This is a genomic window from Kitasatospora sp. NPDC015120 (genome assembly GCF_043080305.1).
GTDB lineage: Bacteria > Actinomycetota > Actinomycetes > Streptomycetales > Streptomycetaceae > Kitasatospora.
Map to the genome: position 1 here is coordinate 1 of NZ_JBIBVJ010000034.1, position 54,005 is coordinate 54,005.

The following is a 54,005-nucleotide window of genomic DNA, read 5'->3' on the forward strand; positions in this document are numbered from 1 at the left end:
GACTATCCGTTGGAGCGGATGATGCGGGACGCGAAGATCACGCAGATCTACGAGGGCACCAACCAGATCCAGCGCATCGTCATGGCCCGCAACCTCCCGTAGCCCCGGACGGAACGCACCGGAGCCCCCGGCCGAGCGATTCGGCCGGGGGCTCCTCCGTTCGTCCGCGATGGCGTCAGGAGGCGGTCACCGCGATCTCGTTGAGCATGGGGGTGGCGACGGTGGCGCTGACGTTGCCCCAGCCGGACCAGGTGCCGCGGTCGTAGTCGCCGGTGGCGCTGTAGAGCAGGCCGCCGTCGGAGAGGGCGTAGATGTGGAGGCGGTTGCCGGTGGTGACGGCGGAGACGCGCTTGGCGGCGCCGACGTCGGGGCCGGTGACGGCGGTGATGTCGCCCCAGCCGTTCCAGCGGCCGGCGGTGAAGTCGGCGCTGGCCTGGTGGAGGCGCTCGCCGGCGGCGGCGATGATGTGCAGGGTGTTGCCGATGGCGGCGGCGGACACGTCGGTGATCGGGGCGCCGGGCTGGCTGAGGATCGAGGTGGGGTCCCCGACGTTCCAGGTGCCGCGGTCGTAGTTGCCGTCGGCGTCGTACACCCGCCCGTTGCTGCCCAGGGCCACGACGTGCAGCGAGTTGCCGACGGCCGTGGCCGCGATCCGCGAGGCCGGGCTCAGGCCGGAGGCGCCGGTGACGTCGCCCCACTGGGACCAGGTGCCGGTGTTCCAGTCGCCGGTGGCCTGGAGGACCCGGCCGTTGACGAGGGCCAGGACGTGGAGCTTGCGGCCCATGACGGCGGTGGCGATCTGGGCGGGGCTGCCGGGCAGCGGTCCGGCGGCACCGTTGGCGGTGATCTCGCCCCAGCCGCTCCAGGTGCCGTCCGCCATGCGGCGGTCGGCGATGAAGACCCGGCCGTCGGCGGCGACCACGTTGTGGGCCACACCGTCGGTGGTGGTGCCGATCGCCGTCGAGGTGACGGCGTACTCGGAGAACGGACGGCCGGCGGCGGGCACGGAGGTGAACGGCGCCCAGACGCCGTAGCCGTAGTGGGCTCCGCTGTTCATCAGCCCGGCCGAGGTGGCGGCGAGGGCCTGGACCCGCTCACCGGGCTTGAGCACGGCGAGCGAGGGGGTGACGGTGACCTGGAGGTTCTCGGTGACGGTCTTCTCGCGGGCCTCGTCCCGGGCGGTGTAGCGCACGGTGTAGGTGCCGGGCGCGGCGTAGCTGTGGGTCAGGGAGTCCTTGTCCGGGGCCACGGTCTCCACGGTGCCGTCGCCGAAGTCGAACGTGCCCGCGGTCCGTACGTAGGGCGACATGGTGCTGAGCTTGAACTGGTAGGTGTACGGCCAGCCCACGTTGGTGGCGGTGAAGGACGCCGAGAGCGGGAAGTCCGGGTTCACCATGGCCGACGCGGTCGTCGGCTCGGCGCGCCCGCCCGTGGCGTCGACGGCGGCGGCGGTGATGCGGAAGTACTGGCTGGAGTAGCCGGCCAGGGTGTAGGTGTGCTGCACCGTGGAGTCGGTCGTGCGCACCGGCTCGCTGCCGTCGCCGAAGTCGATCAGGTAGGCGCCCGGGGCGGCGCCCCAGGTGTTCTGGAAGCCGATCCGGGCCTCCACGGTGAGCGGCGTCGGACCGCTCGGGGAGGGGCCGGCCGTGCCCTTGACCTGCAGATTGGTCCGCCCGGACATACCGCTGAGCTCGTGGGCGCCGCGGTCGCGGGTGCTGCCGCCGGTGTTGGCCACCTGCGGGTGGTCGATGGCGGGCTGGCCGGTCAGGTCGGTGCCGACGCCGGGGGCGGCCGGGTCGGCGGAGTCGATCGCGCCGGCGGCGGCGAGGGTCAGCCGGTCGAACGGGTTCGCCGGGGTCGACGAGGAGTAGTCGATCGCCAGGTCGAGGTCGTGCGCGCCCTGCCCGGTGGCGGTGGTGAACGCGGCCGGGGACGCGTAGCCGGCGCCGGCCCAGGCGTAGGGCCGCGCTCCGGTCGGGGCGTGCACGACGTTGTAGTCGGCGTTCGCGGTCGGGGCGGCCTGGGCCGAGACGCTGATCCCGTCCTGGGGAGTGGTGCAGGACGTGCTCCGCGGGGTCCCGTCGACCGCGATGTTGTTCTTCACCAGGGCCCGGGGCGAGTCGCCGTCCACCCGGACACCGCCGTAGCAGCTGAGCGCGAAGGTGTTGTTGGTGACGGCGAGGTCGGCGACTCCGGTCGCGGTGATGCCGGTGCTCTGGGGGCGGCTGAAGTCGTTGCCGGTCACCAGGACATCGTGGGCGCCGCCGTCGACGACCAGGCCGTTCACGAGGTTGAACGAGTTCCGGCTGACCGTGATGTGGTCGCTTCCGCCGCTGATGAGCAGGGACTCGCGGTACCCGGAGTAGTCGTACCGGTTCTGGTCGAGGACCACCCGGGAGGACCGCTGGACCTGCACGCCGTGGGTGGCGAAGCTGCGGAAGCCCCGGATCGTGACGTCGTGCGCATCGGCGACGATGATGGCGCCGAGGCCCTCGGGGCCGCGGACGACCGGCATGTTGTCGCTGAACGGCGCGGTGTCGACGGGGCCGCCGAGGAAGGTGATCGGCTTCTCCGGGGTGCCGGAGCGCCTGATCAGGACCTGCTCGGGGTAGTCGCCGGGCCACACCAGGACGGTCTGCCCGGGCTCGACCACGTTGGCCGCGCCGGAGATGGTGCAGAACGGCTGGGCGACGGTGCCGGGGCCCTGGTCCGAGCAGTTGAAGAGGTTCTTGTTGACGTGGAGCGTGGTCGCGGTGGCAGCCGGAGCGGCCGTTGCGGGTGCGGGCAGTCCGAGCGCGGCGGTGGCTGCCGCCACGGTCAGCCCGAGGGCGTGACGCAGGCGCACAGGAAGTCCCCCCTTTGGAATGTGATGGTACGTAAAGTTCGGGCAGAGTATGGCAGGTGGGTGGTGCGTGAGCGATAGGGATTTACGGCCGATGCCCTGGTGTGACGTGCCGTTTCCTCTTTGTCTGCACAGAGAGTTCGTGCACATTCGGGCGAAAGGGGCATTCTCCCGCCGCTGAATTCACGCGGCGGGGGAGCGCGGGGACGGGCGTGCGGCGGGGTGTCCGACCGGCTCGGCCGCGGCGAGTGCCGCCCCGAAGGTGCGACGCGGGCGCACGTGAGCCCCCTCCCTGGGTGAAGATCGCGCCGAGTATGACAGGGCGGTCCGACGCCGGTCCGGCCGGGGGTGGGCCGCGCGGCGTTCCGGAGCGGGTTTCGTTTGGAGGTTTCCTCCAAGGGCTGGCCGGTCGAATCGGTTGGCTGACGCCTCTGATCGAGCCTCATGTCCGTGGCAGGGTGGGTTTCGAGGCGAAGGCCCTCCGCATCCATGGGTGCGGCGGGTTGTATTCACCTCACAACTTTCTCCCGAGCCATGGAGCCGTTTTCGATGGGTACTGACAACAACCGCCCCCGAGCCCTCGCCGCCGAACCGGTGCTGGTCACCGGCCTCGGGGCGACCACGCCGCTCGGCGGCGACGTCGCCTCCACCTGGGCCGGGATGCTGGCCGGGGACAGCGGCATCCGGCCGATCGAGGCGGACTGGGCCGCCGGGCTCCCGATCCGGATCGCAGGCCGGCTCGCGGTCGAGCCGTCCGAGGTCCTCGACCGGGTCCGGGCCCGGCGGCTCGACCGCTGCGAGCAGGTCGCGCTGATCGCCGCCCGGGAGGCCTGGGCCGACGCCGGTGCCCCCGAGGTCGACGGCGAGCGGCTGGCCGTGGTGATCGGCACCGGCACCGGCGGCGCGCTCACCATGCTCGGCCAGGACGACGTCCTGGAGGCCTCCGGCGTCCGGAAGGTCTCCCCGCACACCGTGCCGATGCTGATGGCCAACGGCCCGGCGGCCTGGGTCTCCATCGAACTCGGCGCCCGGGCCGGCGCGCACACCCCGGTGAGCGCCTGTGCGTCCGGCGCCGAGGCGATCGCGCTCGGCCTGGACCTCATCCGCCTCGGCCGGGCCGACGTGGTGGTGGCCGGCGGCGCCGAGGCGTGCATCTGCCCGCTGACGCTGGCCGGCTTCGCCCAGGCCAGGGCCCACTCGCTGCGCAACGACGAGCCCGGCCGCGCCTCCCGGCCCTTCGACACCGACCGGGACGGCTTCGTGATCGGCGAGGGCGCGGCCGTCGTCGTCCTGGAACGGGCCGGCTTCGCCGCCGCCCGCCGGGCCCGTGCCCACGCCGCCCTGGCCGGCGCCGCGGTCACCTCCGACGCCCACCACATCACCGCGGCCGCCGCCGAGGGACAGGTCCGCGCGATGCGCCGGGCGGTCGCCGAGGCCGGGCTGTCGCCGCTGGACATCGCGCTCGTCCAGGCCCACGCCACCTCCACCCCGCTCGGCGACCTGGTCGAGGCCGAGTCGGTCACCACGGCGATCGGGGCCCACCCGGCGGTCACCGCCACCAAGTCGATGACCGGTCACCTCTTCGGCGCGGCGGGCGCGGTGGGCGCGCTCGCCGCCGTCCTGGCGCTGCGCGACGGCGCCGTCCCGCCGACCCGCAACCTGGAGCGCCAGGACCCGGCGGTCAAGCTGGACGTGGTCGCGGGCGCGGCGCGACGGGGCCCGCTCGGGGCGGCGCTCACCAACGCCTTCGGCTTCGGCGGCCACAACGCCTCGCTGGTGTTCACCCCGGCCCCGTGAAAAACCGGGGGACCGGCGGGCGGGCGCTCATTAGTCTGACCGGCATGTCCACCCCGACGGAATCGTCCGACGGCCCCGCCCTGCGGCTGGAGCCGGTCACCCCGGAGAACATCGACGCCGCCCTGGAGCTGAAGGTCCGTCCGGACCAGGAGCACCTGGTCGCCCCGGTGGCCACCTCGCTGGCCGAGGCGTACGCGTACGGCGGGGCCGCCTGGCCGCGGCTGGTCTACGACGGCGAGCGGCTGGTCGGCTTCGTGATGGCGTTCTTCGACGTCGTCTTCGCGCCCGGCGAGCCGCCGCGTTCCGGCCTCTGGCGCCTCAACATCGCCGCGGACCTCCAGGGCCGGGGCTACGGCCGCTTCGCCGTCGAGCAGGTCGCGGCCGAGGTCCGCCGCCGGGGCGGCACCCGGGTCTGCGTCACCTACGTGCCGGGGGAGGGCGGTCCGGCGGGCTTCTACGCCCGCCTCGGCTTCCGTCCGACGGGCGAGGTCAGCGGGGACCAGGACGTCGCGGAGCTGGCGCTGCAGCGGGGGTGAACGGGGGACGGGCGGCCCGGCCGTTGCCGGGGCCGCCCGTCCGTCCCGCCGGCCGTGCGCGCTCCCGGTGGACCAGGAGGAACGTGGTGGTGGCACCGGGTGCCGGCGGCGGTGACGGCGGGCGGGCCGGGTCAGTGGGTCAGGAGGAACCTGGTGCCCGGCACGCCCTGGACGGCGGCGCAGTCCAGGCCCGAGCCGGTGGCGCTGTAGGTCCAGCCGGCCGGGACGCTGCACGCCCACATGCCGTTGACCGGGATCCGCAGGTGGAAGGTGCTGGCGAGGGTGCCCGACGACTGGCTGCACGTGGTGCTGTGGCCGATGGAGTCGTAGGTGAAGCCCGGCGCGCCGGTACAGGCGGTCAGCCCGTCGACGGGGGTGCGCAGGTGGAACTGCGGCGAGTTCCAGCTGCCGCCGCCGCTGCACGCGCGGTTCATGGACACCCCGTCGTAGACGTAGCCGGCCGGCACGGAGCAGGCGTAGGTGCCGTCCAGGCCGGTGGTCGTCGTGGTGGTGGCGGAGGCGGTGGTCGCGGTGGCCGCGCCGGAGAGCAGCAGGGTCGCGAGCAGGGCGGTGCGGACGGTGCGGGCGACGGACATGGTTCTCCTTCGGTCGAGGAGTGGCCGGTGGATGCACGGTGCCGACGGCGGCGATCGCGGGTGAGCGTTCACTGCCGCCGACGGTTCTAGCACGCACGGCGGGCCGACGGCCCGGTGATCCGCCCCGGATTGATCGTTCCGCCGCCCGCCGTCTACGCGGCCCCGCGCGATCCCTCCGGTCCGCGTCAGCCGATCAGCGCCGCCGCGTCCTGCCGCGCCTGGCGCAGCCACTGTGCGCGCTCGGCGCCGGAGGAGTCCGTCACGGTGCGGAACACCCGTCGGCGGACGTCCGCCACCCCGACGTAGGGCAGCACGCACGCCGCCCAGATCCGCTCCAGCGGATCCCCGAACTCCTCGCGCTCCCGGGCCGCGGGGGTGTCCGAGGTGTTCAGCACCAGCGCCCGCCCGGCCCGCAGCAGCCCGACGGGCTCCCCGTCCGCCGTCCCCAGCTTGTACGCGACGCCGGGCACCACGACCCGCTGCACCCACCCGGTGAGCACGGCCGGCGGCATGCCCCACCAGTTCGGGTGCACCAGGACGAGCGCGTCCAGCGTCGCCACCTCGGCCCGGTGCAGTGCGAGCCGCCCGTCGCCCGCGGTGCCGCTCGCCGCCACCGTCCCCGTCTCCTCGGCGGTGAGCAGCGGGGAGAACCCCTCGGCGTACAGGTCGTGCGGGAGCACCTCGGCGCCCTGCGCGCGGAGCTCGTCCACCACGGCCTCGAACAGCGCGTGGTTGAAGCTCCCCGGCCTCGGATGCGCCAGATAGACCCCGACCCGCATCTTCACGACTTCCCCTTCCGCCCCTCAGGATCGGCCGATCCTAACCCCGGTAGGGTCGATCGCCGTGACCACCACCGAGCCCGGATTCCTCACCGCCGCCCGCACGTTCTACGACGCCGTCGCCGTCGACTACGCCGAGCGCTACGGCGGCGCGCTGGCCACCGCGACCTGGGACCGGGCGGTGCTCGCCGCCTTCGCCGAGCTCGTCACCGCGGCCGGCGGCGGCCCCGTCGCCGAACTCGGCTGCGGCCCGGGCCGGATCACCGGCCACCTGGCGGCCCTCGGCCTGGACGTCTCGGGCCTGGACCTCTCCCCGCGCATGGTCGAACTGGCCCGCGCCGCTCACCCGGAGATCCCCTTCCGGGTCGGCTCGCTGCTGGACCTTCCCTACGAGGACGGCGCGTTGGCCGGCGTCGTGGCCTGGTACTCGATCATCCACACCCCCGCCGAGCAGCTCCCGAGGGCGTTCGCCGAGTTCCACCGCGTCCTGGCCCCGGGGGCCCCGGTCGTCCTGGCCTTCCAGGCCGGCGAGGGCGCCCTGCGCATCGAGGACCCGTTCGGCTACCCGGCCACCCTGGACTTCCGCCGCCAACGGCCCGCCGAGGTGGAGCGGTTGGCCACCGAGGCCGGCCTGAAGGTCACCACCCGCCTCGTCCGCGAACCGGAGCCCGACGAGAGGACTCCGCAGGCCTACCTCCTCGCCCACCGGGCGCAGTAGCCGCCCGGGACCGGTTCGCCGCGCCCCGCCGCTTCCCACCGGGTCCGACCGGCGGCGCGCCACGTCCACGGCCCCGGCCCGGAGCGCGCTGCGCACGTCGCCGCCGTTGATCGTGCGGCGGGCCCCGTCCTCCCCGTCCCGCACGCCGCCGTCCCGGCCCGCGCACCGCCTCGCGCGGGACCGGATCCGTTGATCACCCATCGGCGGAGCGTGACCGGACGCCGGGGGGTGCCGCGCGCCGGGGCACCCGGCATGCCATGATCCCTGCATGGGTTCCAACGTTTTCTTCGACATCACCATCAACGACGAGCCGGCCGGCCGGATCGTCTTCACGCTCTTCGACGACATCGTCCCGAAGACCGCTCGCAACTTCCGCGAGCTGGCCACCGGCGAGCACGGCTTCGGCTACGAGGGCTCGTCCTTCCACCGCATCATCCCGGCGTTCATGCTGCAGGGCGGCGACTTCACCCGCGGCAACGGCACCGGCGGCAAGAGCATCTACGGCGAGAAGTTCGCGGACGAGAACTTCACGGTCAAGCACACCAAGCCGGGCCAGCTCTCCATGGCCAACGCGGGCAAGAACACCAACGGCTCGCAGTTCTTCATCACCACCATCGTGACCGACTGGCTGGACGGCAAGCACGTCGTCTTCGGCGAGGTCGTCGAGGGCATGGACCTCGTGAAGAAGATCGAGGACCTGGGCTCGCAGAGCGGCGCGCCCAAGGCCAAGGTCACCATCGCCAAGTCCGGCGTCGTGGAGTAAGGGCCAGCCCCTTCGATCCGCATTCGGACGCGGCCCGCACACCTGCGCGGGCCGCGTCCGCGCGTTTCCGGTGGCCCCGCCCGCCGGGGCGCGGTCAGACCGCCGCGGCCACCGCCGCCGCGACGAACAGCACCTGCATGGCGGTGCGCGTGGGCAGGGGGGTGACCGGCTTGCCGGCGAGGGTGAGGCCGCTCCTGGCGGCGTGCACGTTGGCGGGGAACATCGCGAGCATCAGCAGCGCGAGCCCGGTGGCGGCGTAGGGGGCGAGCGAGGGGAGGAGCAGGCCGGCGGCTCCGGCCAGTTCGAGGACGCCGGTGAGCGTGACGAGCAGCTCGGGGCGGGGCAGCGCGGGCGGGACCATCGCGACGAAGCCGCGGCGGAAGGCGGGCAGGAAGTGCGGCACGCCGGTGGTGATGAACATCAGCGCGAGCGCACCGCGGACGGCCGGCTGCCAGCCGTCGAGGTCGGCGGTGCTGAGCCCGAGCAGGCGGAGGACGACGAAGCCGCCGAACAGGGCGATGAGCTGGGCCATGGGACCACTCCAATCTTGTCACTGGCAAGATTGACTCGGCCGGGGTAATCTTGTCAATGCCTAGATGAGGAGAGGGAGCGGGATGGGAAGAGCCGAGAGCTACCACCACGGGAACCTGCGGCGGGCGGTGCTGGACGCCGCGCTGGCGGCGATCGAGGAGTCGGGGCCGTCGGGCTGGAGCCTGCGGGAGCTGGCGCGGCGGGCGGTGGTGTCGCACGCCGCGCCGGCGCACCACTTCGGGGACAAGGCGGGGGTGCTGACGGCGGTCGCGGCGGAGGGCTTCGAGCGGTTCGCGGACGCGCTGGAGCGGGCGGCGGGGGATCCGTACGGGGCGGGGGTGGCGTACGTGCGGTTCGCGGTGGACCACCGGGCGTACTTCGAGGTGATGTTCCGGCCGGAGCTGTACCGGGCGGACGACCCGGAGCTGAACGCCGCCCGCGACCGGGCGGGAGCGGTGCTGGCGGCCAGCGGGCGCAAGCTCGCGCGGGGGGAGGCGGCCGACCGGGCGACCACGCTCGCCGCGTGGTCGGTGGCGCATGGATTCGCGAGCCTGTGGCTCAACGGGGCGCTGCCGGAGAGCCGGGGCGGGGCGGGGGTGGAGGAACTGGCGCGAGAGGTGCTCGGCGTGGTGTTCGGGGGAGCGGAGTAGGAAGCCGGCGGGACCGGCCTCCCACTCCGCGGGGAGTCAGCGGACCTCGATGGTCACGGATTCGATGACGACCGGCTCCAGGGGGCGGTCGCCCGGGCCGGTCGGGGTGGCGGAGACGGCGTCCACGACCTGCTGGCTGTCGGGGTCGGTGACCTCGCCGAAGATGGTGTGCTTGCGGTTGAGGTGCGGGGTGGCGCGGGTGGTGATGAAGAACTGGGAGCCGTTGGTGTTCGGGCCCGCGTTGGCCATGGCCAGGAGGTAGGGCTTGGTGAAGAACAGCTCGGGGTGGAACTCGTCGGCGAACTCGTAGCCGGGGCCGCCGGTGCCGTCACCGAGGGGGTCGCCGCCCTGGATCATGAAGTCGGGGATGACGCGGTGGAAGGTCGTCCCGTTGTAGAGCGGAGCGGTGGTCGGGGCCCCGGTCGTGGGGTCCGTCCACTCCCGCGAGCCCTCGGCGAGTTCGACGAAGTTGCGCACCGTGCGGGGGGTGTGGAACTGGAAGAGCTTGGCGGTGATGGAGCCGCGGTTGGTCGTGATGACGGCGTAGTGCTGCGAGCCCATGGCCTGGAGGCACCTTTCGGGGGGACGGTCGGACCGGTCCGATCCTGTCACGAGGCCCGCTGTCCGCCCGCTCGTGAGCGCACCGGAGCGGGCCCGCGGCCCGGCGCCCAGGGGGGCGCCGGGCGCCGGGAAAAACCTTTCGAACAGCCGGGTTCCGGTTGCTACGCTGCATGAATGTCATCGGTCAAGAAGTTCCAGGTCACCTTCGATTGCGCGGAGCCCACGCGCCTCGCCCGCTTCTGGTGCGAGGTGCTCGGATACACCGCCTCACCGCCGGAGGGCTTCGCCACTTGGGACGAGTTCGACCGCTCGGACGCGCCCGGCAAGGAGCCCCAGTACTTCGCCTGCACCGATCCCGAGGGTGAGGGTTCGCGCGTCCTCTTCCAGCTCGTTCCCGAGGGCAAGGTCGTCAAGAACCGGGTGCACCTCTGCGTGCGGGCCGGCCTCGGACTCGTGGGGGAGGAGCGCCTGGCCACGCTGAAGGCCGAGCGCGACCGCCTGACGGCCCTCGGCGCGGTCTGCGTGCGCGTCATGGAGGCCGACGGCGAGAACGAGTCGTGCATCGTGATGCAGGACATCGAGGGCAACGAGTTCTGTCTCGACTGAGGCGGCATCGCCCGGGCGGGTGGGCGTCGCCGCCTTCTCCGGCGTGCCCGCCCGCCCGCCCAACCCCCGTGCGGTACCCCTTCGATGCACACAACCCCCCGCATCGAAACGGATGCCCATGACCCTCCGCCGCCTGGCGCAGGCCGCTTTGGTCCTCGCCCTCGCCTGCCCCGCCTGGTCCGCCCCGACGACGCCGTCCACCCCGGCGGCCCGGTCGGTCGTCCAACCCCCGCTCCCGGTCGAGGACTTCCCTCCCCAGGTCGAGCGCGCCTGCCGCATCTGGCTCGACCTCGGCTGGCCCACCAACCCCCGCCCGGTCGACTTCCGCCTCCCCGGCCCGGAGTTCATCCGTGGCGGCAACCCCTACGGCAACCGCAGCGGCGACCTCCCGGCCGGCGCCCCGTACCACGAGTACGACGTCAACCCGCGCCCGACGCCCACCACCCACCGCGACGCCGAGCGCCTGGTGCGCGACGAGGCCACCGACCGCACCTGGTACACCGCCGACCACTACGCCGACTTCCGCGAAATCGCCGATGGCTGCTGAGGTGCCCGGCCCGCCCCTCGGGCCGGCCCGGTGGGACCTGCTGCCGGGCCGCCCCTGGGCCGGGTCCGCCGCCGGCACCCACCGGCTGCGCCTCGTCCACGGCGACCGCTGCCGCACCAGAGCCGCCCTGTTCACCGAGTGGGCCGGATCCCTCGCCTTCCCGGACTACTTCGGCCACAACTGGGACGCCTTCGAGGAGTGCCTCCACGACGCCCTCCACCCGCCCGGCACCGAGGCCGCCACCCGCCTCCTCGTCCTCGTCGCCTCCGCCGACGCCCTGCTCGCGGACGATCCCCCCGACCAACTCGCCATCCTCCTGGCCGTCCTGGACGCGGCCGCCGCCACCGCCCCGCTCCGGGTCCTGTTCACCGCGACCCCGGCCCGGGCGGACCGCACCCGGCACCGCCTGCGCACCGCCGCCCGCGTCCTGTGACGGCTGGCCGGCCGGCGGTGCGCCGCCCCGGCACGGGAAGGGCCCCGCATCGCACCACGCGGGGCCCTTTCCGCCTGCCGCCGCGCCGTCAGCCGACGGCCTTCTGCTGGCGCAGGGAGATCCGGTTGCCGTCCGGGTCGGTGGCCTCGATGCGGATGCCGAACGCGTACTCCACGGGCTCGGGCGCGTCGAAGACGACCCCGCGCTCGCGCCAGGTCTCGAAGTCCTTGCGCAGGTCGTCCGACTCCAGAACGACCGGGCCGGGCACGGCCGCGCCCTCCCGCCCGGCGGGCTGGCCGGCCGCCGCGGCGTGCGACCAGAGGATGATCTCGAACGGATGGCCCGGGGCGCCGACGGTCAGGAAGCGCCCGTCGGGGCCCGGGTGGTCGATGCGCTTCTCCAGCCCCAGCTGCTCGGTGTAGAACCGCAGCGCGCGGTCCTGGTCGGTGACGAAGACCGTGACGTACATGACCCTGGTGAGCACGGTGTTGCCCTTTCCTCGATGGTGTCGTCCCGCTGCCTCCCTGACGGATCCCGGCCGCCCCGTGTGACAGCGGGCGGCACGGGAAGTCGGCCCGTCCGACTTCCTGCTCCGCGCCCGGGCCGCCGCGCCCGCCGTTGCGCTGCTCGGCCGCCTGTCCTCACTACCTTGGGCCGCACCGGCGGGGCCGCAACGGGGCGGCCCTGCCGCGACCGGAGGGAGATGGGCGCATGAGGCGACGCACCGCAACCGTGGTCGGGGCCTGGCTGGCGGTGGCCGCGCAGGCCGTCGCGGTGCCGGGCACCGCGTACGCGGCCCACGGGGTGCTGATCATCGACGGGGCCGCGTTCCCGGAGCCGAGCGGCTGCCTCGCGCTCGGCGACTTCGCGCCCCCGGTGGTGACCAACCTGACCGACTCGGGCGTCCAGGTCCGGACCGGGTCGGGCTGTACGGGCGGGACCGAGCACGTCATCGCCCCCGGCGAGGTCTACGCGCCGATCGCCGGGCGGAGCGTGTACGTTCCCTGACGCCCCGCCCGCCGCCGTGCAGGAAGTCACTCCGTCCGACTTCCTGCACCGGGGCCGGGTCGACAACTCCAGTTGTCAAACCCGCATTCGTCAACCATGGTTGTCATCATGACGAAGCATCGGATCACTCCCGACGAGCAGGCCGGGCTGGTGCGAGCCCTCCTCGACGCCCTGAACCCGCTGGCCTCCGCCATCCGCGCCCGGGCGACCGGACAGCCCGAGAACCGCATGTGGGACGGCGACCCGGCCGACGCGGCGCTCACCGTGCTCGCCACCTGGAAGGTGGTCGACGCCGAGGTCAAGCGGCTGACCGAGGGCGCGGCCCGCACCGCCGGCTCGTACGGCGCGAGCTACGAACAGCTCGGCACCGCCTGGGGCATCACCCGCCAGGGCGCCCGCAAGAAGTGGCCGGACGCCGTCCCGCGCCCGTCGGCGGCCACCCCGGCCCCCGTCACCTTCGAGCTGTTCGGCGGCGAGGCCGAACTGACCCAGGACCCGGCCACCGGCCACTGGACCTGGGCCGCCCTGGCCGCCGACGGCTCCCGCGGCACCCCCGCTCCCGGCGCCGCCCCGTGCACGAGCCGCGAGGAGGCGGCCGCCTACGCGGGCGCCCACCTCCGCGAGTTCGGAACCCCCCGGGCCTGAGGCCGGCGGCCCTGCTGCCCAGCGCTCCGGCAGCAGGTCCGCTCGGCGCAAACCCGGCTACAGCCGGAGCGGAGCCGGAGCCGCCAGGTGCCCCGCGGTGCTCGTCCTGACCCTCGCCCGGGGCGCCCGCGCGAGGAGCTGAGTCCCGGTACCGGGGGGCCGCCGGGGCCGGGGTCCGCTTGGATGGCGGTGTGGACGAACTCGTGAAGAACCCCGAAGCCCTCACCGCCGCCCAGGTGGCGGCGTACCTCGACCGGATCGGGGCCGAGCGGCCCGGACGGGCGGGCGCCGCCGAGCTGGCCCGGCTGCAGGAGGCCCACCTGGACGCCGTGCCGTTCGAGAACCTGAGCATCCACCTCGGCGAACCCGTGGTGCTCGAACCGGCCGCGCTGCTGGAGAAGATCGTCGACCGGCGGCGCGGCGGTTTCTGCTACGAACTCAACGGCGCCTTCGCCGCGTTGCTGAGCACCCTCGGCTACCGGGTCGACCTGCTGGCCGCCCGGGTCTTCGACGGCGCGAAGCCCGGGCCGCCGTTCGACCACCTGGCCCTGCGGGTGGCGGCGGACGGCCTCACCTGGCTGGTCGACGTGGGCTTCGGGCGGTTCGCCCGCCGACCGCTGCTGCTCGACGAACGCGGTGAACAGCGGGACCCGGCGGGCGTGTTCACCATCCTCCCGAGCGGCACGGCCGACGACCTCGACGTCGCCCTCGACGGCGAGCCGCAGTACCGGCTGGAGCGGCGCCCGCACCCGCTGGCCGACTTCGTGCCGACCTGCTGGTGGCAGGCCACGTCCCCCGACTCGCCCTTCGCCCGCGGGACCACCTGCTCGCGCCCCGCCCCGGACGGCGGCCGGATCACCCTCACCGCCGCCCGCGCCAGTGCCACCACCCGCCTCCTGCGCACCGCCCCCGACGGCTCCCGCAACGAGGAACTGCTCGCCCCGGACGCCGCCCTCGCCGCCTACCGCACCCACTTCGGCATCACCCTGGACCGCCTCCCCACCGCCCCCTGACCCCGGCGCCCGGGCGGGCCGGCCGGGGGCCGTCCCGCCCTAGGCCCTCTCTTTCGGATCACGTCGGACGAGCGGGCGTCGTTGATGGGCCCCTCCTGCCCGTGGGCGGGCAAGGAGGGAGCGTGCATCGGCGGTGCGGAGGAGGGAGTCCATGCGGTGGGGGCACCTCCCGGCCGGAGGCTGGGGGCCATCGGCGACCGACGACAAGCCGGCGTGGGGGTACCTCCCGGCCGAAGGCTGGGGGAGTGCGTGCTCCGGCGGCGACCGCCTGGCGTGATCCGAAAGAGAGGGCCTAGAGCAGCCCGAGGTGGTCCAGGCCCAGGTAGGCGGGGCCGACGTCGGACAGGAGGCCGCGGCGCAGCACGGTGGACCGGAACTCCGCGAGCTCCATGAGCACCACCTCGATGAACTCGTTGCGGTCGTGCGCGATCCGGGCGGTGGGGGTGCAGCCGGTGGCGACGCAGGCGTGGCGCACCCCGTTGGAGTAGGCGTCGTGCCAGGTGGCGGTGACGAGTTCGACGTCGCCCCGGTAGCCGGTCTCCTCGGCGAGTTCGCGGGCGGCGGCGGCCTCGGGGGACTCGCCGGCGTCGACCACGCCGCCCGGCAGTTCGTACAGCACGGCCTGCGGGCCGGGCCGGAACTGCCTGGTCAGCACGATGCGGTGGTCCGGCGTCAGGGCCACCACGGCCGCGGCCGCGTACTCGTCGGCCAGGTGGTAGACCTCCTCCCGGCCGTCCGGCATCGCGAAGGTCACCCGGTCGGTGCCGCGGCCGTACGCGCTGTGGACCGGCTCCCGGCGGAGCTCCCGCCAGTGTGCGTCGACCATCGGACCGGGTTCCTTCCACGGGGCGCGTTCCCGGCGTGCGGGTGTCGCCCGGGGCGCGCGGGGCGTCTTGTGCAGGCGCAGGATAGCCGCGCGCCGCCCCCCTCCGGGGGGTTTCGCCGGATCCACGGGCCGTGACCGAGGGTCCGCCGTATGCTGCGCGAGGCGCGGCCGGCCCGCCTCCGGGGTGGCCGCGGACCGTTCAACTCCGCTTTCCGGCAAGGTGGTTCACCCATGAGGCAGAAGAGTCGGCGCAAGGACGACGGCGAGGTGACCTTCGAGCGGATCGCCGTCCTCTCCTTCGAGCCGCAGGGCGAGCTCCGGGTCGACAGGGACGGCCGCGTCTTGCTGCTGAGCGAGCCCGTCAGCCCCACCCGCATCCCGGTGCGGATCGCCCGCGAGGGCATGACGATCAAGCACGTGGCGGGCTACTGGATCACCTGGGCCGAGTGGTTCGGCCCGGACGACATCCGCAACCACGCCCGCTGGGTCCCCGACGAGGAGTACGTCCGGCCGGACGAGGGCGGCCTCGACGGGCGGCTGGAGGTCACGGTGTCCGCGTACTGGGCGGTGGAGACCGAGCCCCGCCGGGCGCGGCTGCGGACCAGCGAGGCCGTGGTCACCCTCCCGCCGGGGGAGCGGCTGTGCGAACTCGTCCTGGAGCGCCCGCTGCCGCAGCACCCGGCCACCCTCGTCGTCCACCTCACGCGCGCCCGCTGGGCGGACGGGCGCGTCGGGCCGGTGATCCACCACGGCTTCGCGGGCGAGCGCGAGGGCGTCGCGGGGGAGGGCGGCGGCCGGCGGGGCGAGCCGGTCCACCGGTACGCGGAGTGCGCCACCGGCCACCTCCCGGGCGTGGCCGTCCGCTGAGCGCGGGGCGCTACCGCTCCCCGGGCGCGAGGCGGTGGACGGCGTCGGCCCCCGCCGCCGGCCACCCCGCCCGCAGGCCCACCCTGCGGGCGGGGGCCCCGGCCCAGATCTCGCCCGGCCCGGTCGAGCGGGTCAGGACGGCGTTGGCGCCCACGACCGTCCCCGCACCGACGGTCAGCACCCCCTCCTTGCAGATCACCTTGGCCCCCGCGCAGAGCACCGCGCCGTCCTCCACCACCACCCGCCGCATCGCGCTCCGTTCCTGCGGCACCCACGGGTCGGCCCGCCCGACGGTCACGCCGTTGTACAGCGTCACCCCGGCGCCGAGCGTGGTGTACGGGTGCAGCACGGTGCCGAAGCCCCGGTGGAAGACGACGAGCCCCGGTCCGATCTCGGCGGCGGCCGGAACCTCCATCCCGTACAACGCGAGCGCCTCCTGGACCAGGCGGCCCAGGAGGCGGTGACGGCGGCGGTAGATCAGCGCGGTGACGAGCGGCATCCACCCATTGTGGCGGGTGCGTCACGGCGAGTCACGCGCAGCGGCGGCTACTTCACGTCCGGCACGGCGGTGTCGTTCCGGAAGGCGTCGAAGACCTGCTTGGCCTTCGCCGTGTCCCACTTCACCGCCGACTCTCCGGTGTTGGTCTTGAAGTCCGGGTTGGCGATCGGCACGGTGATGCTCCTGCCGCTGCCGCCGTTGACGTCCTTCATGGCGAGGAACAGCGAGCCCAGGTCGGTCAGCCCGGCGTCGTCGTCGACGATCAGCGTGCCGAGGCCGGAGGAGACCAGCGGGTAGAAGGTGAAGGGGTTGAGCACGGTGGCGGGCGAGGCCGCCTGCTTGGCCAGCGCGCCGAGGAACTTCTGCTGGTTGCGCATCCGGCCGAGGTCCTGGTCGGCCATCTGGTGGCGCTGGCGGACGAAGGCCAGCGCCTGGGTGCCGTCGAGGTTCTGGCAGCCGGCCTTGAGGTCGAGCCCGGAGTCCTTGTCCTTGACGTCCTGCTCGATGCACATGTCGACGCCGCCGACCGAGTCGACGATGCCCACGAAGCCGGCGAAGCCGATCTCCGCGTAGTGGTCGATGCGGATGCCGGTGTTCGTCTCGACGGTCTGCGCGAGCAGCTTGCCGCCGCCCGCGGCGAAGGCCGAATTGATCTTCGCGGTGGTTGACTTGACGGTCTTTCCGTTCTCGCCGACGTGCTCGGGGATCGGCACCCAGGAGTCGCGCGGGATGCTCATCAGGGTGTTCCCGTTGTCCCCGACGTGCAGGACCATCATCGAGTCGCTGCGCTTGCCGCCCGCGTGGCCGGTGTGCAGGTCCTCCTCCTGGGAGTCGGAGAGGCCGTTGCGGCTGTCGGAGCCGACGATCAGCCAGTTGGTGCCCTTGCCCGCGGCCGGCCGGCCGGGGTAGTCGGTGAGCACGTTCTCGTGGTTGAGCTTGGAGTCCGCCCAGAACCAGGTGGAGACGGCGGTGACCATCAGGGCGATCAGCACGCCGAAGACGGACCACTTGACGATCCGGCGCCGGGGCCAGCGCGAGGAGCGGGCGGGCGTCTGCGGCCCGCCGGGGGATATCGGTCCGCCCGGCCCCCCGGGTCCACCGGGTCCGCCGGGCCCGCCCGGAGCGCCCTGGGCCGGCACCCCGGGCCGCGCCGGCTGCCCGGCGCCGTAGCCCTGCGCGGGCCCGTGCCCGTACCCGGGCGCCTGCGGCTGCCGTGCCTGCTGGGGCGGCTGCGCCTGCGGCTGGGGCTGCCGGGGCGCCGGGGCGCCCGGCCCGCGCGGGTTCAGCGAGTCGGGCAGCGGCGGCTCGGCGCCGCCGCCGCCACGCCCGTACGCCTGGCCACCGCCACCGTTGCCGCCGCCGTACGGGTTCCCGCCGCCGCCCGGGCGGCCCTCCTGCCACGTGTTCATGGGGGAGAGAATGCCCGACGCCGTGGCCGGTGACTCCCTCCGGGGCCCCCACCAGGGCCCTTGTAGCAGTTTTGATGCACGCGCCGGATCGTTCCGCGGCAAGGTCCCGGCGGGCGTGCGCCCCGCGCCCGCCGCGTTCCCGGCGGATCCGCCCGCCGCCGGCGTCCCGTCATCCGTCTCACCCGGTGTTCGCCTGCCGGGACGATCCCTTGACCTCCCGGAACGCTGCGTGTTTGCATGACTGCCATGGATCAGCGATGGACCCTCACGCGTCGGCGGCACGTCGACCTTCTGCGTGTGTCCTGTGCGCTCTGTTGTGGCTGACGCGAGCTCGTCGAACCCCACCACCGTCCTGTTCCCCCCCTTCTCGACGCTGCCCGCGCAGCGCACTCACCGCTGCCCGCCGGTAGGCCGGTCCCCGTCCGCCCGGCCGGCGCCCTTCCTGCCGGGTGAGTGCCGTGCGCTGCCCGAGCGCCGCCCCGCTTCCTCCCCGAGGTGAACCCATGGCCACCGTCCTGTCCGTCTCCGGCTCCCCGTCCCCGACCTCCCGCACCACCCGCCTGCTGCGTCTGGTCGACGCGCGGCTGGCGGAGCGCGGCCACCGCGTCGTCCCCTTCGAGGTGCGCAGCCTGCCCGCGGACGCGCTGCTCTCCGCCGACCTGTCGCACCCCGCGCTGGCGGCCGCCCTGGAGCTCTTCGCCGAGGCCGACGGCGTGGTGATCGGCACCCCGGTCTACAAGGCCGCCTACTCGGGCCTGCTGAAGGCGCTGCTGGACGTGCTGCCGCAGTACGCGCTGCGCGACAAGGCCGTCCTTCCGCTCGCCACCGGCGGCTCCACCGCGCACGTGCTGGCGGTGGACTACGCGCTGCGGCCGGTGCTCAGCTCGATGGGGGCCGACCACATCACCCAGGGCTGGTTCGTGCTGGACCGTCACATCACCGTCCGGGAGGACGGCACCACCGTGATAGAGCGCGAGACCGACGTGCTGCTGCGGCCCGTCGTGGACGCCTTCGCGGACGCCCTGGACCGCCGGGGCGCCCCCGCCCTGGCGTCCTGACCCGCGGCCGGCGCCCCGCGCGCCGGCCCGTCGCGACCCCTCCAGGCCCCGCCCGGCCCGCGCCGCGCGGGGCCTCGTCGTGCGCGGACCCTGACGGGGGGTCCCCGGACCCCTAGGGGGAGGGCTCTGGGACCCCGTACAACTCCGGTTGGGCCGCTTCCTCCCGTCGGATGACGAGCGGCCGCGGCCCGGCTCCTAACGTGGTTCACATCCCCGCCCGTCCGAGGCGGACCCGGTGCGATCGGGTCCGGGTCCCCGGTTCACCGGGAGGGTGGGGCTAACTCCCGGTCGAAGACTCTCTCCTGCGCGATGTCGCCGGACGGGTGGCACGGACGAGGCTGGGGGGCGACGGGTGGACCCATTTCTTAGGAGACGACAGTGACGACGGCAGCAGCAGCCGTGTACGACCCCCAGCTTCCCGGCGGTGCCTCCGCCGTCGCCGCCTCGGCTCGTCAGGTGACCAAGTCCTACGGGTCCGGCGAGACCAGGGTCACCGCCCTGGACGCGGTCGACGTCGACATCCAGCGCGGCCGGTTCACCGCGATCATGGGCCCCTCGGGCTCCGGGAAGTCGACCCTGATGCACTGCCTGGCCGGTCTGGACACGGTGACCGAGGGGCGGATCTGGATCGGCGACACGGAGATCACCGGCCTGAAGGACAAGCAGCTCACCCGGCTGCGCCGGGACAAGATCGGCTTCATCTTCCAGGCGTTCAACCTCCTGCCGACGCTGAACGCGCTGGAGAACATCACGCTCCCGATGGACATCGCCGGCCGCAAGCCGGACCGGGCCTGGCTGGACCGGGTGGTGGAGACGGTCGGCCTCTCGGGCCGGCTCAAGCACCGCCCGACGCAGCTCTCCGGCGGCCAGCAGCAGCGCGTCGCGGTGGCCCGGGCGCTGGCCGCCCGTCCCGAGATCATCTTCGGTGACGAGCCCACCGGGAACCTCGACTCCCGCTCCGGCGCCGAGGTGCTCTCCTTCCTGCGCCGCAGCGTCGACGAGCTGGGCCAGACCATCGTGATGGTCACCCACGACCCGGTCGCCGCCGGCTACGCGGACCGCGTGCTGTTCCTCGCCGACGGCGTGATCGTCGACGAGATGCACGCCCCGACGGCCGACTCCGTCCTCGAACGCATGCGCCGTTTCGACGGCAAGCGCACCAGCTGAGCGGGCAGGGGCGGACAGGACCATGTTGCTCAAGACGTCATTGCGGAGCTTCTTCGCCCACAAGGGCCGGATGCTGCTCTCCCTGATCGCGGTCGTGCTGTCGGTCGCGTTCGTGTCCGGGACGCTGGTGTTCTCCGACACCGCGACCAGCACCTTCGACAAGCTCTTCGCCTCGACCGCCTCCGACCTCTCGGTGCGGCCCGCCGAGCCGGAGTTCGGCGTCGATCCCCGCGGGAAGGCGCTGACCGTCCCCGCCGACAGCGTCGACAAGGTCGCCGCCGTCCCCGGGGTGACGACGGCGGTCGGCGAGGTGCAGGTGCAGAGCGCCACCCTCGCCGACCCGGCGACCAACAAGCGGGTGGGCCCGACCACCGGCGCCCCGACCATCGTCGGCAACTGGGTGGACACCCCGCGCAACGCGGTCGAGATCACCTCCGGCCACGTTCCGCAGGGCCCCGGCCAGGTCGTCGTCGACGCGGACACCGCCAAGAAGGCCAAGCTCGGCCTCGGCGGCAGGCTGCGCGTGATCACCGGCGACAAGCACGACTTCACCGTCGTCGGCATCGCCACCTTCAAGACCACCAACCCGGGCGCGGCGCTGGCCTTCCTGGACACCGCCACCGCCCAGAACGTGCTGCTCGGGCAGGCCGCCTACACCTCGGTCGAGGTGTTCGGCGACGGCAGCCGCTCCGACGAGCAGCTCAAGTCGGACGCGCTGGCCGGGCTGGGCACCGGCTTCCAGGCGAAGACGGCCGCCGAGCAGAAGGAGGAGAGCAGCGAGAGCGTCGGCTCCTTCCTCGACTTCATGAAGTACGCGATGCTCGGCTTCGCCGGCATCTCGCTGCTGGTCGGCGGCTTCCTGATCATCAACACCTTCTCGATGCTGGTCGCCCAGCGCACCCGGGAGATCGGTCTGCTGCGCGCCGTCGGCGGCAGCCGCCGGCAGGTCAACCGCTCGGTGCTGGTGGAGGCGCTGATCCTCGGCACGGCCGGTTCCACGTTCGGCATCGGCGCCGGCCTCGGCCTGGCGGTCGGGCTGATCCAGCTGATGAACGCGGCCGGCATGCACCTCTCCGCCGGGGACCTGAAGATCGGCGCGGACGTGTTCGTCGCCGGGTACGCGGTGGGCGTCGTGATCACCGTGCTCGCGGCCTGGATACCGGCCCGCCGGGCCGGCCGGATCGCGCCGATCGCCGCGCTGCGCGACCACGGCACCCCGGCCGAGGCCCGTTCCAACGTCGTCCGGGCGGTGATCGGCCTGGTGCTGACGGCCGGCGGCGGCGGTCTGCTGGTGCTGGCCGCCAGGGCGCAGACGGCGGCCACCGGCGGCCGGTACATCGGGCTGGGCGTGCTGTTCACCCTGGTCGGCTTCGTCGTCCTCGGCCCGCTGCTGGCGACCACGGTGGTGCGGGTGCTCGGCGCCCTGCTGCCCGCCCTGTTCGGGCCCTCCGGCAAGCTCGCCCAGCGCAACGCGATGCGCAACCCGCGTCGCACCGGTGCCACGGCGGCCGCACTGATGATCGGACTGGCGCTGGTGATCGGCGCCTCGGTCTTCACCTCCTCGGTGATCAAGTCCACCAACCAGCAGATCGACCGCTCGGTGGGCGCCGACTACATCGTCTCGGCCGGCCAGAACGGCGTCTCCGCGGAGATCGCCGAGGCCGTGCGGAAGACCCCGGGCGTGGACCACGTCACCGAGCAGAGGTACCTGCCCGCGCACTTCACCACCCCGGACGGCAAGACCTCGGAGGAGGGCGTCTCCGCCGTCTCCGCGCGGTTCACCGACGACTTCCGGCTGCCGGTCAAGGCCGGCAGCGCCGACTCCCTCACACAGGGTTCGCTCGCGGTCGGCGAGGAGTTCGCCGAGGACCACGGCCTCAAGGTCGGCGACACCGTCACGATCGACTACGGCCAGGGGCGGGTCCAGTCGCTGCCGGTCGGCGTCGTGATGACGAAGGGCAACTCGCTCTTCGACGGCAACACCTTCGCCGCGATCGACACCGTCGCCAAGGCGGTGCCGGCCGCCGACCAGCCGGTGGCCGCCGTGGTCTTCGGCAAGGCGGCGGACGGGGCGGACGTCTCCAGGACGCTCACCGCCCTGGAGGACGCGCTCAAGGAGTACCCGCAGGCCTCGGTCCGCGACCAGGCCGGCTACAAGGACCTCGTCCAGGAGCAGGTCAACACCCTGCTCTACATGATCTACGGCCTGCTCTTCCTGGCGATCGTGGTCGCGGTGCTCGGCGTGGTCAACACCCTGGCGCTCTCGGTGGTCGAACGGACCCGCGAGGTCGGCCTGCTGCGGGCGATCGGGCTCTCCCGCCGCCAGCTGCGCCGGATGATCCGCCTGGAGTCGATGGTGATCGCCCTGTTCGGCGCCGTCCTCGGCACCGCGCTCGGCCTGGCCTGGGGCGTCACCGGCCAGCGGGTGCTGCGCACGCAGGGGCTGGAGGCGCTCGCCGTCCCGGTCACCACGATCGTCGTCACCCTGGCCGCCTCGGTGGTCATCGGCCTGCTGGCCGCCCTCGTCCCGGCCTTCCGGGCCGGGCGGATGAACGTCCTCGCGGCGATCGCGACGGACTGACCCGGGTGCGACCCCCGGATCGGGGGATCGGGGGTCGCACCGGGGCAGGGGGACGGAGAGGGGGCAGGGTGCCGTGCGCACCCTGCCCCCTCTCCGTTCGTCGTCCGTCCGTCCGCCGGTCCGCGCCCCGGCCGCTCACGGGCAGACGATGTCGCCGGCCGTCTCCGCCCCCGCCTCGTTGCCTCCCGCGTCCGGGTGGGCCTCTCCGGCCGGGCCGGAGGGCGCCGCACCCGGCGCCGGGGGCAGCGGGGCGGGGAGCGCCGTCGGCGCGGCCGCCGGGTGGTCCGCGCCCGCGTACAGCTGCAGGACCGTCCCCAGGCCCGGCACCGGCGTCCGCTCGGCCTGCGGCACCGCGCGCGCCAGGGTCCGCGCCGCGTCGGCCCGGCGCGGGTCGTAGCGGATCACCGTCCGGCCGGGCGAGGTGCCGATCGGGGCGTTGGCGGGGGCCCCGGTGGTGGCGAACCCGGCCCGCCGCAGTTCGGCGTCGACCCGGGCGCCCAGCCCGGCCACGCCCGCCGCGTTGAACACCTGGACGTGCACCTGCTCCGGGGCGACGGCGGTGGGAGCCGCGGACGCCGAGGGCCCCGGAGGGGGAGCCGCCGGTGCCGCCGGTACCGCCGGCTCGGAAGCCTCCTCCCCGCCTCCGCCCCCGCCCGCCCCCTCCGTCAGCGGACGCCCCTCCCGGACGGCATCGAACAGCTCCTCCGCCCGCTCCTTGTCCCACAGCACCGTCGACCCCCATCCGGCGACCGGATGGTCCACCGAGGCCAGCGGCACGGTCACGAAGTCGGCCCGCCCGGCCGTCAGGTCCTTCATCCGGGCGGCCAGGGTGACCAGGTCGTCGGCCGAGAGCCCCTGGTCGGCCTTGACCGAGCCGAGCAGGCTGTCCGTCACCCGGGCCAGCCGGACCGGGTTGAGCAGGGTGCCGCTGCTGGTCACCTCGTGCAGCAGCTCGGCGACGAACTTCTGCTGCCGGTGCATCCGCCCCAGGTCGGAGCTGCCGTCCAGGTGCCGGGCGCGCACGTACTTGAGCGCCCCCGCGCCGTCCAGGGTGCTGGTCCCGGCCGGCAGGTCCAGACCCGAGTACTCGTCCTTGAGCGGCTTGGCCGTGCAGACCCGGACCCCGCCGACGGCGTCCACGGCGGCGACGAACCCGGCGAAGTTCACCTGGAGGTAGTGGTCGATCCGCAGCCCGGTGTTCTGCTCGACGGTGGCCACGGTCAGTGGCGGCCCGCCCAGGCCGAACGCGGCGTTGATCTTCCCCTTGCCGGCCGGGACCTCCTTGCGGGCCACCGGGTCCCAGTGCGCGGGGATGTCGACATAGGAGTCACGCGGAATGCTGATCACACTGGCCCGGGAGCCGTCCCCGGAGAGCTGGACGATCATCATCGTGTCGGTGCAGTGGCAGGACTCGCCGCCGGCGTGCAGCACGGTCTTCAGGGTCTTCTCCGGGATGCCCTCGCGCTCGTCGGTGCCGACCACCAGGAAGGTGGTGGAGGCGTCGTCGGCCGGGCGGGCCCGGGCGCCGCCGAAGGCGTCGACCCGGTCGATCGACCCGGCGCCGCGCAGCACCGCCCAGCCGCCGCAGGAGGTGGCGAGGATGCTGAGGGCGATACCTGCGGCCAGCCGGCGGGGCCAGCGGCGCCGCCGTCCGGGCGGGGATCCGGCGCGCCCGGGCGAGGCACCGGCCGGGCCTCCGGACGGGGCGGAGAGCGGGGAGACGGGCATCTCTCGGATGGTAGGGGCGCCCTCGGTCGGGCCGGGTGAGGGCGCGCCGGAGGCGGGAGGTACGGTGGGCCTGGATCGGTGAAACGTTCCTTCTCGTGCCCTCCGGTGACGAGGGAACGTCTCCTCGACATTCCTTCGCACACGGTCGCTCCCGGGCCGCCCACAGCGGCCCAGACCGGGACAAGACGACACCCCGTTCACACCGGTACGGTTGGCCCCGATGAACACCAAGGCTGCTGAGGAGCTGCCGGCGGTCTCCGTGATCATGCCGGTGCTCAACGAGGAACGACACCTGCGCACGGCCGTCCGGCACATCCTGGAACAGGACTACGCCGGGCCGATGGAGGTGGTGATCGCCCTCGGTCCGTCCACCGACCGCACCGCGCAGATCGCCGCCGAACTCGTCGCCGAGGACCCGCGGGTCCGGACCGTGGAGAACCCCACCGGGCGCACCCCCGCAGGGTTGAACGCCGCGATCCGCGGCTCCAGTCACCCGATAGTGGTCCGGGTCGACGGCCACGGCCTGCTCACCCCGGGCTACATCACCACGGCGGTCCGGCTGCTCGGCCAGATGGAGGCGGCCAACGTCGGCGGCATCATGCACGCCGAGGGCGAGACCGAGTGGGAGAACGCGGTCGCCGTCGCGATGACCTCCAAGATAGGCGTCGGCAACGCGGCCTTCCACACCGGCGGCCTGGCCGGCCCGGCGGACACCGTCTACCTCGGGGTGTTCCGGCGCGAGGTGCTGGAGCGCCTCGGCGGCTACAACGAGGAGTTCGTCCGCGCCCAGGACTGGGAGCTCAACTACCGCATCCGCCAGGACGGCGGCCTGGTCTGGTTCACCCCGCAGCTGCGCGTCACCTACCGCCCCCGGCCCAGCGTCAAGGCGCTGGCCAAGCAGTACAAGGACTACGGCCGCTGGCGCCGGGTGGTCACCCGGTACCACCGGGGCTCGGTCAACCTGCGCTACCTCGCGCCCCCGGCCGCCTTCGTCGGCGTGACGCTCGGACTGGTGCTCGGCGTGGCCGTCCACCCGGTCTTCCTGGCCTTCCCCGGCGCCTACCTGCTCGGCATCCACGGCGGCGCGCTGGTCGAGGGCCGCGGTCTGTCGTTCAAGGCCCGGGCGCTGCTCCCGCTGGCCTTCGCGACCATGCACCTCAGCTGGGGCTTCGGCTTCCTCACCTCGCCGCGCTCGCTGGCCCGCAAGGTGATCGGCAGCAGTGCCGCGACCGCCACCGGCGCGGTGGCCGAGCGCGGCTGACACCCGGCGCCCCCGGCGCCGGCACCCGCCCGTCCCGCGGACCCGCCCTCCCGCTCCCGCCCCCGGCGCTGTCGTCGCAGCCGTGGGGGCGGCCGGGGGCGGGTCCGCCGCCGTTCGCGCGGGCACCACGGCCCGGGCCGGGCCGCCGTGCCGACCTCGACCCGTGCTCGGTGGAGGCCGGCGGCCGAGGGCGGGAACGGCCGGCACACCCGCGGGGTGACGCTCCGTCGGCCGATCCGCGCCCGCGCCGTCCTGCCCGCGGCGCGACGGCCGCTCGTGCCCCTGCGGCGTCCTGACGTCAGGTCACTTGGCGCAGACGTCGGTGTCGTCGGCCTGGACCCGCTGGAGGTCCTTGGGCGCCTCGGTGGCCGGCGCGCTCGGGGTCGCCGCGGCGGCGGCCGCGTCCTTGCCGAGCACCAGCACCAGCCCGTCCTTGGCGCCCAGCTTCGGGTCCGCCCTGACCGCGTCGGCGGGCAGGCCGAGGGCGGTGGCCAGCGCCGCCGCCTCGGCGGCCTTCCCGGCCGGGTGGGAGAGCGTGGTGGTGGCCGCGACGGGTGCGTTGGCGGCGGTCGCGGCCCGGGTGTAGCCCTTCGCCTGCAGCCGGTCGACGGCCTGCTGCGCCTGCCCGGGCGTCCCGGTGCCGTTGCGCACCGTCACCCGCAGCTGCTGCCCGTCCGCCGCCGGGGCGACCGGAGCCGCCGTGGTCGGAGCCGCCGGAGCGGCCGGGGCGGCCGACGTGGCAGGCGCCGAGGGGGCCGCCGGGACCTCCGGAGCGGCGGGCGCCGTCTCGGTCAGCGACCGGTCGTTGCCGACCATCGAGAACAGCTGACCGGCATCCGGCTGCTTGAGCACCAGCCGGTTCTCGTCCGCCGGGTCGTCCAGCACCGGCACCGTGGCGAAGGTGATGTTCTTGGTGTCGACCTTGCTGACGTCCAGCGCGAGGCTCGTCAGCTTGTCGACGCTGCCGATCCCGGAGTCGACGGTGAGCGCCTTGGTGGCGGCGTCCGCGAGCTTCCACAGCTTGGCCGGGTCGGTCAGGGTGTCGTTGCTCTTGGCCGAGCGGATCATCGAGCTGATGAACTGCTGCTGCAGCGGGATCCGGGAGAGGTCGCCGCCCTGTCCGACGGCGTGCCGGGTACGAACGAAGGCGAGCGCCTCGTCGCCCTGGACGACGTGCCGGCCCTTGCTCATCCTCAGGTGCGAGTCCGGGTCGTTGATGTCCTTGGCCACGCACACCTCGACACCGCCGACGGCGCTGGAGAGCGTCTTCACGGCGTCGAAGTTGACCATCATGAAGTGGTCGATCCGGATCCCGGTCATCTTCTCGACGGTCTTCCAGGTGCAGCTCGGGTCGCGGCCCTCCTGGCCCAGGCTGTTGTTGAACATCGTGCGCGCCGTGCCGGGGATGGTCTTCCCGTCCGGCGTCCGGCAGTCCGGCACCGGCACCATGAGGTCGCGCGGGATGCTGAGCACCGTCGCGTTGCTGCGGTCCTTGGCGACGTGGAACAGCATGGTGGTGTCGGCGTGCCCGGCGCTGCCCTCGTCGCCGTACGCGCGGCCCAGGCCCTCCCGGCTGTCGGTGCCGATCACCAGGATGTTCATGGCGTCGCCGACCGGCTTGGGCCGCTCCGCCTCGTTGCCGAGCTGCACCTTGACGGTGGTGATGTTGTTGTTGAAGTGCTGGTAGGCGTAGTACGCGCCACCGCAGCCGGCCACCAGGACGAACGCGCCGAGGCCGCCGGTCCACTTCAGCAGCCGCCGCCGGCGGTTGCGCCGGGCCGCGCCGCGCGCCCTCCGCCGGGCGGCCCGCCCCCCGTCGGCCGCCCTCCCGGGGGCGGTGTCGGTCGCGGCCTCGGCCGCGGTCCCGGAGGCGCGCCGGCGCTGGACGGGGATGCCCCGGGCCGGGTCGGACGGGCTCCGCCCGGCGTCCGGCGTGGCGCCGTGGATGTCCTGCTGCACGGGTGTTCCCCTCCCTCCGGCCGGTTCTCGGGCCGGTGCGCGAATTGCGCGACCGACTCGGACACCCTAGACGAGCCGGGTGGGGGAATTGTTCCGGGTGTGATCTCCGCCATGATGCGGCCCGGTGATTTCCGCAGGTGAATCAGTTGCTGGGAATTTCCGGAGAGAACCTTTCAAGATCATGATCCGTGTACGGAATTGTGATCGGATGATCACTTGATTCGCATCGCGACGGGTCAATGCACCGCGCACGCGTCCACGTCGGCGGTCCGCCCCTCGAACGCGGGGGGAGTGCTCACGCTCGGTGACGGCGAGGCCGATGACGTGGCCGATGACGAGGCCGACGGCGTGGCCGACGGCAAGGGGGACGGCGAGGTCGGCGGAGGAGCCGACGGCGAGGCCGCCCGGGCCGTCGGCGACGGGCCCGACCCCGGGGGCCGCACCTCCACCGGCCGGTCGTCCCGCAGCGCCGCGAACAGCTGCGCGGTCTGCGGCTGCACGAACTCGTCGCGGTCCGAGTCGAACCGGTACGGCTGCCGCGGCGCCGTCAGGAAGGTCACGTCCGAGGACGGGATCCCGCGCAGGTCCTGGGTCAGGTCGTACAGCGCGCCCAGCGAGGACAGCGCGCCGTCGGCCCGCACCGACGAGGTGGCCGCGTCCAGCACCGGCCACAGCTTGGTCGGGTTGAGCAGCACGTCCTGCGACTGCGCCTTGCGGATCAGCGCCGCCAGGAACTGCTGCTGACGCCCCATCCGCTGGGTGTCGCTGCCGTCGCCGAGGGTCTCCCGGGCCCGGACGTAGCCGAGCGCCTGTTCGCCGTGCAGGGTCTGCCGCCCGGCCGGGAGGTCCAGCTTGGCGTCCTTGTCGTGGATCGGCTGGGGCACGCACACCTCGACCCCGTCGACGGCGTCCACCATCCGCTTGAACCCGGTGAAGTCGATGATCACGTAGTGGTCGATCCGGATGCCGCTGAGCTGCTCGACGGTCCGGATCGAGCAGGCCGGGCCGCCGGTCTCGAAGGCCGTGTTGAACTGCAGCAGCGCGGGCCGGCTGCGGGTGCCGTCCGGCTTCTCGCAGGCGGGGACGCTCACCATGACGTCGCGCGGGATGGAGACGGCGGTCGCGCGCCGCCGGTCGGCCGCCAGGTGCAGCAGGATCGTGGTGTCCGAGCGCTGGCCGCCCGCCGAGCCGTAGGAGGCGTTGGCGCCGGTGCGGTCGTCGCTGCCGATCAGCAGCAGGTTCTCCGCACCGCGGGCCCCGGCGGTCCGCGCGGGGCGCTCCGCCTCCAGCCGGGCGAGCAGCTGGTCGGTGGTGGAGTCGGTGCGGATGTTGCCGTCGAGCTTGCGGTAGGCGATCCAGAGCACGGTGCCGCAGGCCACCAGCAGGAACGCCAGGGCGCCGGCGGTGACGACCAGCCACCGGCGGCGGCGCCGGCGGTGGCCGGAAGCCTCCGCAATGGCTTCCGGCTCCGCGGCGCCGGCCTCCTCGGCCGGGGGTCGGTCGGTCGGCGGGCGTTCGGTCGGGGGGTGCTCGGTGTCGTCCTCGGCCATGGCAGGGATCCCTACCCGCCGGGCCGGGGCCGGGGGTTACCCGAGGCGCAGTGTCACCCGTTCGGATTCCACCCGCTTCTCCCACTGGCCGTCGTCCAGGCCGTCCGAGTTGCGGCACAGCACCACCGAGGCGCCGGCCGCCAGCGGCGCCAGCAGACCGGCCTCCAGGCCCGCCCAGTCGTCGTAGGAGAGGGTGGACAGCACCCGGTCGCCCGGTCCCACCCCGAGCCGGGCGGCGCCCTCGCGGGCCAGCTGGACGGTCTGTTCCCCGGTCAGCTTCAGCGGCAGGCCGTCGACCGAGGTCTCCAGCGCCGGGGCGTCCGGGGTGACGGGGGAGTAGGGGGCGAACCGGTCGCCCTGGCCGGGCACCTCGGCCGCGTAGTCGAGGAAGCCGTCCGGGCGCTGCGGGAAGCGCCCGCCGAGCGGGCGCAGCGCGAGCGCCACCCGCTCGCCCTCGCACGCCTGGGCGGCCTCCAGGCCGTCCGGGCCGCTGACCACCAGGTCGGTGCCGGCCGGGTCGCCGGCCGGCACCGCCGTCACCCCCACCGACCAGCAGGCGAGCAGCCAGACGGCGCTCTGCCAGTGGGCCGGGAGGAGCAGCGCGGCGCGGTCGCCCGGCCCGGCGTTGAGCTCGTCCTGGAGCAGGTTCGCGGTCTTGGCCACCCAGTTGTCGAAGGTCCGGGCGGAGAGCTCGACGCGTTCGCCGCTGGCGTCGTCGTAGAAGGTGACCAGCGGGGCCGCGGGGTCGACTGAGGGAGTGCCACCTCGCAGGAAAGCGTGCAGCAGCTCGACGGGGGTGCGGGCATCGGCAGCGAAAGGCGAAGTCATGGTGCGCCCCAGCCTACGGCCTTGGGGCGGACGTCCGGGAGGGGTGGCGGGGGCGGCGCCGGGCGGCGTGGCGGGCAGGCCGCAATCCCGTGAACATCCGGTTCCCGCGCGGTACCGCCCGCCGGATCACCGCACGATCACCGCGGCCCCGGCCCGCGGCCGGCCAGCTCCCGCAGTTCCGCCGTCAGCGCCTGCGCGAGGTCCGGCCGCAGGTCGTACCGGGCCGGGGTGGTCTGCCACAGCGCGATCCGCCAGCCCGCCCCCGCGTCGACCGCGATCACCGTCTGCACCGCGTTCAGCGCGGGGTCCACGTCCTCCGCGTCGTCCGGCACCAGGCCGGCAACCGCGTCCAGCTGCGCCACCCCGGGGGCCAGCGCCCGCACCCGCCGCACCTTGGCGACGTACTCGGGCGTGGCGTGGTCGGCGAACACCCGCCCGAGCTCGGCGGCCATCACCGAGCGGCCGCGGTGGCGGGTCCCGTCGAAGCCGATCACCTCGCCGTCCGGCGCGAACGGCCCGGCGAAGGCGGCGCCGTCCCGCAGGTTCCAGCCCTCCAGTACCCGGTGGTAGAGGGCCCGCACGGCACTCTCGTCACCTGGGGACAATTCCGTCACCCGCGTATCGTTCATATCCCCATGGTCGACGGACAGCGCAGGAGGTGCACGGCGGTGAACGGGAGGAGCGTGCCCGCCCCGAGGGCCACCGGCAGCGGCCCCGGTGCGGGCGCCGCGGCGGTGCGCCGCTGGCGGCCCGGCTTCCCGCTGGACGTCGCCCGCACCCTGCTCCCGCTGCGCCGCGGCCCGGCCGACCCGGCCTACCGGACCACCGCCGACGGCGCCGTCTGGCGGGCCTCCCGCACCCCGGCCGGCGTGGGCACCCTGCGGGTGCTCGCCCGCCCCTCCGAGGGCGTGGTCGAGGCGGACGCCTGGGGCCCGGGCGCGCCGTGGCTGCTCGACCGGCTGCCCGCCCTGCTCGGCGACGGCGACGACCCGGCGGGCCTGGTCCTGCCGCCCGGCCCGCTGCGCGAGGCCCAGCGCGCGGCGGCCGGCGTGCGGCTGGCCAGGACCGGGCTGGTGCTGGAGTCCCTGGTGCCGGCGATCCTGGAGCAGAAGGTCACCACCGGCGAGGCGTACCGCGCCTGGCGCAGCCTGCTGCGCGCCTTCGGCACCCCGGCGCCCGGGCCGGCCGGGGAGATGCGGGTGGCGCCGTCGGCCCGCGAGTGGTCGCAGGTGCCGAGCTGGGACTGGCACCGGGCGGGCGTGGACCCGAAGCGCTCGGCGACGGTGCAGCGCGCGGTGCGCCTGGCGCCCCGCCTGGAGGAGGCCTCCGCGATGGACCACGAGGCGTCCTTCGCCCGGCTCACCGCCGTTCCGGGCATCGGTGTCTGGACGGCCGCCGAGACCCTCCAGCGCAGCAACGGCGACGCGGACGCCGTCTCGGTCGGCGACTTCCACCTGCCCAACACCGTCGGCTGGGCGCTGGCCGGCCGGGTCCGCAGCGACGACGCGCAGATGCTGGCGCTCCTGGAGCCCTACCGCCCGCACCGCCACCGCCTGTGCCGGATCGTCCTCGCCACCGGCACCCACGCCCCCCGCTTCGGCCCCCGCCTCACCCCCGACGACCACCGCCGGCGCTAAACCCACACGCTCGGGTGAATTGCACCCCCGCATGATGTACTACACCGTAGTACCAGGCTTAGGCTTGCCTCATGGAAGCAACGATGCGGGAACTGAACCAGCAGACGGCCAAGGTGATAGGAGCCGTCGAGCGCGGTGAGACCGTGACCGTCACCAAGGACGGCCGCCATGTCGCCACGATCGTGCCGCCGGACCTCGCCGAGCCGGTCTACCCGTTCCGTACCGATCCGATGGGCGACGACCTCGACGACATGCCGAGTTTCGGAGGCGGAGGCGGTCGCATCGTGGCCGATCTCGACAAGCACATGGAAGGGTTCGGGCGGTGACGGCGGTCGCGGTGGTCGGCGACACCGGCGCGCTGCTCGCGGCCTACGCGCGGGACGAGCCTGACCACATCGCCTGCCGGAAGGCGTTGGACACCGTGGGCCACCTGGTCATTTCGCCGCTGGTGCTCGCCGAACTGGACTACCTGGCCCACCGGACGCTCGGCGCCGGCGCGGCGATGGGCATCCTGGAGGACATCATCGACCGTTGCACGATCGGCCGGTTCGAGGTCCCGGAGGTCGCTTCGCACCTGGGTGCCGCGCGAATCGTCATGCGCCGCTACCCGGAGCTGAGCATGGGCCTGACCGACGCCATCAACGTCGCGCTGGCCGCCGAGTTCCGCACCGACGCCGTGCTGACGATCGATCGCAGGCACTTCCGCGCGATCCGGCCGCTGACCAACCACCAGGCCTTCCGCCTGCTGCCGGACGACCTCGGCGACTGACACCCGCCGTCGGGTCGGTCAGCGGACCTCGATGAAGGCGTCCGCCGTCCGTTCCGGGCGGGTGCGCGGGGGTTCGGCGGGGCGGCCGACGGCGACGGCGCCCATCGGGTCCCAGTGGCCGGGGAGGCCGAGGGCGGCGCGGACGGTGTCGCGGCAGAACATGGTGGAGGAGACCCAGGCCGAGCCGTAGCCCTCGGCGGCCAGGGTGACCAGGAGGTTCTGCACGGCCGCGCCGATCGCGACGGTGAACATCTCCCGCTCGGCGCCGGCGCGGCGCTCGTCGGGGTAGTCGTGCGAGCCGTCCGTCACCAGGCAGGGCACCACCAGGTACGGGGCGGCCCGCAGGACGTCGCCGCGGGCGGTGCGGCGGGCGATCCGCTCCTCGTCCCAGCCGTCCAGCTCGGCGAGGTCGCGGCGCCAGGCGGCGAGCATCGCGTCCAGCAGCCGGGTCCGGACCCCGGGGGTCTCCAGCAGCACGAACCGCCACGGCGTGGTGTGGTGCGGCGCGGGCGCGGTGACCGCGGCGGCGACGGCGCGCCGCACGGCCTGCGGGTCGACCGGTTCGGCGGTGAACGCGCGGATGGTGCGCCGCTGGGTGACGGCCTGCCGGATCGCCTCGGAGGTGCCGAGCCGGAACATGTCCTCGGCGGCGGGCCGGACCAGCGCCCGGGCGCCCTCGCCGTGCTCGGCGGTGACCAGGTGGCCGAGGCCGCGCACCACGGCGACCGGGGTGCCGGTGGCCTTGCCCTTCACCAGGTCGGCGGCGGCGGCGAGCTCGTCGGCCGTGGCGGTCACCGTCATGGCCAGCTCGTTGCCGTGCGAGTCGGTGCGGCCCCGGTGGTCCTCGACGACGGGCAGCCCGGCGGCGCCGATGGCGACGTCGGTGAGCCCATTGCGCCAGGGCCGGCCGAAGGTGTCGGTGACCACGACGGCGAGCCGGCGCCCGGTGAGCTGCTGGATCCGGGCCCGCAGCGCGCGGGCCGAGGCGTCCGGGTCCTTCGGCAGCAGCAGGACGGTGCCGGGGGCGGTGTTCGAGGCGTCGACGCCGGCGGCGGCCATCACCAGGCCGTTGCGGTTCTCGACGATCCGGGTGCTGCCGCGCCGGGCGACCACCCGGACGGTCTCGGCGTCGATCGCGGCCTCGCGGTCGGCGGCCTCCAGCACCCGGCCCTCGGCCTTGCTGACCACCTTGGAGGTGACCAGCAGGATGTCGCCGTCCTGGTACTCGGCGGCCTTGGCGATCAGCCCGGCGAGGTCGGAGCCGGCGTCGATCTCGGGCAGTCCGCCGACCGGGACGATCCGGAGCGTCATCCGCGCACCTGCTCGGCCAGCGCGAGCGCGGCCCGGGCCATCGCGGCGGTGGCGGGCACGTCGGTCATCAGCAGCGGCACGGCCCGGCAGGCGATCCCGCCGGCCTCGACGGCGGCGACGACGCCCTCGTCCGCGGTGTCCACCAGCCACCCGTCGATGAGGTCGGAGCCGTAGTTCAGCGCGACCGCGTCCGCGGCGGCCTCGACGCCGACGGCGGCGAGCACCTTGTCGGCCATGCCGCGCACCGGCGCCCCGCCGATGATCGGGGAGAGCCCGACCACCGGGGCGGACGCGGCGGCGACGGCGGCCCGGATGCCCGGCACGGCGAGGATGGTGCCGATCGAGACGACCGGGTTGGACGGCGGGAAGAGGATGACGTCGGCGTCGGCGATGGCCTCCAGCACGCCGGGCGCCGGCTCGGCGGTGTCCGCGCCGATCGGCACGATCGCCTCGGCGTCGACGGCGGCGTGCAGCTTGACCCAGTACTCCTGGAAGTGGATCGCCCGGGTGCCCTGGTCGTCGGTGATCCGCACATGGGTCTCGACCCGGTCGTCGCTCATCGGCAGCAGCCGCACCCCGGGCCGCCAGCGCACGCAGAGCGCCTCGGTGACCTGGCTGAGGGTGTAGCCGGCGGTGAGCATCTGGCTGCGCACGAGGTGGGTGGCGAAGTCGCGGTCGCCGAGCCCGAACCACTCGGGCCCGACGCCGTACTCCTTCATCTCGGCCTTGATGGACCAGGTCTCGTCGGTCCGGCCCCAGCCCTGCTCCTCGTGGATGCCGCCGCCGAGGGTGTACATGACGGTGTCGAGGTCGGGGCAGACCTTCAGCCCGAAGAGGTGGATGTCGTCACCGGTGTTGCCGATGACGGTGATCTCGTCCTCGGGGCCGACGGCCTCCCGGAGTCCGCGCAGGAAACGCGCTCCGCCGATCCCGCCTGCCAGTGCCACGATGCGCATGCGCCCATCCTGCCACGCGTCGACGGGTCGTCAGCCCGGCCCTCGTCACCTGCCGCCGGGGCCCGGCGGGCCTCAGCCGACCTCGGCGGACGTCTGCGGGTGCTGCTCGGGGACGGCCGCGCCGCCGTACTGGTTCATCTCGGTCAGGCCGGGGCTGTAGAGGTGGATGGAGACGGCCGGCTCCAGCGAGCCGTTGACCACCTCGTGCAGGTAGCCGGCGGAGAACACCCGCTGCCCGCCGGGGCGCAGCGTCCGGGCGCCGTCGCCCGCATGGGTGAGGGAGCGCTCGACGAGTTCACCCCGTACGACGGCCATCACGCCGGCGGAGGCGCCGTGGTCGTGCAGGCCGCTGCTCTGGCCGGGCAGCCAGCTGAGCAGCCAGACCTCGTAGCCGGGGCCGGTCTCCAGCCGGGCGTACCAGCGGGTGAGCGCGTCGTAGCGGACGAGCGGCTCCCAGCGGGCGCGGTCGGCGGCGATCTCGCGGACCAGCCGGGAGTGGTCGGCGACGGTGACGGGGTGCCCGGGCAGGTCGGTGCGGGCGAGGTGCGGGAAGGCCAGCGGGTCGCCGGCGATGGAGACGTCGCTGAGGCCGTCGGCCCACGGGCGGCCGGCGGGGCGGGCGGCCTGGAGGCGGCGGGCGAGCTTGCTGCGGTCGCGGTTCCGCTTGCGGATGCGGATCATTCGCACGGGAGTCGTCCTCGGAAGGGCTGGGTCGTCAGGGGATCAGCCGGATCCGGGATGTCCTGGGGCGGGAATCGCGGGCGGCCTCTGTGCTTCCTGGGCGGCGCGCGGCGGGACGGCGGGCGCCTAGATACAGCGGCAGGAACAGAGGCGACAACAGGAGTTCACGGCACGGCGGAGGGCGGAACCGCTCCGGGGGCTGGCGAACTCTGACATGGAGGAAAGGACATCGCATCAGCGGGGGCGGTGTCAACTCGGGGAGAGTGGACATTCGGGTGAGATCGGTCATGAAGTACCCGATGGGGTGATAAATCACCCTCTATGTTTCGATGGGAAGATCGCCGGGAAGAGAGGGCGATGACCGGCCTGTGGCGGTGACTGCGCGTCACCCGGCCCCCGGTCGCGCAGGGTTCACCGGCCTTCGAGGGTCATCGGGCATGGGGTCCGATGTGTCCGGTTATGTACACTATTCGTAACGGCTTGGTGCCGGGGAGTGAATCCTGGCCCCAATACCAGAGCTCGGCTTGACTGAGCCAGAGTGACGCAACTGTAATTTCACTCGTGTCGTCGGCCGCACGAGGCAACGGCAACCACGGGGACGCCAATAGGGGCAGAGGAGGCGCGCCACATGAGCGAGCTCTTTGAGCTGTTGATCGGTGACGGCATCGAGGAGGAAGAGGAACTCGGCTGGCAGGAGCGCGCGCTGTGCGCCCAGACCGACCCGGAATCCTTCTTCCCCGAGAAGGGCGGCTCCACGCGCGAGGCCAAGAAGGTCTGCCTCGCCTGCGAGGTCCGCTCCGAGTGCCTGGAGTACGCCCTCGCCAATGACGAGCGATTCGGCATCTGGGGCGGCCTCTCCGAGCGCGAGCGCCGCCGGCTCAAGAAGAGCGCCGTCTGAACGGGGTGGACGCGTCCCCCGGACCCCTGGACCCCGGATCCTCGAACGACCGGCCCGCACGGACGACCTGCGACGAAGCGCCTCACCACCGGTGGTGAGGCGCTTTCGCGTTCCCGGACGGGCACCCGGGGCGGACACCGTGGACGGAGCCGCCACCGGGAGCCGTTAGTGTGGTGCGCCATCCGGTTGCCGTTCACCGGCTGTGTCCACCGAGAACTGGGGCCCTCGCACGCGATGACCGTCTACAGCCACCAGAGCGGCTTCTCCTCCAGCAGGCCGCCCGCCTACCCGCGCCACCTGGTCACCGCCGTGATCGTCTCGCACGACGGCGCCCGCTGGCTGCCCCAGGCCCTCGCCGGCCTGCTCGGCCAGGACCGCCAGGTCCAGCGCGTCCTCGCCGTCGACACCGGCTCCACCGACGACTCCCCGCGCCTGCTCGCCGAAACCCTCGCCGACTGGCTCCCGGAGAGCGGCCCGACCGTCCTCGGCCGCCGGGCCGGCTTCGGCACCGCCGTCGGCGAGGCCGTCTTCAACAGCCCCCCGCTGCGCCCCGAGGACCTGCCCTACCGGCTCGACCCCTCCGGCTACGACCCGGTCACCGGCGGCTGGGACGACTTCGGCGACCCGCTCGGCGAGGAGGACGGCCTCGGCCGCGGCGGCCCCCGGGAGACCCAGCCCGTCGAGTGGCTCTGGCTGCTGCACGACGACTGCGAACCGCAGACCGACGCGCTGCGCCGGCTGCTCCAGGTCGCCGACTCCACCCCCAGCGCCGCCGTCGTCGGCCCCAAGCTGCGCAGCTGGTACGACCGCCGCCAGCTGCTGGAGGTCGGCGTCACCATCGCGCGCTCCGGCCGCCGCTGGACCGGGCTCGACCGGCGCGAGCAGGACCAGGGCCAGCACGACCAGGTCCGCCCGGTGCTCGCCGTCTCCACCGCCGGCATGCTGGTGCGCCGCGACGTCTTCGAGCAGCTCGGCGGCTTCGACCGGGCGCTGCCGCTGATGCGCGACGACACCGACTTCTGCTGGCGGGTCAACGCCGCCGGCCACCGCGTCGTGGTCGCCCCGGACGCCGTGCTCCGGCACGCCGAGGCCGCCAGCCGCGAACGCCGCGCCATCGACTGCGGCCCCGCCCACCCGCACCGGGTGGACAAGGCCGGCGCCGTCTACACCCTGCTCGCCAACTCCAGGGGCGTGCTCTTCCCCTACGTCCTGCTGCGGCTGGTGCTCGGCACCCTGCTGCGGGTGGTCGCCAACCTGCTCGGCAAGGACCCCAAGCAGGCCTTCGACGAACTCGCCGGCCTCGGCCACGAACTCGTCCGGCTGCCCCGGCTGCTGGCCGCCCGCAAACGCCGCGCCCGCGCCCGGGCCGCCGACGCCCTGGACGACCGCACGCTCTTCCCCGCCCCCGGCGCCACCGCCCGGCTCGCCGTCGAGGGCGTCATCGGCTCGCTCGGCATAGGGGGCGGCGACGACGCCGGCTCCGGCCGGCACGGCACCGCCGAGGCCGGCGGCGACGAGGACGCCGAGGACCTCGTCGTCGAGCAGTTCGCGCTGGTCAAGAAGCTCGTCCGGCGCCCCGCCCCGGTGCTGTTCGCCGCCCTGCTGGTGTTCGCCCTGGCCGCCTGCCGCAGCCTGCTCGGCGGCGACGCCCTGTTCGGCGGCGCCCTGCTGCCCGCCACCGACGGCGCGGCCGGACTCTGGTCGATGTACGCCGACGCCTGGCACCCCGTCGGCACCGGCTCCACCGCCGCCGCGCCGCCCTACCTCGCGGTGCTGTCCATCCTCTCCTGGATGCTGTTCGACCACGCCGACCTCGCGGTCACCCTGCTGGTCGTCCTCGCCGTCCCGCTCTCCGCCGTCAGCGCCTACCTGGTCTCCCGGCCGCTGATCGACTCCAAGCTGGTCCGCGCCTGGGCCAGTGCCACCTACGCCCTGCTGCCCGCCGCCACCGGCGCGCTCGCCCAGGGCCGGATCGGCACCGCCGTGCTGGCCGTGCTGCTCCCGCCGCTGGCCCGCGCCGCCGCGATCACCGCCGGCCTCGGCATCCGGGACGAGAGCGCCGCCAAGGGCGCCCGGCCCGGCTGGCGCTCCGCCTGGATGACCGTCCTGCTGCTCACCCTGGCCACCGCGTTCGTCCCGCTGGTCTGGGCGCTGGCCGTGCCGCTCTGCCTGGCCATGCTGCTCACCGCGGTGGTCCGCGGCGGCGCCTTCGGCTCCGGCGTCACCGCGCTGCGCCTGCTCGGGCTGCGCGTCCTGGTCGTCCTCGCGGTACCGGTCGCCGTCCTGGCGCCCTGGTCGCTCCAGGTGCTCGCGCACCCGCAGCGGCTGCTGCTCGAAGCGGGCCTGCCCGGCCTGCACGGCGCCGGGCCGACCGCCACCGGGCTGCTCCTGGTCAACCCGGGCGGTGCCGGGGTGCCGCCGGTCTGGCTCTCCGCCGGCGTGGTGCTCGCCGCGCTGGCCGCCCTGCTGCGCGCCGACCGCCGCCGCGCGGTGCTCGCCGCCTGGGGCGCCGCCGGCGCCGGACTGCTGTTCGCCGTCGCGGTCGCCGGCACCTCCGTCACCCCGGCCTCCGGCGGCCCGGCCGTGCCCGCCTGGTCCGGCCCCGCCACCCTGCTGGCCGGCGTCGCCCTGCTCGCCGCCGCCGCGATCGGCGCCGACGGCGCCAACGCCCGCGTGGCCGGCATCGCCTTCGGCTGGCGCCAGCCGGTCGCCGCCCTGGTGGTCGCCGCCGCCCTGCTCGCCCCGCTGGGCACCGGCCTCTGGTGGGCCGTCACCGGCGCCGACGGCCCGCTGCACCGCGGCCGCGGCGCCCAGGTGCCCGCGTTCATCGCCGAGCAGGCCGGCACCACCGACCGCTCCCGCACCCTGGTCGTCACCGGCGACCCGAAGGGCGGCTCGGTCGACTACACCGTGGTCCGCGGCGCCGGTCTGACGCTCGGCCAGGCCGAGTCCACCGTCGACCCGGCCACCGGCACCACGGCCGGCCTCGACCGCACGGTCGGCAGCCTGCTGGCCGGCTCCGGCGCCGACCAGGCGGGCGCGCTCTCCCGCTACGGCATCGCCTACGTGCTGGTCGACCAGCCGCTGATCGGCGCCTTCAAGGACGTCCTGGACACCACCCCCGGCCTGGTCAAGGCCAACCAGGACGGCGGCGCCGCGCTCTGGCAGGTCGACGGCACCCCCGCCACCCGCGCCCTGATCACCGCCCCGGGCGCCGTCCCCCTGGTCGTCCCGGCCGGGGAGCGCGACCTCGACACCACCCTGCCGGCCGGCCCCGAGGGCCGGGTGCTGCGCCTCGCCGAGTCGGCCGCCCCGCAGTGGAAGGCCACCCTGGACGGCACCGCCCTGGAGCCGGTCACCGTGGACGGCTGGGCGCAGGGCTTCAAGCTCCCGGCCGGCGGCGGCAAGCTGCTGGTCACCCGGGAGGGCAGCCTGGCGCACACCGGCTGGATCTGGGCGCAGCTGCTGCTCGGCCTGACCGTCCTGGTGCTGGCCCTGCCCGGCCGGCGCAACCACAAGGACGACGACCTGCCCGAGGGCGTGGTCGAGGCCGCCGCGCTGGCCGCCGCCGCCCAGGCGCAGGCCCCGGCCCCCGGCAGCCGCCGGGCCCGCCGGATGGCCGAACGCGGCGACGCCACCGAGGGCGAGGCCCCGGACACCGACGAGCCGGACGCCGGGGTGTACGAGGGCCGGCCGGGCACGATCCCGGCGCAGCCCGCGGGCGAGCCGGCGGTCGGGCCGGTCCAGGCGGCCGCCGCCGCCCAGGAGGCCGAGCCGTACGCCGACCCGTACCAGACGTACCAGCAGGCCGACCCGTACAGCTACGACCCGTACGCCGCGCAGCAGCCGGTGGGCGCGCCGTACGGCGGTGGCCAGGGGTACGGCGGCCAGGACGGCTACCAGCAGCAGGGCTACCAGCCGTACCCGGCGGACCAGCAGTACGGCTACGACCAGTACCAGCAGCCGGGCCAGCAGCCCTGGGTGCCCGGACAGCAGCAGGCCGAGCCCTACTACGACCAGCCGGACCCGAACGAGCCCCACGACCCGAACGGCCCGCACGGCCCGGGCCGGTACCCGCACCACGGATCCGGGAGCTGACCCGCGATGAAGAAGCCCGCCTTCAGGAAGAAGCCCGCCGCGCAGGGCTCCGCCCCCGCCGGGACCTCCGGCGGCGCCCCCGCCCCGAAGGGCTCCTCGGTGGCGCGCACCACCCGCTCGCTGCTGGCCGCGGGCGTGGTGCTCGCGGCGGTGTTCGGCATCGCCGAGCTGCGCCCGCCGGCCGCGCCGGCCCGCACCGACCGGGCCACCGCCACCTCGGCGCAGGTCGAGCGGAGCACCGCGGTCTGCCCGCAGCCGCTCCAGGGCCTCACCGGCTCCACCACCCTCACCGCGTACACCCCGCCCGGCGCGGGCGAGGCCGCCGGCGGGGCCGGCTGGCTCGTCGACGCGGCCGCCCCCGCTGCCGCGCCGCCCGCGCCCGCGCCGGGTGCCGCGCCCGCGACCCCGGCCGCCACCGGCGCGCCCGCGGCCCCCACCGCCGCGCCGGCCGCCGACAAGGACGCCGCGCCCTCCGACGCCCGGCTCACCCTGGCCAAGCCCGGCACCCCGGTGACCGCTCCCGCCGCCAACGGCGACACGGCCCCCGGCACCGGCGCGGTCGCCACCGGCGCGCTCGCCCCCGGCTTCACCGTCACCCAGACCACCACCGTCACCGAGCAGCGCGGCCTCGGCCTGTCCGGGGTCACCTGCACGCCGTCCGGCACCGGCTTCTGGTTCGCCGGCGGCTCCACCGCCGAGGGCCGCACCGACTACGTCAGCCTGGTCAACACCGAATCCAGTGCCGCCGTGGTCGACCTCAAGCTCTACGGCGACAAGGGCCTGATCGAGAACGACGCCGCCCACGGCATCACCGTCGCCCCCGGCAGCTCGCAGTCGGTGCTGCTGTCCACCCTGAGCAAGGGCCAGGTCGCCGACCTCGCCGTGCAGGTGGTCGCCCGCACCGGCCGGGTCGGCGCCGCCCTGCACGCCGCCGACGCCGGCAAGGGCGCCGACTGGGTGCCCGCCTCCGCCGACCCGGCGCCCGTCCAGGTCATGCCCGGCCTGCCCGCCGACACCTCGGCCGCCCGCCTGGTCGTCTGGGCCCCGCCGGAGGACGACGCCGACCTGAAGATCGAGCTCTCCGGCAAGAACGGCTGGTTCACCCCGGCCGGCAACGAGTCCATCCACGTCAAGGCCGGCATGGTGGCCGCCGTCGACCTCGGCAAGGTCACCCGCGACGAGGTCGCCGGCCTGCGGGTGTCGCCCAGCGACGACAAGCACCCCACCCCCGTGGTGGCCGGCCTGCGGATCGACCGCGCCGGAGCCGGCGGCAAGTCCGACGCCGCCTGGCTGGCCGGCACCGTGCCGGTCGGCGCCCGCGCCACCGTCGCCGACAACCGGGGCGGCGGGGCGTCCACGCTCTTCCTCACCTCCACCGGCGAGGCCGCCACCGTCCGGGTCACCGCCTCGGCCGGCACCGGCGGCGGCACGCCCGCCACCCAGGAGGTCCAGCTGCCCGCCGGCGGCACCGTCGCCCTCCCGGCGCCCGAGCCCGCCGGACTGAACGGCAGTTTCGCGCTCACCGTGGAGACCGTCTCCGGCGGTCCGGTCGCCGCCGCCCGGATGCTCGCGATCCCCGTCAAGGACGTGCCGATGTTCACCATCCAGGCGCTGCGCGACGACCGCTCCAGCGTCAAGGTCCCGCGGGCCGCCCAGGACCCGGGCGTGGTCCTGCGCTGAGCACCCCCGCAACGCGGCAGGGGCCGCACCTGGTCACGGGTGCGGCCCCTGCCGTGTTCGCCGGGCTCAGTCCTCGTCGTACCGCGGGTCGATCGCGTCGGGGGAGAGCCCCAGCAGCTCCGCCACCTGCTCGATCAGGATCTCGTGCACCAGCGCGGCGCGGTCCTCCCGCGACTTCGCCCGGATCTCCACCGGCCGCCGGTACACCACGATCTGGCTCTTGCGCCCCTGCCGGCCCGGCGAGACCCGGCCCAGCGGCACCCCGCCGTCGGGATCGGTGCCGTCCGGCTCGTGCAGCGGCACCTCCTGGACGGCGAACTCCACCTCGATCAGCTGGGGCCACCGCCGCTCCAGCCGTTCCACCGACTCGCGCACGTAGTCGTCGAACAACTCGGAGCGGGTGAGCGAGATCGGGACCTGCGGCGGCGCCAGCGGGCCGCGCAGACCCCGGCCGTGCCGGTCGCGGTGCCGCGGGCGGCGCGAGGGACCCGTCGATGACTGCGGTGCGGAGCTGTCCATATCACTGCCGAGCGTAGTCCTTGGACGCCCGGAAGTGGACCACCTCCGCAACGGTTCGCCCGGGGCGAGCGGAGCACCCGGGCGGCGCGCGGGCGGCGACACGGCACACCCTCCGGACAGGCGGTCTTCGCTCCCCGGCAGGGAGTGCTGTACCGTCCACCCTCGTGAGCTCTGTACGTCGTTGTTCGCGGACCGCGTGCGGCCGTCCGGCCGTCGCGACGCTGACGTACGTCTACGCGGACTCCACCGCCGTCCTCGGACCGCTCGCCACCTACGCCGAGCCGCACTGCTACGACCTGTGCGCCGAGCACGCCGAGCGCCTCACCGCCCCGCGCGGCTGGGAGGTGGTCCGGCTCGCCGCCGAGGCCGGGCCGCTGCGCCGCAGCAGCGACGACCTGGAGGCGCTCGCCAACGCCGTCCGCGAGGCCGCCCGCCCGCAGACCCCCCGTCAGGGCCGCGCCCCCGTGGGCGAGTCCACCGAGGGAAGCCGCCGCGGCCACCTCCGGGTGCTCCGCTCGCCCGACAACTGACCAGTCGCCCGGCACCCGCCCCGCTCCCGCCCCCGCGCCGACCGCCGCGCCCGCCCGGGTACGCTCCCCCCTACCGGGTGGCGGCCGCCGCCGTGCCCGGACGTATCCGTGACCACGGGGCGATCAGCCCGCCGGCCAGGCCGCGCGCGTTCGCCGATCAGACACAGAACCAGGGTGGAGCCGCAGTGCGCGACCTCAAGCAGCTCGTGAAGGCGTACGACGTACGGGGCGTCGTCCCGGACCAGTGGGACGAGAACCTCTCCCGCGCCTTCGGCGCCGCGTTCGTGCAGGTCACCGGCGCGAACGCGATCGTGGTCGGCCACGACATGCGCCCCTCCTCCCCGTCGCTGACCCGGGCCTTCGCCGAGGGCGCGGCCGGCTACGGCGCCGACGTCGTGCAGATCGGCCTCTGCTCGACCGACCAGCTGTACTACGCCAGCGGCGCGTTCGACCTGCCGGGCGCGATGTTCACCGCCAGCCACAACCCGGCCGAGTACAACGGCATCAAGCTCTGCCGGGCCGGCGCCGCCCCGGTCGGCCAGGACACCGGCCTCGCCGAGATCCGCGAGCTGGTGGAGTCCTGGACCGGCGAGGACGACACCGTCACCGTCCCGGCGCGCGACGTCCGCCCGGGCACCCTCTCCGAGCGCGAGACCCTGCGCGGCTACGCCGACCACCTGCTCGGCCTGGTCGACCTCACCGCCGTCCGCCCGCTGAAGGTCGCCGTCGACGCCGGCAACGGCATGGGCGGCCACACCGTGCCCACCGTCTTCGACGGCCTGCCGATCGAGCTCGTCCCGATGTACTTCGAGCTGGACGGCACCTTCCCCAACCACGAGGCCAACCCGCTCGACCCGAAGAACCTGGTCGACCTCCAGGCGAAGGTCCGCGAGGTCGGCGCCGACCTCGGCCTCGCCTTCGACGGCGACGCCGACCGCTGCTTCGTCGTCGACGAGCGCGGCGAGCCGGTCTCCCCGTCGGCCATCACCGCGCTGGTCGCCGCCCGCGAGATCGCCCGCGCCAAGGCCGCCGGCGAGGCCGAGCCGACCATCATCCACAACCTGATCACCTCCTGGACCGTCCCCGAGGTGGTCCGCGAGCTCGGCGGCACGCCCGTGCGCACCCGGGTCGGCCACTCCTTCATCAAGCAGGAGATGGCCGTCACCGACGCCGTCTTCGGCGGCGAGCACTCCGCGCACTACTACTTCCGCGACTTCTGGCGCGCCGACACCGGCATGCTCGCCGCGCTGCACGTGCTGGCCGCCCTCGGCGGGCAGCCGGGCACCCTCTCCGAGCTCACCGCCGAGTACGACCGCTACGCCGCCTCCGGCGAGATCAACAGCACCGTCGCCGACCAGGCCGGCCGCACCGCCGCCGTCCGCGCGGCCTTCGCCGTCGAGGGCACCACCGTCGACGAGCTGGACGGCCTCACCGTGGCCGGGCCGGACTGGTGGTTCAACCTGCGGGCCTCCAACACCGAGCCGCTGCTGCGCCTGAACGTCGAGGCGAAGGACCCGGCGAGGATGGCCGAGCTGCGCGACGGCGTGCTCGCCGTGGTCCGCGCCTGACGTACGGCCCCGGTGCCCCGGCCGGTAGGGTTTCCTCTCGGCCGGGGCACCGCCGTGCCGTCCGCCGCCACCCCCGCACCGAGACCGGAGACCGAACGCCATGAAGCTCGAATCCTTCCTGCTGGAGATCCTGGTCTGCCCGCAGTGCCGGGCCGCGCTCACCGAGGGCGGCACCGAGGAGCAGCCCGAGCTGGTCTGCACCGGCGCGGACTGCGGCCTGGTCTACCCGGTGCGCGACGGCATCCCGGTCCTGCTGGTGGACGAGGCCCGCCGCCCGGCCTGATCCTGGACGGGGCGGCCCCGCCCCGCCCCGCCCCGCTCCCGCCGTCCTCAGCGCCCAGCCACCAGCCGGAGGCCCGCCGCATGCTCGACGACACCCTGCTCGACGACCCGGCCGCCCTCCAGCGCGCCGACCACGACCGCGCGCTGCTCGCCCTCGCCGGCTCCGGCGCCCGGGTGCGCACCGCCCTGCGGCTCGCCGACACCGCGGGCCTGGACCGGCTGCGCCCCGACGGCCGCCCGCGCGCCGTCCTGGTCGCCGGGCACGGCAGTGCGCTGACCGCCGGCGAGATGCTGGCCGCGCTGGCCGGCACCGCCGGCCTGGTCGTCCCGCTGCCGCCCACCGACGCCGCGCCCGTCCCGCGCCCGGACCGGGCCACCGCCCCGGCCGCGTTCACCGCCGGCCTGGCCTGGCAGCTCCCCGGCTGGGCGGGCCCGCTCGACCTGCTGGTGGTCAGCTCCGCCGGCGGCGGCGAACGGGGCCTGGTCGCGCTGGCCGAGCAGGCCTACGCGCGGGGCTGCGCGATCGTCGTCACCGCGCCCGCGGGCAGTGCGCTCGCCGAGGCCGCGCTGCAGGTCCGCGCGCTGCCGCTGCCCTTCGTGCCGTCCGCCGTCGAGCCGGCCGAACCCGGTGCGCCCGGCGGCCCCGGGTACGCCGCCGAGCCGGACCTGCCCGCCGAGGACCCGTCGGCGCTCTGGGCCCACCTCGCGCCGTTGCTCGCGCTCACCCAGAAGCTCGGCGTCACCCAGCTGGCCTACGACGCGCTGCCGCGCACCGCGGACCTGCTGGACGCCACCGCCGTCCGCTGCCGGCCGGACGCCGCCGCGTACACCAACCCGGCCAAGGGGCTGGCCGCCCGGCTGGCCGGGACCGTCCCGCTGCTGTGGGCCGAGGGCCCGGTGGCGGGCGCGGCGGCCGTCCGCTTCGCCGCCCAGCTCGCCGACCGGGCCGGCCGCCCCGCCCTGGCGGGTCTGCTGCCGCAGGCGCTCACCGCGCACCGCGGCATGTTCACCGGGCAGCTCGGCGCGGGCGCCGACCCCGACGACTTCTTCCGCGACCGGGTCGAGGAGCCGGACCCGCTGCACCTCCAGGTGCTGCTGCTGCGGCAGGTCCCCGGCGAGGGCGACGCCGGGCCGTCCGGGGCCGGCCCGGCGGGGGAGGGGGACGACGGTCCGGTCGAGGTGCCGGCCGACGACGCGGGCCCGCGCAGCTTCGGCGCCGGCCGGGCGCACCGGCTCGCCGCCGCCCACGACGTCCGGCTCACCGAGTACGCCAGCCGCCGCTCCGACCCGCTGCACGCACTGGCCGACCTGGTGGCGCTCACCGACTTCGCCGCTGTCTACCTGGGCCTCGCCGCCGCGCACTCCTGAGCCGGCGGCGGTCGGCCGGGTACCGTATGCGGTCGACGGCGACCGGGGCACCGGGCGTCCGGGCACGGGCCGCGCGGACGGCCCCCGACGGAGGGACCTTCCGAGCATGAGCACCGAAGGCGGTACCAAGGCGCTGGTCGCGGCGCTGACCGCGAACCTGGGCATCGCGGCGAGCAAGTTCGTGGCCTTCGCGTTCTCCGGCTCCTCCTCGATGCTCGCCGAGGGCGTCCACTCGCTGGCCGACTCCGGCAACCAGGTGCTGCTGCTGGTCGGCGGCAAGCGGGCGCAGCGCGCGGCCACCCCCGAGCACCCGTTCGGCTACGGGCGCGAGCGGTACATCTACGCGTTCCTGGTGTCGATCGTGCTGTTCAGCGTCGGCGGCATGTTCGCGGTCTACGAGGGCTACGAGAAGATCGTCCACCCGCACGAGCTGGACCACTGGTACTGGCCGGTGGGCGTGCTGGTGTTCGCGATCGCGCTGGAGGGCTGGTCCTTCCTGACCGCGTTCCGCGAGGCCCGCAAGGACAAGGGGACGCACGGCTGGCCCGCGTACATCCGCCGGGCCAAGGCGCCCGAGCTGCCGGTCGTGCTGCTGGAGGACTCCGGCGCGCTGATCGGCCTGGTGCTGGCGCTGTTCGGCGTGGGGCTGACGGTGATCACCGGTGACGGGATCTGGGACGGCATCGGCACGCTCTGCATCGGTCTGCTGCTGATCGCCATCGCGTTCGTGCTGGCGGTCGAGACCCGGTCGCTGCTGCTCGGCGAGTCGGCCCACCCGGAGACGGTGGGCCGGATCCGCGACGCGCTGGTGGACCACGACTCCGTCGAGCGGGTCATCCACATGCGCACCCTGCACCTCGGCCCGGAGGAGCTGCTGGTCGCCGCGAAGATCGCCGTCCCGGCCGACTCGACGGCCGCCGAGGTCGCCGAGGCCATCGACGCCGCCGAGGTGCGGGTGCGGCGGGCGGTGCCGATCGCCCGGGTGATCTACCTGGAGCCGGACATCTACAGCGCCGAGAAGGAGGCGGCGGGCGACGACCCGTACGCCACGCCCGGCGGGCCGGTCCCCGGCGGCGCGCACTGAGCCACCGGCCCGGGCCCCGGGCGGAAGGCCGAAAACGGCCGTAGCGGGCCGCCGTCCGGGGCCGTCGGTGTAGATTCGTCCCCAGAGCCAGAACGTCGCTGCTGATGGCGGTCGATCGGCGGCCCGCCCCCGAGGGGGTGCGCGCCGGTCGAGGGAGAGAGGTCCTCCGACGGTTTGTGCCGAGCAACGGGGCTGCGTGCCGCGCCGGTTCGACCGTGCCGCGGGCCGGGCGCCCCGGCGTCGTCGCACGCCCGTGCGGCCCGCCGTGTTGTGACGCACTCCAGGACCTCGGCCACGCCCCACCCCCGTCACACGAGGAGCAGACGCATGTCGACCGACATCACCGGTGACTTCAAGGTCGCCGACCTTTCCCTGGCCCCGTTCGGCCGCAAGGAGATCCAGCTCGCCGAGCACGAGATGCCCGGCCTGATGGCGATCCGCGCCGAGTACGCGGAGTCGCAGCCGCTGGCCGGCGCCCGGATCACCGGCTCGCTGCACATGACCGTGCAGACCGCCGTCCTCATCGAGACCCTCACCGCCCTCGGTGCCGAGGTCCGCTGGTGTTCCTGCAACATCTTCTCCACCCAGGACCACGCCGCCGCGGCCATCGCCGTGGGCCCGGAGGGCACCCCGGAGAACCCGCAGGGCGTGCCGGTCTTCGCCTGGAAGGGCGAGACCCTGGACGAGTACTGGTGGTGCACCGAGCAGGCGCTGACCTGGCCGGACGGCCGCACCCCGAACATGATCCTGGACGACGGCGGCGACGCGACCCTGCTGATCCACAAGGGCGTCGAGTTCGAGAAGGCCGGTGCCGCGCCGGACCCGTCCACCGCCGACAACGACGAGTTCCGCATCATCCTGGAACTGCTCAACCGCACGCTCGTCGAGACCCCGAACAAGTGGACCGAGGTCGCCGCCACCATCAAGGGCGTCACCGAGGAGACCACCACCGGTGTCCACCGCCTGTACGAGATGCACCGTGACGGCAAGCTGCTGTTCCCGGCGATCAACGTCAACGACTCGGTCACCAAGTCGAAGTTCGACAACAAGTACGGCTGCCGCCACTCGCTGATCGACGGCATCAACCGCGCCACCGACGTCCTGATCGGCGGCAAGGTCGCGGTCGTCTGCGGCTACGGCGACGTCGGCAAGGGCTGCGCCGAGTCGCTGCGCGGCCAGGGCGCCCGGGTCATCGTCACCGAGATCGACCCGATCTGCGCGCTGCAGGCCGCGATGGACGGCTACCAGGTCGCCACCCTGGAGGACGTCGTCGAGACCGCCGACATCTTCATCACCACCACCGGCAACAAGGACATCATCCTCGCCTCCCACATGGCGCGGATGAAGCACCAGGCCATTGTCGGCAACATCGGCCACTTCGACAACGAGATCGACATGGCCGGCCTCGCGAAGCTCCCGGGCGTCGTGAAGACCGAGGTCAAGCCGCAGGTCCACGAGTGGCGCAAGGCCGACGGCCGCACCATCATCGTGCTCTCCGAGGGCCGCCTGCTGAACCTGGGCAACGCGACCGGCCACCCGTCCTTCGTGATGTCCAACTCCTTCGCCAACCAGACGATCGCCCAGATCGAGCTGTTCACGAAGACCGAGCAGTACCCGATCGGCGTCTACGTCCTGCCGAAGCACCTGGACGAGAAGGTCGCCCGCCTGCACCTCGACGCGCTGGGCGTGAAGCTGACCACCCTCACCCAGGAGCAGGCCGACTACATCGGCGTCCCGGTCGAGGGCCCGTACAAGCCCGAGCAGTACCGCTACTGAGCGGACCCGCCGATCGGCCCCGCGCCGACGCACGCCGGTGGCCGGCACTCCCCGCGGGGAGTGCCGGCCACCGGCGTGCGCGGACCGGGTTCAGTGGAGGACCTCTGTCGTCCAGGCGTTCTCGTCGGTGCCGAGCGAGGTGACCCGGTCGAGCAGACCGTCGAAACCGCCGATCGAGGCGAACGGCGCCTCCCCGTCCTCCATCGCCGAGACGCAGAGCTTGAGGCCGTTGGAGCTCCGGCAGGTCTTCGGCACCTCCACGGCTCCGGGCAGGGCCGGAGCGGGGGGCGTGCTCGGGGTCGCGGCGGTGTCGGGATAGGCGGTGACCCCGATCGGCTTGCCGTTCAGCGTGAACCCGACCGATGCCGTCCACGGGCGGCCCCAGGCGGCCGTGGGGCCGTAGTCCAGACTCGATCCCGACGGGGTCAGGCCGGGCGGCAGATCGGTGATCGTGAAGGGCAGGGCCACCGCCTGGGGCTGGGCCCGGACCCCGGCCGCGACCTGCGCCATCACGGTCGCGACGTCGTCCGCTTCCCTCATGTACGAGGCGTGCAGCTCGGCCCAGCGGCCGTCGGCGAGCTTGAACCGCAGCGTCCGGTCCAGCCCCGGGCCGGCCGGGTCGTCCGGCGCGGCACCGACCCAGTACGCGGGCCGGCCGTTCACCGGGGCGGCGTCCACCCGGTACCGCTGGCCGCCTCCGGGGCCGAGGTCGAGCGAGGGCTCCACCCCGGCTCCGTAGACGGTCAGGAAGAGCAACTGGCGGTTGAAGTCGGCGGTGGCGTTCGTCTGCTTGGGGCCGATGGCCTTGGCCTGCCCCGCCTCCGGCCGCCCGGTGAAGCCCTTGGTGTAGACGAGGTCGCCGAAGCCGGCGGGCAGCCAGTCGAAGGTGGCCTGCAGCACGAGCGGGTCGTGGCCGGTGTCCGGGCCGACCCGTGGCCCGACGGGGCCGGTGGAAGTGGAGCCGGAGCCCGCCGCCGTGACGGCGGAGCCCGAGCGGCCCTCCGGCCAGGCGGTGCTCAGGGCGGCGGCGCCGACCGCGACCGCCGTCACCGCGCCGAGCGCGGCCAGGCGCCGGCGCCGCAGCCGGGAGCGGCCGGACCGGATGGCCCACGAGGTGTCGGGCACGGCCGTCGGCGCCGGCGAGTCGGCCAGTGCGGTGAGCTCGGCGGCCAGCCGCCGCTCGGTCGCGGAGAGCGGGGACGAACCGTCGTACAGGTCGTTCACGAGGGGATCCTTTCGGAAGGACCGGCCGCGGTCGCGGCGGTCTCGCGGTCGAGGAGCCGGCGCAGTGCGTCCAGGCCCCGGGAGGACTGGCTCTTGACGTTGCCGGTGGAGCACCCCATGGCGGCGGCGGTCTGCTCGACGGTGAGGTCGCAGTAGTAGCGCAGCACCACCGTCGCGCGCTGACGGGGCGGCAGGGCGGCCAGCGCGGCGCGGAGGTCGACCGAGGCGTCCAGGTCCGCGACGGCCGCCGCCCGTTCCGGGAACGCCTCCTCGCGGCGCCGGGCCGACCACCGGCCCCAGGGCGAGCGCTGCTCGGCGAGGAACGTGTTGACGAGGACCGTCCGCACGTAGCCGTCGATGTTGTCCGCCTTGGAGACACGGGCCCAGCGCACGTAGAGCTTGGTCACCGTCTCCTGGGCGAGGTCGTCCGCGCGGTGCCAGTCGCCGCACAGCAGGTAGGCCACCTTGCGGAGCCAGGGGCTCCTTGCCGTGGCGTACTCGGTGAACTCGGCGTCGCGGGTCTGCTTCGCCATCGATGGGGTCTCCCTTCCGGCGATGCCTCGGTTCGCAGCGCCCACCTCCCTGATGCGGGCCGTCGGGAGGAGGTTGCATGCCGTTGCCGGAAGACCGCGGCCGTAGGCTTTCGGGCATGCCCAACGGCCGGTACTCGCTCCACGACACCCATGACCACGTCCTGCTCGGCGAGGAGCGGTTCAGCTGCGCGCCCGGCCCGGCCGGCTGGCGGTACGTCTCCAAGACGTACGCGCCGGACGGCCGCGTCCTCGGCACGGTGGACCTCACCCTGGACTCGCGCGCCCGGCCGCTGCGGATGGAACTGCGCGCGGGCGGCTGGCAGGTGCGCGGCGGCGCCGTCGACGGGGTCGCCTGGGTGCGGGCCGACGCCTCCGACCCGGCCGGCGAGCAGGCGGCCGAGGGCCACGACCGGGCCCACGGCTTCACCGGGCGCTCGCCCGGGTTCCTGGTCGCCACCGCGCGGATGCTGCGGCTGCGGGAGGGCGCGAGCGCGCGGGTGCGGCTGGTCGCGTTCACCGAACCGGTGCTGGCACCGCGCACCCTCGACCAGGGCTGGCTGCTGGAGGGCGTCGACACGCACGCCACGGACTCGGGGCCGCTGCTCGTCGAGCGGTACCAGGTGGCGGACCTGGAGACGGGCGAGCAGCAGGTGGTGCACCTGGCGGGGGACGTGGTGCTGGCGGCCGCCGGGATCGAGCTGGAGGAACTGGAGTCGCCGCCGAACGCCTGGCCGGCCGCGTTCGGGGACGGGCCCGGCGGGGAGCCGGGCTAGGCGGGCGGGGCGAAGCCGGTGCCGGAGGCCGGGGGCGTCGGCGCGGCGGGCGGGGCCGGCGGAGCGGACGGGGTGCTCGGCGGGGCCGGCGCCCAGGCCTGCTGCTGGGCCTGGGCCTGCTGGTGGGCCTGCTGGTGAGCCTGGTGGGCCTGCTGGAAGGCGTACCCCTGCGCCCGGCTCCACTCGCGCCGCTGGCGCTCGGTCAGCACGGCGCCCAGGTATGCCGCCGGGTGCACCCCGTACGGCACCGGGTGACCGGTGCGGGCCACCAGATCGTCCGCGAGCCGGGCCGACATCCGGTGGGCGACGGTCTGGTCCAGCTCGCCGATCCGCCCGAGGAACTGCCGGACGGCCAGCCAGAGCGGCTCCGGCACGGCGGAGAGGTCCAGCGCCACCAGCTCGCCGCCGATCGCCTGCAGCAACTGGGGGTTCACCGGCGGCAGCGCGATCGCCGCCCCGCTCCCGCCGGGCACCCGCTCGCGGACCACCAGTGTCCCCGCGAAGACGTCGCCCAGCCGCTTGCCCTCCGAGGACACCACCGAGCAGACCACCGCCGGCACCCCGAACAGCACGATGATCTCCAGGAAGCCGACCAGCCCGCGCACCAGCGTGTGCCGGAACCGCACCGGTCCGCCGTCGCTGCGCACCACCCGCAGCCCCAGCGCGGCCTTCCCCAGCGAACGGCCGCGGGTCAGTGTCTCGATCATGACCGGGAGCGCCACCAGGAAGAAGACGGTCAGCCCGATCGTCACGGCGGCGACCGCCGCGCCGTCCAGGTCGACCAGGATCAGGCTCAGCAGCAGGGTCGTCGCCACCAGTCCCGCGATCTGCACGGTGAGGTCCAGTGCGATCGCCAGCCCCCGGCTCGGAAGCTTCGCCGCGCGCAGGCCGAGGACGACCGCCTCGCCCGTCACCAGGTCGCTCAAGACACCCGTCCGTTCCCGTCGGTGGTACGCGGTCCGTGGGCGGGGAATCCGGCGGATCGGCCCCCACGATCCCGAGATCTGCTGCCGTCAACATACGGGGCCGCCGAGCCCGCCGGGAAGTGAGGTCCCGGCGGTCGCCGCACCCCCCGGTCCTGGCATGCTGGGCCCACCTGTCCGCACCGCCCGACCTCGCGCCCCGCGCCGATCATGGAGCCGCCGCATGGACCTGGACGTCTTCGTCGCCACCCACCAGGGGGAGTGGGCCCGGCTGGACGAGCTCGCCAGGAAGCGGCGGCCGACCGGGGAGGAGGCCGACGAACTCGTCGCCCTCTACCAGCGCGTCACCGGGCACCTGGCCAAGGTGCAGGCCGCCGCGCCCGACCCGACCCTCGAAGGCCGGCTCACCAGCCTGGTCTCGCGGTCCCGGGACGCGGTCACCGGCAGCCGGACCAGCGGCTGGCGGGACGTCGCGCGCTACTACACGGTGAGCTTCCCGGCCGCCCTCTACCGCTCGCGCCGGTGGTGGATCCCGGTCGCGGTGCTCTCGCTGCTCGCCACCGCGCTGGTCGCCTGGTGGGTGGCCGGTCACCCCGAGGTCCGCAACAGCCTGGCCGCACCGGACGAGCTCCGGGAGATGACCAGGCCCGGCGGCGCCTACGAGACCTACTACTCCGACCGCCCTGCGAGCTCCTTCGCCGCCCAGGTCTGGACGAACAACGCCTGGATCGCCGTGCAGTGCCTGCTCTACGGCGTGGTGCTCGGCCTCCCGGTGCTGTGGGTGCTGGCGAGCAACGTCCTCAACCTCGGCCTCGGCGTCGGGCTGATGGCCTCCGCCGGCCGGCTGGACACCTTCCTCGGCCTGCTCATCCCGCACGGCCTGCTGGAACTGACCGCCGTCTTCGTCGCCGGAGGCCTGGGACTGCGCCTCGGCTGGACGATCGTCGACCCCGGCCCGCGCACCCGCGCCACCGCACTCGCCGAACAGGGCCGCTCGATCATCGGCATGGGCATCGGCCTGGCGACGGTCCTGGCCGTGTCCGGCGTCCTGGAGGCGTTCGTGACTCCCTCCGGCCTGCCGACCTGGGCCCGGATCGCCATCGGCGCGCTCGCCGAGGCCGCCTTCCTGCTCTATGCGCTGGTGTTGGGCCGAAAGGCCGCCGCAGCCGGGGAAACCGGCGACCTGGACGCGGCCGACCGGGCGGACCTGCAGCCGGTCGCGGCCTGAGCCGCGGTGATCAACAGGCCTCCGACCTGCTACTCTTCTCGAACCCCAGCCAAACCATTGACGTGGTCAGGATGGGCGAGTAGGTTTGAACGGTTGGGACCGACTGGACAACAGTCAGACTCGGGCGTTACTGTCTACGACACCGCCGAGTCGAGGTGAGTGTGCTTCATCGAATGCACGCCCTCTCCGACAAGGTGAATCCCGGGACTGAGCACACCGGAAGCTTTGATAAGCTTCGGAGCGAAGTCGAAGGAAATCCCCCCGGCGGGAATCGGATGAATGAAACTCCGGAAAACGGAGCGGAAAACATCTGGTAAGCTGGAAACACGAAAGAACGAAGCGCCCGGAGGGCCGGTGTGAAAGCCGCCCGATGGAAGCGTCCGTTCCTTGAGAACTCAACAGCGTGCCA

At 74.4% G+C, this 54,005-nt stretch carries 53 protein-coding genes; 32 read left to right on the forward strand and 21 right to left on the reverse strand.

Annotated elements, in window-relative coordinates; genetic code table 11:
- Positions 1–102, forward strand: a 102-nt coding sequence (locus ACF1AK_RS35175) for an acyl-CoA dehydrogenase family protein (RefSeq protein ID WP_391502952.1), incomplete at its 5' end; no start/stop codon positions are given.
- Between the two features lie 73 nt (positions 103–175).
- On the opposite strand, the gene ACF1AK_RS35180 is transcribed toward ACF1AK_RS35175, so the two are convergent.
- Entirely contained in the window at positions 176–2,845 is a 2,670-nt protein-coding gene (locus tag ACF1AK_RS35180; protein ID WP_391502906.1) for a PKD domain-containing protein, read from the reverse strand.
- A 546-nt stretch (positions 2,846–3,391) separates the two neighbouring features.
- On the opposite strand from ACF1AK_RS35180, the gene ACF1AK_RS35185 reads away from it, so the two are divergent.
- Together ACF1AK_RS35185 and ACF1AK_RS35190 are read left to right on the forward strand one after the other, a co-directional pair.
- The gene (locus ACF1AK_RS35185) at positions 3,392–4,639 is read left to right on the forward strand and encodes a beta-ketoacyl-[acyl-carrier-protein] synthase family protein (protein ID WP_391502907.1); all 1,248 of its coding nucleotides are present in this window, start codon (positions 3,392–3,394) and stop codon (positions 4,637–4,639) included.
- Positions 4,640–4,683: 44 nt separating this feature from the next.
- Complete coding sequence (locus tag ACF1AK_RS35190) at positions 4,684–5,175, forward strand: GNAT family N-acetyltransferase (RefSeq protein WP_391502908.1); 492 nt, start codon at positions 4,684–4,686, stop codon at positions 5,173–5,175.
- Between the two features lie 131 nt (positions 5,176–5,306).
- On the opposite strand, the gene ACF1AK_RS35195 is transcribed toward ACF1AK_RS35190, so the two are convergent.
- Positions 5,307–5,771, reverse strand: a complete 465-nt coding sequence (locus ACF1AK_RS35195; protein ID WP_391502909.1) for a hypothetical protein — start codon at positions 5,769–5,771, stop codon at positions 5,307–5,309.
- Between the two features lie 185 nt (positions 5,772–5,956).
- Positions 5,957–6,550: an NAD(P)H-dependent oxidoreductase gene (locus ACF1AK_RS35200; protein WP_391502953.1), complete on the reverse strand. Its 594-nt coding sequence runs from the start codon at positions 6,548–6,550 to the stop codon at positions 5,957–5,959.
- Positions 6,551–6,614: 64 nt separating this feature from the next.
- Between ACF1AK_RS35200 and ACF1AK_RS35205 the strand changes: the two genes are divergently transcribed.
- Together ACF1AK_RS35205 and ACF1AK_RS35210 are read left to right on the forward strand one after the other, a co-directional pair.
- Positions 6,615–7,268 carry a class I SAM-dependent DNA methyltransferase gene (locus tag ACF1AK_RS35205; protein WP_391502910.1) on the forward strand — a complete coding sequence of 218 codons (654 nt, stop codon included), beginning with the start codon at positions 6,615–6,617 and terminating at the stop codon, positions 7,266–7,268.
- A 268-nt stretch (positions 7,269–7,536) separates the two neighbouring features.
- On the forward strand, positions 7,537–8,031 hold the full coding sequence (locus ACF1AK_RS35210; RefSeq protein WP_391502911.1) for a peptidylprolyl isomerase: 495 nt from the start codon (positions 7,537–7,539) through the stop codon (positions 8,029–8,031).
- A gap of 94 nt (positions 8,032–8,125) precedes the next feature.
- Here ACF1AK_RS35210 and ACF1AK_RS35215 read toward each other — a convergent pair whose 3' ends face one another.
- Positions 8,126–8,563, reverse strand: a complete 438-nt coding sequence (locus ACF1AK_RS35215; protein WP_391502912.1) for a DoxX family protein — start codon at positions 8,561–8,563, stop codon at positions 8,126–8,128.
- Between the two features lie 82 nt (positions 8,564–8,645).
- Between ACF1AK_RS35215 and ACF1AK_RS35220 the strand changes: the two genes are divergently transcribed.
- A complete protein-coding gene (locus ACF1AK_RS35220; protein ID WP_391502913.1) occupies positions 8,646–9,212 on the forward strand; it encodes a TetR/AcrR family transcriptional regulator in 567 nt (188 codons plus the stop codon).
- Positions 9,213–9,248: 36 nt separating this feature from the next.
- On the opposite strand, the gene ACF1AK_RS35225 is transcribed toward ACF1AK_RS35220, so the two are convergent.
- Entirely contained in the window at positions 9,249–9,773 is a 525-nt protein-coding gene (locus tag ACF1AK_RS35225) for a peptidylprolyl isomerase (protein WP_391502914.1), read from the reverse strand.
- 174 nt (positions 9,774–9,947) lie between these two features.
- Between ACF1AK_RS35225 and ACF1AK_RS35230 the strand changes: the two genes are divergently transcribed.
- The 3 genes from ACF1AK_RS35230 (at position 9,948) to ACF1AK_RS35240 (ending at position 11,359) form a co-directional block, all read left to right on the forward strand.
- The gene (locus ACF1AK_RS35230; protein ID WP_391502915.1) at positions 9,948–10,379 is read left to right on the forward strand and encodes a VOC family protein; all 432 of its coding nucleotides are present in this window, start codon (positions 9,948–9,950) and stop codon (positions 10,377–10,379) included.
- 118 nt (positions 10,380–10,497) lie between these two features.
- Positions 10,498–10,926 (forward strand): ribonuclease domain-containing protein, encoded by a 429-nt coding sequence (locus ACF1AK_RS35235; protein ID WP_391502916.1) that lies wholly within the window; start codon positions 10,498–10,500, stop codon positions 10,924–10,926.
- Positions 10,916–11,359 carry a barstar family protein gene (locus ACF1AK_RS35240; RefSeq protein ID WP_391502917.1) on the forward strand — a complete coding sequence of 148 codons (444 nt, stop codon included), beginning with the start codon at positions 10,916–10,918 and terminating at the stop codon, positions 11,357–11,359. Before ACF1AK_RS35235 ends, ACF1AK_RS35240 begins: the two co-directional genes overlap by 11 nt.
- An 88-nt stretch (positions 11,360–11,447) precedes the next feature.
- Here ACF1AK_RS35240 and ACF1AK_RS35245 read toward each other — a convergent pair whose 3' ends face one another.
- Positions 11,448–11,843 carry a VOC family protein gene (locus ACF1AK_RS35245; protein ID WP_391502918.1) on the reverse strand — a complete coding sequence of 132 codons (396 nt, stop codon included), beginning with the start codon at positions 11,841–11,843 and terminating at the stop codon, positions 11,448–11,450.
- A 227-nt stretch (positions 11,844–12,070) separates the two neighbouring features.
- On the opposite strand from ACF1AK_RS35245, the gene ACF1AK_RS35250 reads away from it, so the two are divergent.
- The 3 genes from ACF1AK_RS35250 to ACF1AK_RS35260 all read left to right on the forward strand — a co-directional run bounded on the left by ACF1AK_RS35250 (position 12,071) and on the right by ACF1AK_RS35260 (position 14,025).
- Entirely contained in the window at positions 12,071–12,367 is a 297-nt protein-coding gene (locus ACF1AK_RS35250; protein WP_391502919.1) for a hypothetical protein, read from the forward strand.
- A 108-nt stretch (positions 12,368–12,475) separates the two neighbouring features.
- Complete coding sequence (locus tag ACF1AK_RS35255; RefSeq protein WP_391502920.1) at positions 12,476–13,012, forward strand: hypothetical protein; 537 nt, start codon at positions 12,476–12,478, stop codon at positions 13,010–13,012.
- A 191-nt stretch (positions 13,013–13,203) separates the two neighbouring features.
- Positions 13,204–14,025, forward strand: coding sequence for an arylamine N-acetyltransferase (locus ACF1AK_RS35260; RefSeq protein ID WP_391502921.1), 822 nt, complete (start codon positions 13,204–13,206; stop codon positions 14,023–14,025).
- 292 nt (positions 14,026–14,317) lie between these two features.
- Here ACF1AK_RS35260 and ACF1AK_RS35265 read toward each other — a convergent pair whose 3' ends face one another.
- Entirely contained in the window at positions 14,318–14,851 is a 534-nt protein-coding gene (locus ACF1AK_RS35265; protein ID WP_391502922.1) for an NUDIX hydrolase, read from the reverse strand.
- Positions 14,852–15,082: 231 nt separating this feature from the next.
- Here ACF1AK_RS35265 and ACF1AK_RS35270 point away from each other — a divergent pair, with 231 nt between their 5' ends.
- A complete protein-coding gene (locus ACF1AK_RS35270) occupies positions 15,083–15,718 on the forward strand; it encodes a hypothetical protein (RefSeq protein ID WP_391502923.1) in 636 nt (211 codons plus the stop codon).
- A 10-nt stretch (positions 15,719–15,728) separates the two neighbouring features.
- Here the strand turns inward: ACF1AK_RS35270 and ACF1AK_RS35275 are convergent, their stop codons facing one another.
- Entirely contained in the window at positions 15,729–16,217 is a 489-nt protein-coding gene (locus ACF1AK_RS35275; protein WP_391502924.1) for a hypothetical protein, read from the reverse strand.
- Positions 16,218–16,264: 47 nt separating this feature from the next.
- Positions 16,265–17,626 (reverse strand): LCP family protein, encoded by a 1,362-nt coding sequence (locus ACF1AK_RS35280; protein ID WP_391502925.1) that lies wholly within the window; start codon positions 17,624–17,626, stop codon positions 16,265–16,267.
- Positions 17,627–17,872: 246 nt separating this feature from the next.
- Between ACF1AK_RS35280 and ACF1AK_RS35285 the strand changes: the two genes are divergently transcribed.
- From ACF1AK_RS35285 to ACF1AK_RS35300, 4 genes are all read left to right on the forward strand, one after another.
- The gene (locus tag ACF1AK_RS35285; RefSeq protein ID WP_391502954.1) at positions 17,873–17,950 is read left to right on the forward strand and encodes a putative leader peptide; all 78 of its coding nucleotides are present in this window, start codon (positions 17,873–17,875) and stop codon (positions 17,948–17,950) included.
- A 179-nt stretch (positions 17,951–18,129) separates the two neighbouring features.
- Complete coding sequence (gene ssuE, locus ACF1AK_RS35290; protein ID WP_391502926.1) at positions 18,130–18,684, forward strand: NADPH-dependent FMN reductase; 555 nt, start codon at positions 18,130–18,132, stop codon at positions 18,682–18,684.
- Positions 18,685–19,062: 378 nt separating this feature from the next.
- On the forward strand, positions 19,063–19,851 hold the full coding sequence (locus tag ACF1AK_RS35295; RefSeq protein ID WP_391502927.1) for an ABC transporter ATP-binding protein: 789 nt from the start codon (positions 19,063–19,065) through the stop codon (positions 19,849–19,851).
- A gap of 22 nt (positions 19,852–19,873) precedes the next feature.
- Complete coding sequence (locus ACF1AK_RS35300) at positions 19,874–22,432, forward strand: ABC transporter permease (RefSeq protein WP_391502928.1); 2,559 nt, start codon at positions 19,874–19,876, stop codon at positions 22,430–22,432.
- A gap of 135 nt (positions 22,433–22,567) precedes the next feature.
- On the opposite strand, the gene ACF1AK_RS35305 is transcribed toward ACF1AK_RS35300, so the two are convergent.
- Positions 22,568–24,160 carry an LCP family protein gene (locus ACF1AK_RS35305; protein ID WP_391502929.1) on the reverse strand — a complete coding sequence of 531 codons (1,593 nt, stop codon included), beginning with the start codon at positions 24,158–24,160 and terminating at the stop codon, positions 22,568–22,570.
- Positions 24,161–24,380: 220 nt separating this feature from the next.
- Here ACF1AK_RS35305 and ACF1AK_RS35310 point away from each other — a divergent pair, with 220 nt between their 5' ends.
- A complete protein-coding gene (locus ACF1AK_RS35310) occupies positions 24,381–25,421 on the forward strand; it encodes a glycosyltransferase family 2 protein (protein WP_391502930.1) in 1,041 nt (346 codons plus the stop codon).
- Between the two features lie 303 nt (positions 25,422–25,724).
- On the opposite strand, the gene ACF1AK_RS35315 is transcribed toward ACF1AK_RS35310, so the two are convergent.
- The 4 genes from ACF1AK_RS35315 to ACF1AK_RS35330 all read right to left on the reverse strand — a co-directional run bounded on the left by ACF1AK_RS35315 (position 25,725) and on the right by ACF1AK_RS35330 (position 30,372).
- Positions 25,725–27,380: an LCP family protein gene (locus tag ACF1AK_RS35315; protein WP_391502931.1), complete on the reverse strand. Its 1,656-nt coding sequence runs from the start codon at positions 27,378–27,380 to the stop codon at positions 25,725–25,727.
- Positions 27,381–27,616: 236 nt separating this feature from the next.
- Positions 27,617–28,930, reverse strand: coding sequence for an LCP family protein (locus ACF1AK_RS35320; protein WP_391502932.1), 1,314 nt, complete (start codon positions 28,928–28,930; stop codon positions 27,617–27,619).
- Positions 28,931–28,966: 36 nt separating this feature from the next.
- Entirely contained in the window at positions 28,967–29,758 is a 792-nt protein-coding gene (locus ACF1AK_RS35325; protein WP_391502933.1) for a TIGR03089 family protein, read from the reverse strand.
- A 137-nt stretch (positions 29,759–29,895) separates the two neighbouring features.
- Positions 29,896–30,372 carry an SgcJ/EcaC family oxidoreductase gene (locus tag ACF1AK_RS35330; protein ID WP_391502934.1) on the reverse strand — a complete coding sequence of 159 codons (477 nt, stop codon included), beginning with the start codon at positions 30,370–30,372 and terminating at the stop codon, positions 29,896–29,898.
- 21 nt (positions 30,373–30,393) lie between these two features.
- On the opposite strand from ACF1AK_RS35330, the gene ACF1AK_RS35335 reads away from it, so the two are divergent.
- The 3 genes from ACF1AK_RS35335 (at position 30,394) to ACF1AK_RS35345 (ending at position 32,164) form a co-directional block, all read left to right on the forward strand.
- Complete coding sequence (locus ACF1AK_RS35335) at positions 30,394–31,395, forward strand: DNA-3-methyladenine glycosylase family protein (RefSeq protein WP_391502935.1); 1,002 nt, start codon at positions 30,394–30,396, stop codon at positions 31,393–31,395.
- A gap of 71 nt (positions 31,396–31,466) precedes the next feature.
- Positions 31,467–31,721, forward strand: coding sequence for a type II toxin-antitoxin system Phd/YefM family antitoxin (locus tag ACF1AK_RS35340; protein ID WP_391502936.1), 255 nt, complete (start codon positions 31,467–31,469; stop codon positions 31,719–31,721).
- Positions 31,718–32,164 carry a PIN domain-containing protein gene (locus tag ACF1AK_RS35345; RefSeq protein ID WP_387681953.1) on the forward strand — a complete coding sequence of 149 codons (447 nt, stop codon included), beginning with the start codon at positions 31,718–31,720 and terminating at the stop codon, positions 32,162–32,164. The genes ACF1AK_RS35340 and ACF1AK_RS35345 overlap by 4 nt, the downstream gene beginning before the upstream one ends.
- Positions 32,165–32,182: 18 nt before the next feature.
- Here ACF1AK_RS35345 and ACF1AK_RS35350 read toward each other — a convergent pair whose 3' ends face one another.
- From ACF1AK_RS35350 to ACF1AK_RS35360, 3 genes are all read right to left on the reverse strand, one after another.
- The gene (locus tag ACF1AK_RS35350; protein ID WP_391502937.1) at positions 32,183–33,475 is read right to left on the reverse strand and encodes a coenzyme F420-0:L-glutamate ligase; all 1,293 of its coding nucleotides are present in this window, start codon (positions 33,473–33,475) and stop codon (positions 32,183–32,185) included.
- The gene (gene cofD, locus ACF1AK_RS35355) at positions 33,472–34,431 is read right to left on the reverse strand and encodes a 2-phospho-L-lactate transferase (RefSeq protein WP_391502938.1); all 960 of its coding nucleotides are present in this window, start codon (positions 34,429–34,431) and stop codon (positions 33,472–33,474) included. Before cofD ends, ACF1AK_RS35350 begins: the two co-directional genes overlap by 4 nt.
- Before the next feature lie 72 nt (positions 34,432–34,503).
- Positions 34,504–35,118: a cysteine dioxygenase gene (locus tag ACF1AK_RS35360; protein ID WP_391502939.1), complete on the reverse strand. Its 615-nt coding sequence runs from the start codon at positions 35,116–35,118 to the stop codon at positions 34,504–34,506.
- 622 nt (positions 35,119–35,740) lie between these two features.
- Between ACF1AK_RS35360 and ACF1AK_RS35365 the strand changes: the two genes are divergently transcribed.
- The 3 genes from ACF1AK_RS35365 to ACF1AK_RS35375 all read left to right on the forward strand — a co-directional run bounded on the left by ACF1AK_RS35365 (position 35,741) and on the right by ACF1AK_RS35375 (position 41,788).
- Positions 35,741–36,010 (forward strand): WhiB family transcriptional regulator, encoded by a 270-nt coding sequence (locus ACF1AK_RS35365; RefSeq protein WP_030310813.1) that lies wholly within the window; start codon positions 35,741–35,743, stop codon positions 36,008–36,010.
- A 234-nt stretch (positions 36,011–36,244) separates the two neighbouring features.
- Positions 36,245–40,108: a glycosyltransferase family 2 protein gene (locus tag ACF1AK_RS35370; RefSeq protein WP_391502940.1), complete on the forward strand. Its 3,864-nt coding sequence runs from the start codon at positions 36,245–36,247 to the stop codon at positions 40,106–40,108.
- 6 nt (positions 40,109–40,114) lie between these two features.
- A complete protein-coding gene (locus ACF1AK_RS35375) occupies positions 40,115–41,788 on the forward strand; it encodes a DUF5719 family protein (RefSeq protein ID WP_391502941.1) in 1,674 nt (557 codons plus the stop codon).
- Between the two features lie 66 nt (positions 41,789–41,854).
- Here the strand turns inward: ACF1AK_RS35375 and ACF1AK_RS35380 are convergent, their stop codons facing one another.
- Positions 41,855–42,307, reverse strand: a complete 453-nt coding sequence (locus ACF1AK_RS35380) for a metallopeptidase family protein (protein WP_350554486.1) — start codon at positions 42,305–42,307, stop codon at positions 41,855–41,857.
- 164 nt (positions 42,308–42,471) lie between these two features.
- Here ACF1AK_RS35380 and ACF1AK_RS35385 point away from each other — a divergent pair, with 164 nt between their 5' ends.
- From ACF1AK_RS35385 to ahcY, 6 genes are all read left to right on the forward strand, one after another.
- A complete protein-coding gene (locus ACF1AK_RS35385; RefSeq protein WP_391502942.1) occupies positions 42,472–42,837 on the forward strand; it encodes a DUF3499 domain-containing protein in 366 nt (121 codons plus the stop codon).
- Positions 42,838–43,022: 185 nt separating this feature from the next.
- Positions 43,023–44,405, forward strand: a complete 1,383-nt coding sequence (locus ACF1AK_RS35390) for a phosphomannomutase/phosphoglucomutase (RefSeq protein ID WP_391502943.1) — start codon at positions 43,023–43,025, stop codon at positions 44,403–44,405.
- A 100-nt stretch (positions 44,406–44,505) separates the two neighbouring features.
- Positions 44,506–44,688 carry a Trm112 family protein gene (locus ACF1AK_RS35395; protein WP_380298041.1) on the forward strand — a complete coding sequence of 61 codons (183 nt, stop codon included), beginning with the start codon at positions 44,506–44,508 and terminating at the stop codon, positions 44,686–44,688.
- Between the two features lie 80 nt (positions 44,689–44,768).
- Complete coding sequence (locus tag ACF1AK_RS35400; protein ID WP_391502944.1) at positions 44,769–46,055, forward strand: SIS domain-containing protein; 1,287 nt, start codon at positions 44,769–44,771, stop codon at positions 46,053–46,055.
- Between the two features lie 106 nt (positions 46,056–46,161).
- On the forward strand, positions 46,162–47,139 hold the full coding sequence (locus ACF1AK_RS35405; protein ID WP_391502945.1) for a cation diffusion facilitator family transporter: 978 nt from the start codon (positions 46,162–46,164) through the stop codon (positions 47,137–47,139).
- Positions 47,140–47,466: 327 nt separating this feature from the next.
- Entirely contained in the window at positions 47,467–48,915 is a 1,449-nt protein-coding gene (gene ahcY / locus ACF1AK_RS35410) for an adenosylhomocysteinase (protein WP_391502946.1), read from the forward strand.
- A 90-nt stretch (positions 48,916–49,005) separates the two neighbouring features.
- Here ahcY and ACF1AK_RS35415 read toward each other — a convergent pair whose 3' ends face one another.
- Together ACF1AK_RS35415 and ACF1AK_RS35420 are read right to left on the reverse strand one after the other, a co-directional pair.
- Positions 49,006–50,139: a hypothetical protein gene (locus tag ACF1AK_RS35415; RefSeq protein WP_391502947.1), complete on the reverse strand. Its 1,134-nt coding sequence runs from the start codon at positions 50,137–50,139 to the stop codon at positions 49,006–49,008.
- The gene (locus ACF1AK_RS35420) at positions 50,136–50,672 is read right to left on the reverse strand and encodes a SigE family RNA polymerase sigma factor (protein ID WP_391502948.1); all 537 of its coding nucleotides are present in this window, start codon (positions 50,670–50,672) and stop codon (positions 50,136–50,138) included. Before ACF1AK_RS35420 ends, ACF1AK_RS35415 begins: the two co-directional genes overlap by 4 nt.
- A gap of 116 nt (positions 50,673–50,788) precedes the next feature.
- Between ACF1AK_RS35420 and ACF1AK_RS35425 the strand changes: the two genes are divergently transcribed.
- Complete coding sequence (locus ACF1AK_RS35425; protein WP_391502949.1) at positions 50,789–51,445, forward strand: hypothetical protein; 657 nt, start codon at positions 50,789–50,791, stop codon at positions 51,443–51,445.
- Here the strand turns inward: ACF1AK_RS35425 and ACF1AK_RS35430 are convergent.
- The gene (locus ACF1AK_RS35430) at positions 51,442–52,371 is read right to left on the reverse strand and encodes an RDD family protein (RefSeq protein ID WP_391502950.1); all 930 of its coding nucleotides are present in this window, start codon (positions 52,369–52,371) and stop codon (positions 51,442–51,444) included. The two genes, ACF1AK_RS35425 and ACF1AK_RS35430, sit on opposite strands and share 4 nt — an antisense overlap.
- 220 nt (positions 52,372–52,591) lie before the next feature.
- Between ACF1AK_RS35430 and ACF1AK_RS35435 the strand changes: the two genes are divergently transcribed.
- On the forward strand, positions 52,592–53,596 hold the full coding sequence (locus ACF1AK_RS35435; RefSeq protein ID WP_391502951.1) for a stage II sporulation protein M: 1,005 nt from the start codon (positions 52,592–52,594) through the stop codon (positions 53,594–53,596).
- The last annotated feature ends 409 nt before the right edge of the window (positions 53,597–54,005 follow it).

What these genes read in the sequence shown, in the direction of transcription:
- ACF1AK_RS35255 (WP_391502920.1), top strand. Translation starts at nt 12,476, where the DNA reads ATGACGAAGCATCGGATCACTCCCGACGAGCAGGCCGGGCTGGTGCGA.
- ACF1AK_RS35280 (WP_391502925.1), bottom strand. Translation starts at nt 17,626, where the DNA reads ATGAACACGTGGCAGGAGGGCCGCCCGGGCGGCGGCGGGAACCCGTAC.
- ACF1AK_RS35380 (WP_350554486.1), bottom strand. Translation starts at nt 42,307, where the DNA reads ATGGACAGCTCCGCACCGCAGTCATCGACGGGTCCCTCGCGCCGCCCG.
- ACF1AK_RS35235 (WP_391502916.1), top strand. Translation starts at nt 10,498, where the DNA reads ATGACCCTCCGCCGCCTGGCGCAGGCCGCTTTGGTCCTCGCCCTCGCC.
- ACF1AK_RS35285 (WP_391502954.1), top strand. Translation starts at nt 17,873, where the DNA reads ATGGATCAGCGATGGACCCTCACGCGTCGGCGGCACGTCGACCTTCTG.
- ACF1AK_RS35195 (WP_391502909.1), bottom strand. Translation starts at nt 5,771, where the DNA reads ATGTCCGTCGCCCGCACCGTCCGCACCGCCCTGCTCGCGACCCTGCTG.
- ACF1AK_RS35340 (WP_391502936.1), top strand. Translation starts at nt 31,467, where the DNA reads ATGGAAGCAACGATGCGGGAACTGAACCAGCAGACGGCCAAGGTGATA.
- ACF1AK_RS35265 (WP_391502922.1), bottom strand. Translation starts at nt 14,851, where the DNA reads ATGGTCGACGCACACTGGCGGGAGCTCCGCCGGGAGCCGGTCCACAGC.
- ACF1AK_RS35375 (WP_391502941.1), top strand. Translation starts at nt 40,115, where the DNA reads ATGAAGAAGCCCGCCTTCAGGAAGAAGCCCGCCGCGCAGGGCTCCGCC.
- ACF1AK_RS35220 (WP_391502913.1), top strand. Translation starts at nt 8,646, where the DNA reads ATGGGAAGAGCCGAGAGCTACCACCACGGGAACCTGCGGCGGGCGGTG.
- ACF1AK_RS35215 (WP_391502912.1), bottom strand. Translation starts at nt 8,563, where the DNA reads ATGGCCCAGCTCATCGCCCTGTTCGGCGGCTTCGTCGTCCTCCGCCTG.
- ACF1AK_RS35395 (WP_380298041.1), top strand. Translation starts at nt 44,506, where the DNA reads ATGAAGCTCGAATCCTTCCTGCTGGAGATCCTGGTCTGCCCGCAGTGC.
- ACF1AK_RS35240 (WP_391502917.1), top strand. Translation starts at nt 10,916, where the DNA reads ATGGCTGCTGAGGTGCCCGGCCCGCCCCTCGGGCCGGCCCGGTGGGAC.
- ACF1AK_RS35370 (WP_391502940.1), top strand. Translation starts at nt 36,245, where the DNA reads ATGACCGTCTACAGCCACCAGAGCGGCTTCTCCTCCAGCAGGCCGCCC.
- ACF1AK_RS35250 (WP_391502919.1), top strand. Translation starts at nt 12,071, where the DNA reads ATGAGGCGACGCACCGCAACCGTGGTCGGGGCCTGGCTGGCGGTGGCC.
- ACF1AK_RS35210 (WP_391502911.1), top strand. Translation starts at nt 7,537, where the DNA reads ATGGGTTCCAACGTTTTCTTCGACATCACCATCAACGACGAGCCGGCC.
- ACF1AK_RS35325 (WP_391502933.1), bottom strand. Translation starts at nt 29,758, where the DNA reads ATGACTTCGCCTTTCGCTGCCGATGCCCGCACCCCCGTCGAGCTGCTG.
- ACF1AK_RS35310 (WP_391502930.1), top strand. Translation starts at nt 24,381, where the DNA reads ATGAACACCAAGGCTGCTGAGGAGCTGCCGGCGGTCTCCGTGATCATG.
- ACF1AK_RS35275 (WP_391502924.1), bottom strand. Translation starts at nt 16,217, where the DNA reads ATGCCGCTCGTCACCGCGCTGATCTACCGCCGCCGTCACCGCCTCCTG.
- ACF1AK_RS35335 (WP_391502935.1), top strand. Translation starts at nt 30,394, where the DNA reads ATGGTCGACGGACAGCGCAGGAGGTGCACGGCGGTGAACGGGAGGAGC.
- ACF1AK_RS35225 (WP_391502914.1), bottom strand. Translation starts at nt 9,773, where the DNA reads ATGGGCTCGCAGCACTACGCCGTCATCACGACCAACCGCGGCTCCATC.
- ACF1AK_RS35185 (WP_391502907.1), top strand. Translation starts at nt 3,392, where the DNA reads ATGGGTACTGACAACAACCGCCCCCGAGCCCTCGCCGCCGAACCGGTG.
- ACF1AK_RS35400 (WP_391502944.1), top strand. Translation starts at nt 44,769, where the DNA reads ATGCTCGACGACACCCTGCTCGACGACCCGGCCGCCCTCCAGCGCGCC.
- ACF1AK_RS35365 (WP_030310813.1), top strand. Translation starts at nt 35,741, where the DNA reads ATGAGCGAGCTCTTTGAGCTGTTGATCGGTGACGGCATCGAGGAGGAA.
- ACF1AK_RS35305 (WP_391502929.1), bottom strand. Translation starts at nt 24,160, where the DNA reads ATGCCCGTCTCCCCGCTCTCCGCCCCGTCCGGAGGCCCGGCCGGTGCC.
- ACF1AK_RS35270 (WP_391502923.1), top strand. Translation starts at nt 15,083, where the DNA reads ATGAGGCAGAAGAGTCGGCGCAAGGACGACGGCGAGGTGACCTTCGAG.
- ahcY (WP_391502946.1), top strand. Translation starts at nt 47,467, where the DNA reads ATGTCGACCGACATCACCGGTGACTTCAAGGTCGCCGACCTTTCCCTG.
- ACF1AK_RS35230 (WP_391502915.1), top strand. Translation starts at nt 9,948, where the DNA reads ATGTCATCGGTCAAGAAGTTCCAGGTCACCTTCGATTGCGCGGAGCCC.
- ACF1AK_RS35300 (WP_391502928.1), top strand. Translation starts at nt 19,874, where the DNA reads ATGTTGCTCAAGACGTCATTGCGGAGCTTCTTCGCCCACAAGGGCCGG.
- ssuE (WP_391502926.1), top strand. Translation starts at nt 18,130, where the DNA reads ATGGCCACCGTCCTGTCCGTCTCCGGCTCCCCGTCCCCGACCTCCCGC.
- ACF1AK_RS35350 (WP_391502937.1), bottom strand. Translation starts at nt 33,475, where the DNA reads ATGACGCTCCGGATCGTCCCGGTCGGCGGACTGCCCGAGATCGACGCC.
- ACF1AK_RS35435 (WP_391502951.1), top strand. Translation starts at nt 52,592, where the DNA reads ATGGACCTGGACGTCTTCGTCGCCACCCACCAGGGGGAGTGGGCCCGG.
- ACF1AK_RS35405 (WP_391502945.1), top strand. Translation starts at nt 46,162, where the DNA reads ATGAGCACCGAAGGCGGTACCAAGGCGCTGGTCGCGGCGCTGACCGCG.
- ACF1AK_RS35420 (WP_391502948.1), bottom strand. Translation starts at nt 50,672, where the DNA reads ATGGCGAAGCAGACCCGCGACGCCGAGTTCACCGAGTACGCCACGGCA.
- cofD (WP_391502938.1), bottom strand. Translation starts at nt 34,431, where the DNA reads ATGCGCATCGTGGCACTGGCAGGCGGGATCGGCGGAGCGCGTTTCCTG.
- ACF1AK_RS35200 (WP_391502953.1), bottom strand. Translation starts at nt 6,550, where the DNA reads ATGCGGGTCGGGGTCTATCTGGCGCATCCGAGGCCGGGGAGCTTCAAC.
- ACF1AK_RS35190 (WP_391502908.1), top strand. Translation starts at nt 4,684, where the DNA reads ATGTCCACCCCGACGGAATCGTCCGACGGCCCCGCCCTGCGGCTGGAG.
- ACF1AK_RS35425 (WP_391502949.1), top strand. Translation starts at nt 50,789, where the DNA reads ATGCCCAACGGCCGGTACTCGCTCCACGACACCCATGACCACGTCCTG.
- ACF1AK_RS35320 (WP_391502932.1), bottom strand. Translation starts at nt 28,930, where the DNA reads ATGGCCGAGGACGACACCGAGCACCCCCCGACCGAACGCCCGCCGACC.